This is a genomic window from Roseivivax isoporae LMG 25204 (assembly GCF_000521865.1).
GTDB classification, from domain to species: Bacteria; Pseudomonadota; Alphaproteobacteria; order Rhodobacterales; family Rhodobacteraceae; genus Roseivivax; species Roseivivax isoporae.
The window spans coordinates 1-55,356 of sequence record NZ_JAME01000012.1 but is presented as its reverse complement, the minus strand read 5'-3'; the positions used below and the strand labels follow the sequence as shown (position 1 = coordinate 55,356).

53 protein-coding genes and 1 tRNA gene (1 of these 54 only partly in view) are annotated in these 55,356 nt (G+C 70.1%); 36 read left to right on the top strand and 18 right to left on the bottom strand.

Features of this window, described 5'->3' with window-relative positions:
• A protein-coding gene (gene betI / locus RISW2_RS09550; RefSeq protein WP_043769664.1) for a transcriptional regulator BetI crosses the window boundary here: on the bottom strand, positions 1 to 65 show its start. 514 nt of this gene lie to the left of the window's left edge; 65 of the gene's 579 nt are visible here — the first part of the coding sequence; its start codon is at positions 63 to 65; its stop codon lies beyond the left edge, outside the window.
• Between the two features lie 181 nt (positions 66 to 246).
• On the opposite strand from betI, the gene choW reads away from it, so the two are divergent.
• The 3 genes from choW to RISW2_RS09535 all read left to right on the top strand — a co-directional run bounded on the left by choW (position 247) and on the right by RISW2_RS09535 (position 3,080).
• Positions 247 to 1,086, top strand: a complete 840-nt coding sequence (gene choW / locus RISW2_RS09545; RefSeq protein WP_043769661.1) for a choline ABC transporter permease subunit — start codon at positions 247 to 249, stop codon at positions 1,084 to 1,086.
• A complete protein-coding gene (gene choV, locus RISW2_RS09540) occupies positions 1,083 to 2,123 on the top strand; it encodes a choline ABC transporter ATP-binding protein (protein WP_043769658.1) in 1,041 nt (346 codons plus the stop codon). The genes choW and choV overlap by 4 nt, the downstream gene beginning before the upstream one ends.
• An 84-nt stretch (positions 2,124 to 2,207) precedes the next feature.
• Positions 2,208 to 3,080, top strand: a complete 873-nt coding sequence (locus RISW2_RS09535; protein ID WP_043769654.1) for a glycosyltransferase family 2 protein — start codon at positions 2,208 to 2,210, stop codon at positions 3,078 to 3,080.
• 8 nt (positions 3,081 to 3,088) lie between these two features.
• Here the strand turns inward: RISW2_RS09535 and RISW2_RS09530 are convergent, their stop codons facing one another.
• The 4 genes from RISW2_RS09530 to RISW2_RS09515 all read right to left on the bottom strand — a co-directional run bounded on the left by RISW2_RS09530 (position 3,089) and on the right by RISW2_RS09515 (position 6,442).
• Positions 3,089 to 3,949: an alpha/beta fold hydrolase gene (locus RISW2_RS09530; protein WP_043769651.1), complete on the bottom strand. Its 861-nt coding sequence runs from the start codon at positions 3,947 to 3,949 to the stop codon at positions 3,089 to 3,091.
• 22 nt (positions 3,950 to 3,971) lie between these two features.
• Positions 3,972 to 4,496 carry a hypothetical protein gene (locus tag RISW2_RS09525; protein WP_051491903.1) on the bottom strand — a complete coding sequence of 175 codons (525 nt, stop codon included), beginning with the start codon at positions 4,494 to 4,496 and terminating at the stop codon, positions 3,972 to 3,974.
• A gap of 173 nt (positions 4,497 to 4,669) precedes the next feature.
• Positions 4,670 to 6,040 (bottom strand): M20/M25/M40 family metallo-hydrolase, encoded by a 1,371-nt coding sequence (locus RISW2_RS09520; RefSeq protein WP_043769649.1) that lies wholly within the window; start codon positions 6,038 to 6,040, stop codon positions 4,670 to 4,672.
• A gap of 72 nt (positions 6,041 to 6,112) precedes the next feature.
• The gene (locus tag RISW2_RS09515; RefSeq protein WP_043769646.1) at positions 6,113 to 6,442 is read right to left on the bottom strand and encodes a hypothetical protein; all 330 of its coding nucleotides are present in this window, start codon (positions 6,440 to 6,442) and stop codon (positions 6,113 to 6,115) included.
• 438 nt (positions 6,443 to 6,880) lie between these two features.
• Here RISW2_RS09515 and hemA point away from each other — a divergent pair, with 438 nt between their 5' ends.
• The 3 genes from hemA to ispG all read left to right on the top strand — a co-directional run bounded on the left by hemA (position 6,881) and on the right by ispG (position 11,148).
• Positions 6,881 to 8,104: a 5-aminolevulinate synthase gene (gene hemA, locus RISW2_RS09510; protein WP_043769816.1), complete on the top strand. Its 1,224-nt coding sequence runs from the start codon at positions 6,881 to 6,883 to the stop codon at positions 8,102 to 8,104.
• 125 nt (positions 8,105 to 8,229) lie between these two features.
• Positions 8,230 to 9,879, top strand: a complete 1,650-nt coding sequence (locus RISW2_RS09505) for a helix-turn-helix domain-containing protein (RefSeq protein ID WP_051491902.1) — start codon at positions 8,230 to 8,232, stop codon at positions 9,877 to 9,879.
• A 135-nt stretch (positions 9,880 to 10,014) separates the two neighbouring features.
• The gene (gene ispG / locus RISW2_RS09500; RefSeq protein ID WP_043769643.1) at positions 10,015 to 11,148 is read left to right on the top strand and encodes a flavodoxin-dependent (E)-4-hydroxy-3-methylbut-2-enyl-diphosphate synthase; all 1,134 of its coding nucleotides are present in this window, start codon (positions 10,015 to 10,017) and stop codon (positions 11,146 to 11,148) included.
• A gap of 16 nt (positions 11,149 to 11,164) precedes the next feature.
• Here ispG and RISW2_RS09495 read toward each other — a convergent pair whose 3' ends face one another.
• The 3 genes from RISW2_RS09495 to RISW2_RS09485 all read right to left on the bottom strand — a co-directional run bounded on the left by RISW2_RS09495 (position 11,165) and on the right by RISW2_RS09485 (position 13,308).
• Positions 11,165 to 11,938, bottom strand: a complete 774-nt coding sequence (locus RISW2_RS09495; RefSeq protein ID WP_043769641.1) for a transglutaminase-like domain-containing protein — start codon at positions 11,936 to 11,938, stop codon at positions 11,165 to 11,167.
• Positions 11,939 to 12,016: 78 nt separating this feature from the next.
• Positions 12,017 to 12,562: a hypothetical protein gene (locus tag RISW2_RS09490; protein ID WP_043769639.1), complete on the bottom strand. Its 546-nt coding sequence runs from the start codon at positions 12,560 to 12,562 to the stop codon at positions 12,017 to 12,019.
• The gene (locus tag RISW2_RS09485; protein ID WP_043769637.1) at positions 12,559 to 13,308 is read right to left on the bottom strand and encodes a DsbA family protein; all 750 of its coding nucleotides are present in this window, start codon (positions 13,306 to 13,308) and stop codon (positions 12,559 to 12,561) included. The genes RISW2_RS09490 and RISW2_RS09485 overlap by 4 nt, the downstream gene beginning before the upstream one ends.
• Positions 13,309 to 13,482: 174 nt before the next feature.
• Here RISW2_RS09485 and RISW2_RS09480 point away from each other — a divergent pair, with 174 nt between their 5' ends.
• From RISW2_RS09480 to RISW2_RS09465, 4 genes are all read left to right on the top strand, one after another.
• Positions 13,483 to 14,625, top strand: coding sequence for a pyridoxal phosphate-dependent aminotransferase (locus RISW2_RS09480; protein ID WP_043769635.1), 1,143 nt, complete (start codon positions 13,483 to 13,485; stop codon positions 14,623 to 14,625).
• A 118-nt stretch (positions 14,626 to 14,743) separates the two neighbouring features.
• Positions 14,744 to 14,920: a hypothetical protein gene (locus tag RISW2_RS09475; RefSeq protein WP_156943812.1), complete on the top strand. Its 177-nt coding sequence runs from the start codon at positions 14,744 to 14,746 to the stop codon at positions 14,918 to 14,920.
• 82 nt (positions 14,921 to 15,002) lie between these two features.
• Entirely contained in the window at positions 15,003 to 16,238 is a 1,236-nt protein-coding gene (locus RISW2_RS09470) for an N-acetylmuramoyl-L-alanine amidase (protein WP_043769630.1), read from the top strand.
• Between the two features lie 91 nt (positions 16,239 to 16,329).
• A complete protein-coding gene (locus tag RISW2_RS09465; protein WP_043769626.1) occupies positions 16,330 to 18,882 on the top strand; it encodes a penicillin-binding protein 1A in 2,553 nt (850 codons plus the stop codon).
• Between the two features lie 28 nt (positions 18,883 to 18,910).
• Here the strand turns inward: RISW2_RS09465 and RISW2_RS09460 are convergent, their stop codons facing one another.
• Positions 18,911 to 19,330 (bottom strand): VOC family protein, encoded by a 420-nt coding sequence (locus RISW2_RS09460; RefSeq protein WP_043769624.1) that lies wholly within the window; start codon positions 19,328 to 19,330, stop codon positions 18,911 to 18,913.
• A 204-nt stretch (positions 19,331 to 19,534) separates the two neighbouring features.
• On the opposite strand from RISW2_RS09460, the gene RISW2_RS09455 reads away from it, so the two are divergent.
• Complete coding sequence (locus RISW2_RS09455) at positions 19,535 to 20,119, top strand: HNH endonuclease (RefSeq protein ID WP_043769621.1); 585 nt, start codon at positions 19,535 to 19,537, stop codon at positions 20,117 to 20,119.
• An 84-nt stretch (positions 20,120 to 20,203) separates the two neighbouring features.
• Here the strand turns inward: RISW2_RS09455 and RISW2_RS09450 are convergent, their stop codons facing one another.
• From RISW2_RS09450 to RISW2_RS09435, 4 genes are all read right to left on the bottom strand, one after another.
• Entirely contained in the window at positions 20,204 to 20,746 is a 543-nt protein-coding gene (locus RISW2_RS09450) for a bactofilin family protein (protein ID WP_043769618.1), read from the bottom strand.
• Positions 20,736 to 22,043 carry a M23 family metallopeptidase gene (locus tag RISW2_RS09445; RefSeq protein WP_051491901.1) on the bottom strand — a complete coding sequence of 436 codons (1,308 nt, stop codon included), beginning with the start codon at positions 22,041 to 22,043 and terminating at the stop codon, positions 20,736 to 20,738. The genes RISW2_RS09450 and RISW2_RS09445 overlap by 11 nt, the downstream gene beginning before the upstream one ends.
• Positions 22,044 to 22,223: 180 nt before the next feature.
• Positions 22,224 to 23,036: a ferritin-like domain-containing protein gene (locus RISW2_RS09440; protein WP_084615316.1), complete on the bottom strand. Its 813-nt coding sequence runs from the start codon at positions 23,034 to 23,036 to the stop codon at positions 22,224 to 22,226.
• Between the two features lie 81 nt (positions 23,037 to 23,117).
• Positions 23,118 to 23,579: a peroxiredoxin gene (locus RISW2_RS09435; protein WP_043769614.1), complete on the bottom strand. Its 462-nt coding sequence runs from the start codon at positions 23,577 to 23,579 to the stop codon at positions 23,118 to 23,120.
• Between the two features lie 107 nt (positions 23,580 to 23,686).
• On the opposite strand from RISW2_RS09435, the gene RISW2_RS09430 reads away from it, so the two are divergent.
• From RISW2_RS09430 to RISW2_RS09415, 4 genes are all read left to right on the top strand, one after another.
• Positions 23,687 to 26,962, top strand: a complete 3,276-nt coding sequence (locus RISW2_RS09430; protein ID WP_043769611.1) for a YhdP family protein — start codon at positions 23,687 to 23,689, stop codon at positions 26,960 to 26,962.
• A gap of 37 nt (positions 26,963 to 26,999) precedes the next feature.
• Entirely contained in the window at positions 27,000 to 28,049 is a 1,050-nt protein-coding gene (queA, locus tag RISW2_RS09425) for a tRNA preQ1(34) S-adenosylmethionine ribosyltransferase-isomerase QueA (RefSeq protein ID WP_043769608.1), read from the top strand.
• A gap of 88 nt (positions 28,050 to 28,137) precedes the next feature.
• On the top strand, positions 28,138 to 29,403 hold the full coding sequence (locus RISW2_RS09420; protein WP_043769605.1) for an MFS transporter: 1,266 nt from the start codon (positions 28,138 to 28,140) through the stop codon (positions 29,401 to 29,403).
• Positions 29,404 to 29,546: 143 nt separating this feature from the next.
• On the top strand, positions 29,547 to 30,134 hold the full coding sequence (locus tag RISW2_RS09415; protein WP_043769601.1) for a DUF924 family protein: 588 nt from the start codon (positions 29,547 to 29,549) through the stop codon (positions 30,132 to 30,134).
• Positions 30,135 to 30,162: 28 nt separating this feature from the next.
• On the opposite strand, the gene RISW2_RS09410 is transcribed toward RISW2_RS09415, so the two are convergent.
• Both RISW2_RS09410 and RISW2_RS09405 read right to left on the bottom strand, forming a co-directional pair.
• Positions 30,163 to 30,411 carry a hypothetical protein gene (locus tag RISW2_RS09410; protein ID WP_043769802.1) on the bottom strand — a complete coding sequence of 83 codons (249 nt, stop codon included), beginning with the start codon at positions 30,409 to 30,411 and terminating at the stop codon, positions 30,163 to 30,165.
• A 31-nt stretch (positions 30,412 to 30,442) separates the two neighbouring features.
• The gene (locus tag RISW2_RS09405; RefSeq protein ID WP_043769598.1) at positions 30,443 to 31,096 is read right to left on the bottom strand and encodes an alpha/beta hydrolase; all 654 of its coding nucleotides are present in this window, start codon (positions 31,094 to 31,096) and stop codon (positions 30,443 to 30,445) included.
• A gap of 172 nt (positions 31,097 to 31,268) precedes the next feature.
• On the opposite strand from RISW2_RS09405, the gene iscR reads away from it, so the two are divergent.
• The 10 genes from iscR to RISW2_RS09355 all read left to right on the top strand — a co-directional run bounded on the left by iscR (position 31,269) and on the right by RISW2_RS09355 (position 40,031).
• Complete coding sequence (iscR, locus tag RISW2_RS09400) at positions 31,269 to 31,730, top strand: Fe-S cluster assembly transcriptional regulator IscR (RefSeq protein ID WP_043769595.1); 462 nt, start codon at positions 31,269 to 31,271, stop codon at positions 31,728 to 31,730.
• A gap of 109 nt (positions 31,731 to 31,839) precedes the next feature.
• Positions 31,840 to 32,886 carry a cysteine desulfurase family protein gene (locus tag RISW2_RS09395; protein WP_043769799.1) on the top strand — a complete coding sequence of 349 codons (1,047 nt, stop codon included), beginning with the start codon at positions 31,840 to 31,842 and terminating at the stop codon, positions 32,884 to 32,886.
• A gap of 36 nt (positions 32,887 to 32,922) precedes the next feature.
• The gene (sufB, locus tag RISW2_RS09390) at positions 32,923 to 34,458 is read left to right on the top strand and encodes a Fe-S cluster assembly protein SufB (protein ID WP_043769593.1); all 1,536 of its coding nucleotides are present in this window, start codon (positions 32,923 to 32,925) and stop codon (positions 34,456 to 34,458) included.
• 19 nt (positions 34,459 to 34,477) lie between these two features.
• The gene (locus tag RISW2_RS09385; protein ID WP_043769592.1) at positions 34,478 to 35,275 is read left to right on the top strand and encodes a polysaccharide pyruvyl transferase family protein; all 798 of its coding nucleotides are present in this window, start codon (positions 34,478 to 34,480) and stop codon (positions 35,273 to 35,275) included.
• A gap of 35 nt (positions 35,276 to 35,310) precedes the next feature.
• Positions 35,311 to 35,625, top strand: coding sequence for a heavy metal-binding domain-containing protein (locus RISW2_RS09380; protein WP_043769589.1), 315 nt, complete (start codon positions 35,311 to 35,313; stop codon positions 35,623 to 35,625).
• A 67-nt stretch (positions 35,626 to 35,692) separates the two neighbouring features.
• Positions 35,693 to 36,445: a Fe-S cluster assembly ATPase SufC gene (gene sufC, locus RISW2_RS09375; RefSeq protein WP_043769586.1), complete on the top strand. Its 753-nt coding sequence runs from the start codon at positions 35,693 to 35,695 to the stop codon at positions 36,443 to 36,445.
• Complete coding sequence (locus RISW2_RS09370) at positions 36,442 to 37,743, top strand: SufB/SufD family protein (protein WP_425277788.1); 1,302 nt, start codon at positions 36,442 to 36,444, stop codon at positions 37,741 to 37,743. The genes sufC and RISW2_RS09370 overlap by 4 nt, the downstream gene beginning before the upstream one ends.
• A 5-nt stretch (positions 37,744 to 37,748) precedes the next feature.
• A complete protein-coding gene (locus RISW2_RS09365) occupies positions 37,749 to 38,234 on the top strand; it encodes a hypothetical protein (protein WP_043769796.1) in 486 nt (161 codons plus the stop codon).
• On the top strand, positions 38,231 to 38,818 hold the full coding sequence (locus RISW2_RS09360; RefSeq protein WP_043769582.1) for a hypothetical protein: 588 nt from the start codon (positions 38,231 to 38,233) through the stop codon (positions 38,816 to 38,818). The genes RISW2_RS09365 and RISW2_RS09360 overlap by 4 nt, the downstream gene beginning before the upstream one ends.
• A complete protein-coding gene (locus RISW2_RS09355) occupies positions 38,811 to 40,031 on the top strand; it encodes a cysteine desulfurase (RefSeq protein WP_043769579.1) in 1,221 nt (406 codons plus the stop codon). Before RISW2_RS09360 ends, RISW2_RS09355 begins: the two co-directional genes overlap by 8 nt.
• A gap of 111 nt (positions 40,032 to 40,142) precedes the next feature.
• Here the strand turns inward: RISW2_RS09355 and RISW2_RS09350 are convergent, their stop codons facing one another.
• On the bottom strand, positions 40,143 to 41,651 hold the full coding sequence (locus RISW2_RS09350; RefSeq protein WP_043769574.1) for a peroxidase family protein: 1,509 nt from the start codon (positions 41,649 to 41,651) through the stop codon (positions 40,143 to 40,145).
• 168 nt (positions 41,652 to 41,819) lie between these two features.
• Here RISW2_RS09350 and RISW2_RS09345 point away from each other — a divergent pair.
• Positions 41,820 to 41,896: transfer RNA gene (locus tag RISW2_RS09345), tRNA-Arg, on the top strand.
• Positions 41,897 to 42,017: 121 nt separating this feature from the next.
• Positions 42,018 to 43,364, top strand: coding sequence for a hypothetical protein (locus tag RISW2_RS09340; RefSeq protein WP_043769571.1), 1,347 nt, complete (start codon positions 42,018 to 42,020; stop codon positions 43,362 to 43,364).
• 7 nt (positions 43,365 to 43,371) lie between these two features.
• Here RISW2_RS09340 and RISW2_RS09335 read toward each other — a convergent pair whose 3' ends face one another.
• Complete coding sequence (locus tag RISW2_RS09335) at positions 43,372 to 43,809, bottom strand: MarR family winged helix-turn-helix transcriptional regulator (RefSeq protein WP_043769569.1); 438 nt, start codon at positions 43,807 to 43,809, stop codon at positions 43,372 to 43,374.
• 155 nt (positions 43,810 to 43,964) lie between these two features.
• Here RISW2_RS09335 and hmgA point away from each other — a divergent pair, with 155 nt between their 5' ends.
• From hmgA to katG, 9 genes are all read left to right on the top strand, one after another.
• On the top strand, positions 43,965 to 45,326 hold the full coding sequence (gene hmgA, locus RISW2_RS09330; protein WP_043769566.1) for a homogentisate 1,2-dioxygenase: 1,362 nt from the start codon (positions 43,965 to 43,967) through the stop codon (positions 45,324 to 45,326).
• Positions 45,323 to 46,276, top strand: coding sequence for a fumarylacetoacetate hydrolase family protein (locus RISW2_RS09325; RefSeq protein ID WP_043769563.1), 954 nt, complete (start codon positions 45,323 to 45,325; stop codon positions 46,274 to 46,276). Before hmgA ends, RISW2_RS09325 begins: the two co-directional genes overlap by 4 nt.
• Positions 46,277 to 46,355: 79 nt before the next feature.
• Positions 46,356 to 47,306 (top strand): MBL fold metallo-hydrolase, encoded by a 951-nt coding sequence (locus RISW2_RS09320; protein WP_043769561.1) that lies wholly within the window; start codon positions 46,356 to 46,358, stop codon positions 47,304 to 47,306.
• A 60-nt stretch (positions 47,307 to 47,366) separates the two neighbouring features.
• Positions 47,367 to 48,992, top strand: a complete 1,626-nt coding sequence (locus RISW2_RS09315) for an FAD-dependent oxidoreductase (RefSeq protein ID WP_043769557.1) — start codon at positions 47,367 to 47,369, stop codon at positions 48,990 to 48,992.
• Between the two features lie 3 nt (positions 48,993 to 48,995).
• Complete coding sequence (locus RISW2_RS09310; RefSeq protein WP_043769554.1) at positions 48,996 to 49,202, top strand: DUF2783 domain-containing protein; 207 nt, start codon at positions 48,996 to 48,998, stop codon at positions 49,200 to 49,202.
• Positions 49,203 to 49,403: 201 nt separating this feature from the next.
• Positions 49,404 to 50,285, top strand: a complete 882-nt coding sequence (locus RISW2_RS09305; protein WP_043769551.1) for a DUF2189 domain-containing protein — start codon at positions 49,404 to 49,406, stop codon at positions 50,283 to 50,285.
• A 253-nt stretch (positions 50,286 to 50,538) separates the two neighbouring features.
• Positions 50,539 to 51,129, top strand: a complete 591-nt coding sequence (locus RISW2_RS09300; protein WP_043769547.1) for a hypothetical protein — start codon at positions 50,539 to 50,541, stop codon at positions 51,127 to 51,129.
• A 444-nt stretch (positions 51,130 to 51,573) separates the two neighbouring features.
• Positions 51,574 to 51,792 carry a DUF1127 domain-containing protein gene (locus RISW2_RS09295; protein WP_043769544.1) on the top strand — a complete coding sequence of 73 codons (219 nt, stop codon included), beginning with the start codon at positions 51,574 to 51,576 and terminating at the stop codon, positions 51,790 to 51,792.
• Positions 51,793 to 52,074: 282 nt separating this feature from the next.
• Positions 52,075 to 54,375: a catalase/peroxidase HPI gene (katG, locus tag RISW2_RS09290; protein WP_043769540.1), complete on the top strand. Its 2,301-nt coding sequence runs from the start codon at positions 52,075 to 52,077 to the stop codon at positions 54,373 to 54,375.
• A 161-nt stretch (positions 54,376 to 54,536) separates the two neighbouring features.
• Here katG and RISW2_RS09285 read toward each other — a convergent pair whose 3' ends face one another.
• Positions 54,537 to 55,052, bottom strand: coding sequence for a hypothetical protein (locus RISW2_RS09285; RefSeq protein WP_043769535.1), 516 nt, complete (start codon positions 55,050 to 55,052; stop codon positions 54,537 to 54,539).
• Positions 55,053 to 55,356 lie beyond the last annotated feature (304 nt).

Here is a 55,356-nt window from a genome sequence, read left to right as displayed (position 1 = left end):
GTTTCCCCGATCTCGCGCACCGTGGCGGCGATCAGATCGCGGCGGCGTTGCACGTCCTTGGCCATGTGCCTGTAAACCTTGATAACTTAAGTGTTGATGTTCGGGACCCAATCTAGGATTAATTGACCCGTCAATCAATAGTCACGTGCCGGGCCGAGGCAGGCGGGCGCGGGAACCGGCCGGCCCCGGCCCTTCCGCGCCGCACCGTGCCGCCGATGCCCGGCGCTCAGGTACGGGGACCATGCAATGCTCGATCTTCTGACAGGCTACAAGATCCCCGTGGGCGAGACGGCGGAGACGATCTTCGACTGGGTGCGGGCCAATCTCGGCGCCGCGCTCGACGCGCTGTCCTGGCTCATGGAAACGCTCATCGACGCGATCCTCTGGGTGCTGGAGACGCCGCATCCCTTCGTGGTGATCGCGGCCTTCGTGGCGCTGACCTTCGCGCTGCAGCGGAACTGGAAGGTCGCGGCCTTCGTGGGGGTGGGCTTTCTCTTCATCCTCAACCAGGGCTACTGGGACGAGACGCTGGAGAGCCTGACGCTGGTTCTGTCGGCCTGCGTGGTCTGCATGGCGGTGGGCGTGCCCATCGGCATCGCGGCGGCGCACCGGCCGCGGCTCTACACCGCGCTCCGGCCGGTGCTCGACCTGATGCAGACGCTGCCGACCTTCGTCTACCTGATCCCGGCGATCGTGTTCTTCGGCATCGGCATGGTGCCGGGGCTGATCGCCACGGTGATCTTCGTGGTGCCGGCGCCGATCCGGCTGACCTATCTCGGCGTCTCGTCGACGCCGCAGGCGCTGCTCGAGGCGGCGCGGGCCTTCGGCGCGACACCGCGGCAGGTGCTGTGGAAGGTCGAGCTGCCGAGCGCGTTCCCGCAGATCATGGCGGGGCTCAACCAGACGATCATGCTGTCGCTGTCGATGGTGGTGATCGCGGCGCTGGTGGGCGCGGACGGGCTCGGCGTGCCGGTGGTGCGGGCGCTGAACCAGGTGAACACCGCGCTCGGCTTCGAGAGCGGGTTCGTGATCGTCGTCGTCGCCATCATGCTGGACCGGATGCTGAACGTGGGAGCGCGCAAATGACCACCGCCGTCAAGATCGACAATGTCTCCATCGTGTTCGGCGACGAGCCGCAGACCGCGCTGCCGCTGATGGACGAGGGCCTCGACCGGGCGACGATCCAGGACCGCACGGGGCAGGTGCTGGGGGTGCACGACTGCACGCTCGCCGTCGAGGAGGGCGAGATCCTCGTGCTCATGGGCCTCTCGGGGTCGGGCAAGTCGACGCTCCTGCGGGCGATCAACGCCCTGAACCCGGTCGTGCGCGGGTCGGTGACGGTCAACGACGGCAAGCGGACCTGCGACGTCACCCATGCCTCGCCCGGGGAGCTGCGCCGGGTGCGCCGCGACGGCGTGTCCATGGTGTTCCAGCAGTTCGGGCTGCTGCCCTGGCGGACGGTCCGCGACAATGTGGGGCTCGGGCTGGAACTGGCCGGGGTGGCCAAGTCCGAGCGCGCCGAGCGGGTCGAGCGGCAGCTGACGCTCGTGGGCCTCGACGGCTGGGGGGACCGCAAGGTGGGCGACCTCTCGGGCGGCATGCAGCAGCGCGTGGGCCTGGCCCGCGCCTTTGCCACGGACGCACCGATCCTGCTGATGGACGAGCCGTTCTCGGCGCTCGATCCGCTGATCCGCACCAAGCTGCAGGACGAGCTTCTGGACCTGCAGCGCAAGCTGCGGCGCACCATCGTGTTCGTGAGCCACGACCTCGACGAGGCGTTCAAGATCGGCAACCGCATCGCCATCATGGAAGGCGGGCGGATCGTGCAATGCGGCAGGCCGGCGGAGATTTATTCCTCTCCCGCAGACGATTACGTGGCGGAGTTCGTGGCGCACATGAACCCGCTCGGAGTCCTGACCGCGCGCGACGTGATGGAGCCCGCCACGGGGGCGCCGGAGATCCGGGTGCCCGCCACCCTGCGGGTGACCGAGGTCATGGCGAGGGTCACCGAGGCACAGGGGCCCGTCGGCGTCGAGGAGGACGGGACGCTCATCGGGCAGGTCAGCGAGCGCGGGCTGCTGCGCCGCCTGGTCGACCCGCAGGCGGCGGCGCGCGCGCAGTAGCCCCCCCGTCCGCGCGCCCGGCATGGCGCCGCCCGCCGGCGCGCGCTAGGCTCGGGGCGCGAGGGCAGAGGGACCGGAGCGCCGATGCAGACCACAGCCGCCGCCGTCACCATGGTGCGGGACGACCCGTTCTTCCTGTCCCACTGGCTGCGGCATTACGGGGAGGCGTTCGGGCGCGAGAACCTCACGGTCATCAACCACGGCGGCGGCGCGGAGGTCGCGCGGCTGGCCGAGGGGTGCAACGTGGTGGCGATCCCGGGCACCGCGCACCGCAATTTCGACGCCAAGCGCTGGCGACTCCTGAACGGGATCGTGTCGGGGCTGTCGGGCTACTACGACTTCGTCGTGGTGGGCGACGTGGACGAGCTGCTGGTGGTGGATCCGGCCGCGGGGCTCGGCCTGCGCGCATTCCTCGACACGCTGCCCCGGCGCACGGTGCACACGCCGGTGGGGCTCGAGGTGATCCACCGCGTGGATCGCGAGCCCGAGCCGATCCGCGACCGCATCCTCGGGCCGCGCCGGCATGTCCGTCTCGCGCCGCACTATTCCAAGCCCTGCGTGCTGGGGATCGGCACCAGGATCGCGCGCGGCGGCCATTTCACGCAGCATCCGAGCCTCAGCACGCCCGAGGCGCTGTACCTCCTGCATCTGAAATACTGCGACATGGGCGTCTATGCCGCGACCATGGACCAGCGCAACCGGATGGCGGCCGAGACCGGCGCGGGCGTGAAGGAGGCGATGATCGGCCGGCACTGGTTCGCGGAGGCCCGAGGCGAGGACCGCGCGCTGTTCGAGGGCTTCGCGGGGCTCGAGACGCGCGAGGCGTTCCGCCTCGCCTGGGTGCGGCGCAAGATGCACGAGACCTGGGCCGAGCGGGGGCACGGGCTCTGGCAGTTCGAGCGGCCGGACCATCCCTACCAGTACGTGCTGCCCGAGCGGTTCATGGGGCTCGTCTGACGCGGCGCTCAGAGCGGGTGGGCAGCGAGAAAGGCGGCGAGCGCTGCGGCCGTTTCCTCCGGGTGCTGGTCGGGGAAGAAGTGCCCGCCGGGCAGGGCCGCGTGCCGCATGTCCGACAGCCGGGGCGCCCAGGTGGCTGGCACGTCCATGGCCCGCGCCATGGCCCCGTCGCGGCCGTAGAGGACGAGCGCCGGGCAGTCGACGGTGCGGTCGAGGTCGGCGGCGTCGTGGGGCATGTCCACGTCGATCGCCGCGCGGTAATCGTGGCACATGGCCCGGATCGAGGCCGGGTCGCGCCACGTGCGGCGGTATTCGGCGAGGAGGTCGGGTGCGAAATCCGACAGCTCTGCCTTGCCGAACCCGAGGAGGCAGCGCTCGAAATAGGTGTCGGGATCGTGGCCGATCAGCGTCTCGGGAAACGGGTCCGGCTGGGCGAGGAAGAACCAGTGGTAATAGGCGCGGGCCACGTCCGCGGTGATCGTGGAAAGCAGGTGGTGCGTCGGAACGATGTCCATGACCGCAAGCGTCGCGACGGCGCCGGGCGCATCGAGCGCCACGCGGTGCGCGGTGCGCGCGCCGCGGTCGTGCCCGGCGAGGTGGAAGCGGTCGAAGCCGAGCGCGGCCATGAGGCGGATCATGTCGCGGCCCATCGCGCGAAAGCTCATCTCCTCCATCCGGGAGGGACGGAAACTGTCGCCGTAGCCGCGCAGGTCCGGGGCGACGACGGTGTATGTCCGCGCGAGCTCCGCGGCGATCGGGCGCCACATGGCGCGGTTCTGGGGAAAGCCGTGCAGGAGGAGGAGCGGCGGCCCGTCGCCCGTGATGTCGAAGGCGATGGCACCGTCGGGCAGGTCGAGGGTGCGGGTCATGCCCGGGTCCCGCGGGCGGATGTCAGCGCGAGGCCAGCACGAAGTCGGTGAGGTCGATGCCGGTGTGGTCCTCGACGTGCCGGTTCGCCGTCCGCAGGAGCGATTGCGAGTTCTGGTCCATGAAGCCCATGCCGGCCTCGACCACGCTCGGCGGCGTGTAGGCGAGCGCCAGCGCCGCGAGCCCGCCCGCGAGGATCGGCCCGCTGTTGCCGCGCGCGCCGCGGGGCCGCAGCGCGAAGCGCAAAAGGTGCAGCGACACCATCACCGCCGAGATCGCAAGGAGCGCCGAGAGGCCGCCCATCACCCAGCCGTGAAGGTGCTGCGGCAGCGCGCCGCTCGCGAGGCTGGTCCGGACATGGTCGTGGTTCCGTGCCACCGCGGCCACGAGGTAGAGCCAGCCGAAGCCCAGGCCGATCGACAGGATCGGCATGCGCTGCTTCGGGCGGTCGTCGCTCCAGGTCTTTCCGTGCGTCGCGTAGTACGGATCGATCCGCATCACGCGTGCCGAGAAGTCCGCCTTGGTCTGCTTGCGAATGACGTGTCTCATGCAGAGGATACTCGACGGCGATTGTGGCGCAAAAGCGGAGCGCGGCCGGCAACTCGCGGTCGTAAATCCAGATATTTACGCAGGTTTCGCGGGAATTGCGGCGGAATTCGGGCACCCCGCCGCGGGGCCTACGGGATATGCCGTAGACGTGGCGCACCACGCACACCGCGCCGTCAGGCGATGGCGTGGAGGATGCGCGCCCAGCTGCGAATCCCCCTGTGGAACGAGTCGAGGTCGTATTTCTCGTTCGGGCTGTGAATCTGGTCGTCGTCGCGTCCGAAGCCGATGAGCATCGAATCCATGCCGAGGATCGACTTGAAATGGCCCGCGACCGGGATCGACCCGCCGCTGCCGATCAGCGCGGCCTCGCCCGGCCATTCGGCGGTCAGCGCCTTGCGCGCCTGTTCGAAGGCGGGATGGTCGGTCTGCATGACCGAGGCCCGCGAGGCGCCGTGCGCGCGGAAGTCGACCTTGCAATCGGCCGGCACCTGCGCGCGCACCCAGTCGCGGAAGCTGTCGCGGATCGCGTGCGGGTCCTGCTGGCCCACGAGGCGGAAGCTGACCTTGGCCGAGGCGCGCGAGGGCAGAACGGTCTTGAAGCCGTCGCCGGCATAGCCCCCCGAGATGCCGTTGATCTCGCCCGTCGGACGCGACCAGATCTGCTCGAGCGCCGAGCGGCCGGTCTCGCCCGCGGGATCCCGCAGGCCGACCTCGCCGAGGAACGCCTCGTGGTCGAAGCCGAGGCCCCGCCACTGCGCGGCGATCTCGGGGTCGATCTCGGGCACGCCGTCGTAGAAGCCCGGCACGGTCACGCGGCCCTCGTCGTCGTGCAGCCCGCCGAGGATGCGGGTCAGGACCCGGATCGGGTTCATGGCGGGGCCGCCATACATGCCCGAATGCAGGTCCTTGGAAGCGCCGGTGATCGTCACCTCCTCGCCCACGAGGCCGCGCAGCATGGTGACGATGCCCGGCGTGCGGCTGTCGAAGAGCCCGGTGTCGCAGATCAGCGCGATGTCGGCGGAAAGCTCGCGGGCGTTCTGCTCGAGGAACGGCACGAGCGAGGGCGAGCCGGATTCCTCCTCGCCCTCGAAGAAGAAGGTGATGCGGCAGGGCATGCGGCCGGTTTCGGCCGCGATGGCGCGGGCGGCCTCGACGAAGGTCATGAGCTGGCCCTTGTCGTCCGAGGCGCCGCGGGCCCGGATCACCTTGCCGCGCGGGCCGTCCTGCAGTTCGGGATCGAAAGGGTCGCGGTCCCAGAGGTTCAGCGGATCGACCGGCTGCACGTCGTAGTGGCCGTAGAACAGCACGTGCGGGCCGTCGCCGTCCACATGGCCCACCACCATCGGATGACCGGGGGTCGGGCGCTTCTCGGCCGCGATGCCGAAGGACGCCAGGTCGGCGACGAGCCAGTCGGCGGCGCGGTCGCACTCGGCCTTGTAGGCGGGATCGGTCGAGATCGAGGGGATCCGCAGGAGGTCGAAAAGCCGCTCGGTGGCGGCGGGCAGGTCGGCATCGATGCGTGCGAGTACGGCGTCGAGCGTCATGGGCGGGATCCTTGTCCGGGGGCTGTCTTTGTCCCGGACGGTATCAGCGCACCTGCCGGTGTCCAGTCCGGTTCAGGTGGTGGTCACGCAGAGCCCCGCGAGGACGAGCGCTGCGCCCGTCGCCTGCTTGAGGCCGAAGCCCTCGCCCATCCAGACCGCGTAGGCCAGCACGATCAGCGTCTCGGCGCCGACGATGGCGAGGTAGAGCACCGACAGGGCGGTGAAGCGCAGCAGGATGACCTCGCACAGGATCACGCAGGCGAGGCCGAGGACGAGCAGCATGATGCCCGCGCGCAGCTGCTGCTCGGCGCAGAGCTTCATGCCGATGGTGGCGACCGCGTAGCCCGAGGCCACGAGCAGCGTGAGGACGATCGTCGAGACCGGTGAGAGCGTCGCGGTCATGTGCGGCTCCGCCATGGACGGCGCCGGCCCGGCAGCGGGGCGCGGCGCACTGGAAAAGGGTTTGGTCATCGAAAGGCCCGATGGTGTCAGGATGTACCCGCAGGGCGGGTCCGCACAGTCCGGTATTCCCGTCCTGCGGCAGCGGGCGGGCGGCGCTATCGTGGCGCGGAGCGGGACGGATCCGAGACCAAAGGACCGGTGGCCGGGGCGGTCCGTACCGGGTCTGATGGGTCCGTAAAAGGTTTCCGATCGGCGCCGCGCGGCTTTGACATGGCGCAAGGATGCGACGCTTGGTCATGGGTTAGACGGTTGTTCGGGGTTTGTGGGTCCTATATCCACAACGGACAACACGCGCAGGCGGCCCCGGCCGCCCGCAAGGGACGGTCGGCGCAGACCTCGCGCCGCGATCTCCGTGGACGACGGAAAGTGGAGGTGATGGTGGACTACACCGCGCAACTGGACCAGGCGATCGGGCGGCTTCACGAAGAGGGCCGGTACCGCACCTTCATCGACATCGAGCGCCGCCGCGGCCAGTTCCCCCACGCCACCTGGCGCAAGGCGGACGGCAGCGAGGCCCCGATCACCGTCTGGTGCGGCAACGACTATCTCGGCATGGGCCAGCATCCCGTGGTGCTGGCCGCGATGCACGAGGCGATCGACGCCACCGGTGCCGGATCGGGCGGCACGCGCAACATCAGCGGCACGACCGTCTACCACAAGCGGCTCGAGGCCGAGCTTGCCGACCTGCACGGCAAGGAGGCGGCACTGCTCTTCACCTCGGCCTACATCGCCAACGACGCGACGCTGTCGACGCTGCCCAAGCTCTTTCCCGGCCTCATCATCTATTCCGATGCGCTGAACCACGCGAGCATGATCGAGGGCGTGCGCCGCAACGGCGGCGCCAAGCGCATCTTCCGCCACAACGACGTGGCGCATCTGCGCGAGCTGCTCGAGGCGGACGATCCCGCCGCGCCGAAGGTCATCGCCTTCGAGTCGGTCTATTCCATGGACGGCGATTTCGGCCCGATCGAGGCGATCTGCGACCTGGCCGAGGAGTTCGGCGCGCTAACCTATATCGACGAGGTGCACGCGGTCGGCATGTACGGCCCGCGCGGTGCCGGTGTCGCCGAGCGCGACCGGCTGATGCACCGGCTCGACATCATCAACGGCACGCTCGCCAAGGCCTACGGCGTGATGGGGGGCTACATCGCCGCGAGCGCCCGGATGTGCGACGCCGTGCGGTCCTACGCGCCGGGCTTCATCTTCACCACGTCGCTGCCGCCGGCGGTGGCCGCGGGCGCCGCGGCGTCGGTCGCGCATCTCAAGACCGACCGGGAGCTGCGCGAGCGGCACCAGACACAGGCGCGCATCCTCAAGACCCGGCTCAAGGGCATGGGCCTGCCGCTGATCGACCACGGCAGCCACATCGTCCCGGTGATCGTGGGCGACCCCGTGCACACCAAGAAGTTGAGCGACATGCTGCTGGAAGGGTACGGAATCTACGTCCAGCCGATCAACTTCCCGACCGTGCCGCGGGGCACCGAGCGGTTGCGTTTCACGCCGTCGCCGGTGCACGGACCCGACGAGATGAACCGCCTCGTCCGGGCCATGGATGAACTCTGGTCGCATTGTGCGCTGAATCGCGCCGAGCTTACCGCATAACGTGCAAATCCGTGTCTAATCCCTTGCGTTGTGATACCGTCCTGTAAATAAGAGCGCGACTCGGACCATACCGGGCGCGCACGTGCAGGCACGGGGCAGACGACGGTGAGATTGAGGCAGCCGCGATGGTAGGGCGGAAACCCCACAGCGAATCCATGCTTTCGGGCGAGGCTCCGCGGGGCTTCGACGACTTCGAGTTGCGCCTCGGCGACGTCATGCGCGGCGAGCGGGCGACGCTCGGGAAATCCCTGCTCGATGTCCAGCGTGAGTTGCGCATCAAGGCGAGCTACATCGCCGCGATCGAGAACTGCGACCCCTCCGCCTTCGACACGCCGGGCTTCATCGCGGGCTACGTGCGGTCCTACGCGCGCTATCTCGGCATGGACCCCGACGAGACCTTTGCCGCGTTCTGCCGCGAGAGCGGGTTCTCGGTCGCCCACGGCATGTCCGAGCGCGCCTCGGTGGTCAAGAAACGCGCCGCCGATGCCGCGCCGAAACCGCAGCAGGCGGCACGCGATCCGTTCAAGCAGCCGGCGCTGCCCTTCGCGCCCGACACCGACGGGTTCCTGTCGCGGATCGAACCCGGCGCCGTCGGCTCGATGCTGGTGCTGATCGCGCTGATCTCGGGCATCGGCTATGGCGGCTGGACCGTCCTGCAGGAGGTGCAGCGCGTCCAGGTCACGCCGGTCGAGCAGACGCCGATCGTGCTGTCCGATCTCGACCCGGTGCAGACCACACGCCCCGCCGCGCCCGAGGAGGAGGCCGAGGCGGTCGAGACCGCGGGCGTCTTCACGCCGCCGTCGAACGAGGCGCTCGACCGGCTCTACCGGCCGCAGGCGCTGGACGTGCCGGTCCTCGTGGCGCGGGACGCGCCGATCTCGACCCTCGATCCCTCGCGCGTCGGTGCCTTCGCGCAGGCGCGCCAGACAGAGCTTCCGAACGTGCAGCCCGCGGGCAGCGCCGCCGACGCGGTGGGCCGCGACCTGGCCGGGCAGTTCGCCGGTCCGCCGGACGCGAGCGCGTTCCCGGGCGGTGCGCCGGGCGTGGCGCTCGTGGCGGTGCGCCCGGCCTGGGTGCGGGTGACGTCGGCCGATGGCCGCACGCTCTACGAGGGCATCATGGACGGCGGCGACACCTGGACGCCGCCGCCGGGCGCCGGCGCGCCGGTCCTGCAGGTGGGCGAGTCGGGCGCCATGTATTTCGCGGTGAACGGCCGCACCTACGGGCCGGCCGGCGACCGCGGCGCGGTGACGTCGGGCCTGACGCTCAGCCCCGACGTGCTGACCGAGCGCTATGCGCTGGCGGTGCCGGCCTCGGATGACGATCTCGGCCGGGTGCTGGCGACGCTGCGGCTCGACCAGAATACGACCGTGGCCGAGGCGGGCCCGCGGCCCGAACCCAAGGTCCTGGCCGACGGGGCGCCGGGCGTGACCGTCGTCGCGGTGCAGGACGCCTGGGTGCGGGTGCGCGACGCGCAGGGGGCCACGCTCTACGAGGCGACCATGCGCGCCGGCGACACCTTCCAGGTGCCGCAGACCGAGAACCCGGCGACGATCCGCACCGGCAACGCGGGCGCGATCTACTTCGCCGCGAACGGGCAGACCTACGGGCCCTATGGCAGCCGGGGCGCCATCGCGGACAACCTCGCGCTCACCGTCGCGGACGTTACGACCGCGCTCGCCGCGGCCGATCCCGCGCAGGACGCGATGCTGGCCAAGGTGGTGGCGGAGCTGACCGGCCCCGCGGGCGAGGGCGTGGCGGTCACCACCGAGTGAGGGCCGGTGCCGCGCCCCCCGTGGGTGCGGCTTTCCATCGCTCCGATGTTGAAGCGCCGCGCGCGACGGGTTAACTGACCTGCAGGCGGGGCGGCAGCCTGCCGCGCCCGCGCCCCCGACGACGGAGCGCCCGCGATGAGCCTCAACCACGTCCGCCCCTGGCGAAACATCTATCGCCGGAAATCGCGCCGGATCATGGTCGGATCGGTCCCGGTCGGAGGCGATGCGCCCATCTCGGTGCAGACCATGACCAACACCGACACGACGGATGTCGCCGCGACCGTGGCGCAGGTCACCCGCGCGGCCGAGGCCGGCGCGGACATCGTGCGCGTGTCGGTCCCCGACGAGGCGTCGTCCCGCGCGCTGAAGGAGATCGTGCGCGAGAGCCCGGTCCCCATCGTCGCCGACATCCACTTCCACTACCGCCGCGCGATCGAGTCCGCCGAGGCGGGCGCGGCCTGCCTGCGCATCAATCCCGGCAATATCGGCGAGGCGTCCCGCGTGCGCGAGGTGATCGCGGCGGCGCGCGACCACGGCTGTTCCATGCGGATCGGCGTGAACGCCGGCTCGCTCGAGCGGCACCTTCTCGAGAAGTACGGCGAGCCGTGCCCCGAGGCGATGGTCGAGAGCGGCATGGACCACATCCGCATCCTGCAGGACAACGATTTCCACGAGTTCAAGATCAGCGTGAAGGCGTCGGACGTCTTCCTTGCCGCCGCGGCCTACCAGGGCATCGCCGACGCCACCGACGCGCCGATCCATCTCGGGATCACCGAGGCGGGCGGCCTGACCTCGGGCACGATCAAGTCGGCGATCGGGCTCGGCAACCTGCTGTGGATGGGCATCGGCGACACGATCCGCGTCTCGCTGTCGGCGGACCCGGTCGAGGAGGTCAAGGTCGGCTACGAGATCCTGAAGTCGCTGGGCCTGCGGCATCGCGGCGTCAACATCATCTCGTGCCCGTCCTGCGCGCGGCAGGGCTTCGACGTGATCAAGACGGTCGAGATCCTCGAGGAGCGCCTCGAGCACATCAAGACGCCCATGTCGCTGTCGATCATCGGCTGCGTGGTGAACGGGCCGGGCGAGGCACTGATGACCGACGTGGGCTTCACCGGCGGCGGCGCCGGGCGCGGCATGGTCTACCTCGCGGGCAAGAAGTCGCATGCCATGTCGAACGAGGCGATGATCGATCACATCGTCGAGCAGGTGGAGAAGCGCGCGGCCGAGCTCGAGGCCGAGGAGGCCGCGGGCCCGCAGGCGGCGGAATAGGCGGCGGGGGCTGGCCTCAGCCCGCCGTCACCGACACAGACTGGTTGCGCAGGGTCGCCATGCCGTAGGTCGTCAGGAACGCCACGTCTGTCGCGTCGCGGCCGACGCAGACCTTCGCCATGTCGCCGGGCTGCGACATGCCCGAGGGGTCGATCATGTGCCAGCGTCCGGCCAGCCAGACCTCGACCACCGCGTGGAAGTCCTGCGGCACGACGTTGAGCCCGTAGACGCTGACATAGCGGGCGGGCACCGTGCCCGCCCGCGCCAGCGTCACCAGCATGTGAGCGAAGTCGCGGCAGACGCCCTGGCGCGTCACGAAGGTCTCGAGCGCCGAGGTCTCGGCGTCCGAGGCGCCCGGGACGTAGGAGAAGTGGCCCAGCACGAAGTCCCGCATGGCGGCGACCATGGCGCCGCCGCTCAGCCCGCCGAATTCCGAGCCGACGAAGTTCAGGAACTTGTCCGACGGGCAATAGCGCGAGGGAAAGAGGTACTTCACCGCGTCCGAGGGCAGGTCGGCGGGCGCGTCCTGCGCAAGCGAGCCCAGGTCCGCCACCGGCCGGTTCACCGCCACCTCGGCGCTGTAGGTCAGCTGGAGCCCGCCGTCGGGACGCAGCCAGAGCCGTTCGCCCACGCCGTCCTCGGCGGCGGTGGTCCAGGTCTCGGCGCCGCCGGTGTCGAGCTCCGCGCGCAGGATCTCCTGGTCGGGCAGGGTGGCCGCGCGGATCTGCGCAAGGCAATCCGTGATGCCGGGAAGGGCGTAGTCGAGCGCGACCTCGATCCTGAGTGTCATGGGGCCTCCGGGGGCGATGTGTACGATGGACAGCGCGCGGAGGGGCCTGCCGGTTCCGGCCCCGCGTGCACGCCGCGTCTATTCCGTCAGGTAGCTTTCGAGCACCATGGCCGGCATGTGCCCGCGGATCATCCGGTCGGGCATCACGTAGGACGGCAGGACGTCGAGCGTCAAGCGGTCCATCATGGCGCGGTCGGCCGCGTCGGCGCCCACGTCGATGACCCCCGCCCGCACGCCGAGGCGCAGGGCGACCTCGGCAAGCTCGGCCTCGGCCGCGTCGCATTCGGCGCAGTCCGGCCCCCGCAGGAGCACGATGGCGGGCGTCGTGCCCTCGGGGCCGTGGCCGCGGAGGCCGGGATCGAAGAGGCGCGCCGCCTCGGCCTCGATCCGGGCGAGGTCGCTCGCGATCTCGTCGGCATAGAGCGCGCCCGCGATGTCCGCGGCGACGCGGGGCGCGGGGCCGAGCGCGGGCGCCACGAGGTCGGGTTCGGCATGGAAGAGCTCGCGCAGCTCCTCGCCGAGGGCGGCCCGCGCAGCGGGCCCCTCGAGGAGGTCGGCCGCCGCCGGCAGCGCCGGCAGCGCCAGGGCCAGCGCGAGCGCCGGCCGGGTCGTCCGTCGGATCATCCGTTCTCGCGGGCGTCGGCGACGATGTCGCGCATCTGGTCGAGCGTCACGTAGCCGCGCACCAGCTCGTCGCCCATGACGAAGGTCGGCGTGCCGTTGATCTGCAGCTTCTGCGCCAGCTCGCGCGTCTGCCGCAGCCGGTCGGTGACCGCGTCGCTGTCCATCTCGGCGACGATCGCCTGCCCGTCGAGCCCGAGCGTGTCGGCGATGCTGAGGAACGCCGCCTCGGTCGGTTCGGCCGTGAACTCCATGAGCGCGTCGTGCACCGACTTGTAGGCCTCGTCGCCCGCGACGATCTGCGTCGCCGTGGCGAAGCGCGAGGAGGCCAGCGAGGCCTCGCCGAGGATCGGGAATTCCTTGAGGATGAAGCGGATGTTGCCGTCGTTCGACACCAGTTCCTCGACCTCGGCCTTGGCGCGGCGGCAATAGCCGCAGCGGTAGTCCATGAACTCGACCACGGTCACGTCGCCGTCGGGGTTGCCGCCGACCCAGGAAAAGCCGTCCTCGATGAGCGCGTCCATGTTCCGGGACACGAGCTGCTGGTCGGCCTCGGCCTGCTCCGTCGCCTGCCGCGCCTCGAGCGCGTTCACCGCCTCGAGGATCACCTCGGGGTTCTCCATCAGGTAGGTGCGGACCTCTGCGCGGAACGCCTCGCGCTCGGCATCCGTCATGTCGGTGATGTCGAAGGCAAGCGCGGGCGCGGCGAGCGCGAGGCTCAGCGCGGAGGCGGCGAGGGTGGTCTTCATGAGGCTCTCCCGGGAAAACGGTTCAGGTGCTGTCTAGCGTCTTGCGGCGCGGGCCGCGAGCGCGATCTCGGGGACGCGGCGTGCACGCGGCGGGCAGCGCCGCGCGGGGCCGGGCCGACATTGACCTTCGGTCCCGGGCGCCGCAGGTTCGCCGCGAACGATAGAGAGGCCGCCATGCGAAACTCAACCCGGGGGAATGTCGATCCCTTCATTGTGATGGACGTGATGGAAGCCGCCCGCGCGGCCGAGGAGGCGGGTCGCCACATCGTGCACATGGAGGTGGGCCAGCCCGGCACGCCGGCGCCCGCCGCGGCGCGCGACGCGCTGACGTCCGCGCTCCGGGAGGACGCGCTCGGCTACACCGTGGCGCTCGGCCTGCCGGCGCTCCGCCGGCGCATCGCGCGGCTCTACGGCGAGTGGTACGGGGTCGACCTCGACCCCGCGCGGGTGGTGGTCACGCCGGGCTCGTCGGGCGCGTTCATCCTCGCCTTCACGGCGCTCTTCGACGCAGGCCAGCGCGTGGTGCTGGGCCGGCCGGGATACCCGTCCTACCGCCAGATCCTGCGCGCGCTCGACCTCGAGCCGGTCGAGGTGGCGGCATCGCCCGAGAACCGCCTGCAGCTCGTTCCCGGAGACCTCGAGGGGTTCGACTACCACGGGCTGATGGTGGCGTCGCCCGCCAATCCCACCGGCACGATGCTGGGGCGCGCGGCGCTCGGGGCGCTGATCGACGCGGCGCAGGGGGCGGGCGCGGCGTTCCTGTCGGACGAGATCTACCACGGGCTGCACTACGAGGCGCGGGCGGTCTCGGCACTGGAGCTGTCGGACGATGTCTGCGTCATCAACTCGTTCTCGAAATATTTCAGCATGACCGGCTGGCGCGTCGGCTGGATGGTGGTGCCCGAGGCGCAGCTGCGGCAGGTGGAGCGGCTGGCGCAGAACCTGTTCATCTGCGCGCCGCATGCCGCGCAGGTGGCGGCCCTCGCCGCGCTCGACTCGGGCGAGGAGCTCGAGGCGAACCGCGCGGTCTATGCCGAGAACCGGCGACTGATGCTCGAGGGCCTGCCCAGGGCGGGCTTCGACCGCATCGCGCCGCCCGACGGGGCCTTCTACGTCTATGCGGACGTGTCGCACCTGACGCAGGATTCGCGCGCCTTCGCGGCCGAGATCCTCGAGCGCGCGGGCGTCGCGGTCACCCCCGGCCTCGATTTCGACCCGGAGCGGGGCGCGGGCACGCTGCGGTTCTCCTACGCGCGGGCGACGGCGGACATCGTCGAGGGGCTCGCGCGGCTCGAGGCGTTCATGAAGGCGCGCTGAGCGCGCGGGCGGATTGTCGCGCAGGACCGGCGGCGCGATCCTGAAAGCGCCGCCGGTTTCTGCTATGCTGCGCGTCATAACAATAACAAGAGACCGTGCAGGCGGGACGATGGGCAGCATGTTCAGGATGGTGGCGCTGGTGACGGCGCTCACGGCCGCGATGGCGGCGGCGGCACCGAAATCCGGATCGAGGAATCCCGTGACGACGGCACGCGAGGCCCCAGCGGAGGAAACCGCGACCGGGACCGCGCGGCTGGTCAATCCGTCGCGGGACGCCGACGGCGCCGAGGGGTGAATCCCCCGCGCCGGAGGGCTAGGGTGCATTCGAACGGCCGGGCCGCGTGCACCGGCCGCGGCGCGGGGCGCAGGCAGGACGTATGACGCGGATCAGGACCTTGGGAACGGCGCTCTGCGCCGCGTGGCTGGGGCTTGCGGGGCTTCTTCCCCTGCAGGCGGCGGCGCAGGATCTGGGCGGCTATGCCCGGCTCGATGCCGCCGAGAGCCGGGTGCGCGACCTGCGGGGCGGCGGGGCGGAACTGACGCTGACGTTCGACCAGGGGGTGCCTTGGCGCGTCTTCACGCTCGATGCGCCGCCGCGGCTCGTCATCGACTTCCGCGAGGTGGACTGGGCGGGGGCAGATCCGGCTGCGCTCCTTTCGGGCGAGCGGGTGACCGGGCTGCGTTTCGGCACGTTCCGGCCGGGCTGGTCGCGGCTCGTGGCGGACCTGTCGGGACCGCTTGCGGTCGCCGAGGCGGGCCTGTCGGTCGGGGACGCGGGAGCCGAGCTGCGCGTCGCGCTGCGGCCCGAGAGCGCCGAGGCCTTCGCCGCGCGCTCCGGCGCGCCCCGGGACGCGCGCTGGGACCTGCCGGCCCCGTCGCAGACCGCCGCGCCGCCGCCCGTGGCGGACGGGATCCTGCGCGTGATGCTCGACCCGGGCCATGGCGGCGTCGATCCGGGTGCGGAGGAGGACGGCGCGCGGGAGGCCGATCTCATGCTGACCTTCGCGCGCGAATTGCAGGAGCTGCTGCTGCGCGACGGCGGTTTCGAGGTGGCGATGACGCGCGAGGCCGACGTCTTCGTGTCGCTCGAGGCGCGCGTCGCGGCGGCGCACCGCGCGGGGGCGGAGGTCTTCGTGTCGCTGCACGCGGACGCGATCGAGGAGGGGCTGGCGCGCGGCGCCACGGTTTACGTGCTGGCGGAGGAGGCCTCGGACGCGGCGTCGGCTGCGCTTGCCGAACGGCACGACCGCGCCGACATCCTCGCGGGGCTCGACCTCTCGGGGTCGGACGACCGGGTGGCTGACGTGCTGATGGATCTCGCGCGGCTCGACAACGCGCCGCGCAGCCGCGCCTTGGCGGAGGACCTCGTGGCGGGTATCCTGTCCGCGACCGGGCGGGTCCACAAGCGGCCGCTCCGGCAGGCCGGGTTCTCGGTGCTCAAGGCCGCCGACATCCCCTCGGTTCTGATCGAGCTCGGCTTCCTGTCGACCGAGGCCGACCTCGCCAACCTGCGCAACCCGGCCTGGCGGGCGGAGATGGCCGCGGGCATCCGCGACGGCCTTGCCGCATGGGCCGCAGAGGACGCCGCTCTCGCGGGATTGCGGCGGCACTAGCGCGCCGGCGCGCGAGGCGCCGGAAGACGTGTTTTGACTGCGCCGCGCGAAGAGGCTATCGCGCGGCCCATCCTACCTGGAGGCGCGCCCCATGCTGCGATTCATCATGTCCTTCTTCGGCGGCATCTTCAGCCTCGTCACGCTGGGTGTCGGCATGGTCGCGCTGTCCATCGGTGCGATCTTCTGGATGTACGGGCGCGACCTTCCGAGCCACGAGAGCCTCGCGCAGTACACGCCGCCGACGATCAGCCGGATCTATTCCGTCGAGGGGCGCATCATCGACGAGTTCGCGCAGGAGCGTCGGCTCTTCACGCCGGCGAACGAGATCCCCGACATGGTGAAGCAGGCCTTCATCTCGGCCGAGGACAAGAACTTCTACGAGCACCAGGGCTATGATCCGCGCGGCATCGCTGCCGCCGCCGTCGACGCGGTGCGCTCGCGCGGGCAGGACATCCGCGGCGCCTCGACCATCACGCAGCAGGTGATGAAGAACTTCCTGCTGTCGGGCGACCGGCGCGCCGAGCGCAAGATCAAGGAGATCATCCTCGCCACCCGGCTCGAGGAGACGCTGTCGAAGGACAAGATCCTCGAGCTCTACCTCAACGAGATCTTCCTCGGGCAGAACTCCTACGGCGTGACCGCCGCCGCGCAGACCTATTTCAACAAGTCGCTGTCGGAACTGGCCCCCGAGGAGGCGGCGTTCCTCGCCTCGCTGCCCAAGGCGCCGTCGGACTATCACCCGGTCCGCAACCACGATCGCGTGATGGCGCGGCGCAACTTCGTGCTGAAGGAGATGTTCGAGAACGGCTACCTGACCGAGGACGAGATGACGCGCGCGCTGAACGCGCCGCTGCGCACCGTGCAGAGCGGGGACTTCGAGCCGTTCCAGGCGAGCCTGCCGCCGCGCGACTACTTCACCGACGAGATCCGCCGCCAGCTGTCCGAGGATTTCGGCGAGGGCGAGTTCTTCTCGGGCGGCTTCTCGGTCCGCGCGACGCTCGATCCCGAGATGCAGGTCGAGGCGGCCGAGGCGCTGCGCCGCGCGCTCGAGAGCTACGACCGGAGCCGCGGCATCTGGCGCGGCACCGGCGAGCGCATCGACGCGGATCAGCTCGGCAGCGAGGCCGAATGGCGCGCGGCGCTGCGGGACGTGAGGGTCGCGCGCGACATCGACCTCGAACATCCCTGGCACCCTGCGGTCGTGCTGGAAGTGGGCGCGAACGACGCCCGCATCGGCATCGAGGGCGTCGACGAGGACGAGGACGGGCACTGGATCCCGGCGGCCGACGTGCAGTGGGCGCGCAAGTGGAACCGCGAGGAGGAGCGGCTCGAGGGCCGCGCCTCGGTCGCGGGCGACCTGCTGGAGGTCGGCGACGTGGTCTTCGTGCGCGAGATGACGTCGGATTCGGACGGCAGCTTCATCCGCTGGACGCTGCGGCAGGTGCCGGTGGTCGAGGGCGCGTTCATGGCCATGGACGTGAACACCGGCCGCGTCATCGCCATGCAGGGCGGCTTCTCCTACCAGCACTCGGTCTTCAACCGAGCCACGCAGGCCCAGCGGCAGCCGGGGTCGTCGTTCAAGCCGTTCGTCTACGCCTCGGCGCTCGATTCCGGCTACTCGCCGGCGACGATCGTCGTGGACGCGCCGATCGAGATCAACACGCCGCAGGGCGTGTGGCGGCCCAAGAACGCCTCGAACCAGTATTACGGCCCGACGCCGCTCCGGACCGGGATCGAGCAGTCGCGGAACCTGATGACGATCCGCCTCGCGCAGGAGATCGGCATGTCCACGGTTGCGCGCTACGCCGAGCGGTTCGGCGTCTACGACAACATGGGGCTGGAGCTGGCCAACGCGCTCGGCGCCGACGAGACCACGCTCTACAAGATGGTGGCGGCCTACGCGATGTTCGCCAACGGTGGCGAACGGGTGGAGCCGACGCTGGTCGACCGCATCCAGGACCGCTACGGCAACACCGTCTACCGCCACGACCGGCGCGACTGCGTGAACTGCGCCGACCCGAACGTGGCGCCGGGGTCGAGCCCGCGCATCGTGTCGGACCGCGAGCGCATCATGGACCCGGTGACCGCCTACCAGCTGACCTCGATGATGCGCGGCGTGGTCGAGCGCGGCACCGCCTCCGGCGCGATCGACCTGCCGGTTCCCACCGCGGGCAAGACCGGCACGACCAACGACGCCAAGGACGTTTGGTTCGTGGGCTTCACCTCGAACGTGGTGGCGGGCTGCTACATCGGCTACGACCAGCCGCGGACGCTCGGGGAAAGCGCTTTCGGGTCAACGCTGTGTGGCCCGGTCTTCCAGTCCTTCATGCAGAAGGCCGTGGCCAAGTACGGCGGCGGCGAGTTCCGCGTCCCGGAAGAGTGCCAGTTCATCAACATCGACCGGTTCTCGGGCGCCCGCCTCGGCGAGGGCGCGAGCGGCTCGAACGTGGTCTCGGAATGTTTCCGCAGCGGCGAGGAGCCGATCTTCGGCATCCAGATGGACGGCGGCTGGGCCATGGGCTCGGGCTTCGACATCATCCAGCCGGACGGGCGCGCGCGGGAGGTCACGACCTCGACCGGCCGCAAGGCGGTGGTGGGGCCGAAGGCGAGCTTCGGCACACTGAGCTCGGGCGGTCTCTACTGATCGGCCGCGGGGCGGAGGCGGCTGTGCCTCAGCCCCAGAGCTTCGGCTCGGCGAATTCGAGCGAGTTGCCGGCGGGATCGCGGACATAGATCGACCGCGCCCCGTTCGGCCACCGGAAATCGGCCTCGATCCCGATGCCAGATGCCTCGAGATGCACGCGCCAGGCGTCGAGCGCGGCGCCGTCCGCGGCGAGACAGGCATGGCCCGGGCCGCGCGCGCCGTGAGGCGGCACGGGCAGGTCGGGGTTCGTCGTGGGCGTCTCGGTCGCGGCCGGGTCGAACACGAGGATCACGCCGGTGCCGCAGCGGAAGAAGACGTGCCGTCCCGTCACCCGCACGATGACCTCGAGCCCGAGGATGCCGGAATAGAACGCTTCCGCCGCGTCGAGGTCGTCGGCATAGAGCGCGGCCTCGAGGACGTGGGTCGGGGGAGGGGGTGTCGTGGTCATCCGCCGAGCCTACCAGCGCGCGCAGCATGCGTCACGGGGCGCGTCATGCCCATGTTGCAAACGCCCGATATTGCCTTGGTAGACACCGCATATTGCGGGGCTTGATCAAAGGGTTCCGCGATATATAGTGAGATGAGGCTGGGGCGGGGTGTCCCGTCCTGATGCTTCGGAGGACGGGCAGGCAGGCCGGGAGACGAGTCGCTCATGGACGGGGATTTCAGGACCGCCTTCGTGCGGGAGCCGGGGGCCTTGAGGCAGAACCCGGCACTGGTGCTCAACGCGGATTACCGGCCGCTGTCGTATTATCCGCTCTCACTCTGGCCCTGGCAGGAAGCGGTGAAGGCGGCCTTCCTCGACAGGGTCGACATCATCGCCGAATACGACGAGGTGGTCCGAAGCCCCTCGATGACGCTCCGGATACCGAGCGTGGTGGTGCTCAAGGATTTCGTCAAACCCCAGAAGCGCGTGGCCTTCACGCGCTTCAATCTTTTTCTGAGGGACGAATTCCGCTGCCAGTACTGCGGATCGAAAGCCGACCTGACCTTCGACCACGTGGTGCCGCGCTCTGCGGGCGGGATCACGAGCTGGGAGAACGTCGTCGCCGCCTGCGCGCCGTGCAACCTGCGCAAGGGCTCCAAGTCGCTCAAGCGGTCCGGCCTCAGCCTGCGCAAGCCGCCGCGCCAGCCGGGCGCCGAGGAGCTGCGCAACATGGGGCGCAAGTTCCCTCCGAACCACCTGCACGACAGCTGGATCGACTTCCTCTACTGGGACGCCGAGCTCGAGGCCTGAGGCGCACCGATCCCGCCCATGGAAACGCGAAAGGCCGCCGGGACCGGCGGCCTTGGCGTTCGTGGCGTCCGGATCGCCGGGAGGTCAGCTGTCCGACGACGCGGCGGCGGGACGCTGCTGCGGCTGGGCCTGCGGCTGCGACTGGTGGCTGCCGGGCTGCGGAGCCGGCTGGCCACCCTTGCCGCGCGCGGAGAGCGGATCGTCCTGGCGCTGCACGGAGCCTTCGAAATGAGCGCCGCTCTCGATGGCGATGGTCTTGTGGATGATGTCGCCCTCGACACGCGCGGTGGCGGTCAGGCGGACCTTCAGGCCGCGCACGCGGCCCACGATGCGGCCGTTCACCACGACGTCGTCGGCAATGACCTCGCCCTTGATGGTCGCGCTCTCGCCGACGGTCAGCAGGTGCGCGCGGATGTCGCCCTCGACCGTCCCCTCGACCTGGATGTCGCCGGTGGTCTTGACGTTTCCGGTGATGTGCAGATCGCTCGACAGCACCGACGCGGGGGGCTTCGCCTTCGGGGCGGACGGCTTGAAGTCGGATGACTGACGCGGCGCGGTTTCCGGAGCTGCCGGTTTCGACTCCTCCGCCTTGGGCGCCGGGTCGTTGATCTTGCTCTTAGAAAACATCGTTTGCAGCCTTGATGTAGGTCATGGGATTGACGGCTTTCCCGCCGACACGGACCTCGTAATGGAGGTGTGTGCCGGTCGAACGTCCGGTGTTTCCCATAGCAGCAATCTGCTGGCCGCGCGAGACCCTTTGGCCGACTTCCACGAGGAGTTTGGAGTTGTGGGCGTATCGGGTTTCGATCCCGAAATCGTGCTGGATCTTCACGAGGCGCCCGTAGCCCGACATCCAGCCCGAGTGGGTGACGACGCCGTCGGCGGTCGCGTAGATCGCGGTGCCGTGCGGCGCGGCGAAATCGGTGCCCGCGTGCAGGCGGCCCCAGCGGTAGCCGAACCCGGAGGTGAAGCGGAACGGATCCTTCAGCGGCGAGGCGAAGGGGGCCTTCTGCGCGGCGATCCGGTAGAGGTTCAGCCGGTCCATCTGGTTCAGGATGCCGTTGGCGCGGCTCGCATCGGCGCCGAGATCCTCGCCGCGCGTCGAGAAGGATAACGGCGTGAGCGGGCCGCCCTGGCCGGAATAGCCGCGGCGCACCTGGTCGAGGATCCGGTCGGGATCCATGCCGGCTGCCTCGAACATCTTGTCGAGCGGCTTGACCGAGACGGTCATCGCCTCCTCGAGCTGGCGGAAGATCAGGTCGTTCTTCTCTTCCATCAGGCGGATCTCGGTCGCCATCTCGTCGGCGCGCATCAGCGCGTCCTGGGCGTCGGCCACCACCTGGTCGCGCTCCTCGGCGGTCTTGGCGAGGGCCGCGGTCAGGAAATCGACGGTGCCGTCGTCGCCCTCGGCGCTGAGCGTGGCGCCTCCGTCCTCGAGGTCCTTGCGCAGCGTGGCGTACTGGTTTCGGAACGTCTCGCGTTCCTTCATCGTGTTGCCGAGTGTCGCCTGCACCACGTCGAGGCCGGTCTCGAGCTCGCGCCGGCGCGCCTCGGTCTCGAGGAGCTGGGACTGCATGACCGATACCTGCGCGAGCGCCGAGTTGAAGCGCTCCTGCGCGGCGCGGGCCTCGGCGGCACGGGCGTCGCGTTCCTGGGCCAGCGCGTTCAGCCGCTGCTGGTAGGTGACCTGGTCGCGTTGTGCCTGTTCGCGGTAGGATCCCGCGCCGATTGAATCCATGAGCAGGATCGCGGTGGCGACGATGGTCCATCCGACCACCACCGTGGCGCCGCCCGCGGCGAGCGCCTGCGTGCCGGACCGGAGCCGTATGAACCTGGTATCACTGTCGGATCTGAGGAAGAGTCTGCGTTCGGGGAATACGCGCTCGAGCAGCGCATGTGTCTTGATCGCGAACCGCGTTCTCACCTGTCCGTCCCTCTTCCCGACCCAATTCCGGCGCTCGCGTTCCCCCGGCGGCACCTTGGGGCAAGGCATTAGCCAGACATCGGCTCGGTCGCAACGATTTCGGGCGGATGCGGGGAAAAGCGGCGCGGAATCGCGCGCAACCGGCGAAAATCCGCCGATCTTGCGCGCGGCTCTGCAACCTTAGCGAGAGTCGACCAGGGGCCAGTAGAAGTCCGGCGGCAGTCCCGCCTCTGCACGCTTCTCCTCGTTGAAGGGCGGCTTCAATGCCCCGTGGAAGTATTTGCGGACGAGGGTGTGGAAGTGTGGCGTCGGGTCCACATCGTGGCGGCCACAGAGGAAATGGTACCATTTCGACCCGTAGGCGACGTGGCCCACCTCCTCGGCATAGATGGTTTCGAGCGCCGCGACGGCACTGTCGGCGCCGGCCTTGCGGAAGATGTCGATCATCCCGGGCGTGACGTCGAGCCCGCGTGCCTCGAGCACCATGGGAACGACCGCCAGCCGGCCGAAGAGGTCGTCGGCGGTGTCCTCGGCAGCGCGCCACATGCCGGCATGGGCGGGCAGCGCGCCGTAATGGCTGCCCAGTTCCTCGAGACATTCGCACATCAGGCCGAAATGCTTCGATTCCTCGTCGGCCGCCCGGACCCAGTCGTCGTAGAACCCTGCGGGCAGGGGCACGTGCGCGAACCGCGCGACGATGTCCCAGTGCAGATCGACGGCGTTGAGCTCGATATGCGCGACCGCGTGCAGGAGCGCGATGCGTCCCTGTGGCGATCCCGGGCGGCGGCGCGGGACCTCGCGGGGGTCGAGAAGCTTGGGGCGGTCGGGCCGCGACGGCCGGAGCGGCGGGGTCGCCTCGCCAAGCGGCAGGGCGTCGCCGGCCGCGCGCGACGCGGCCCACTCGGCCGCAAAGGCGCGCGACTTCGCCGTCTTCTCGCGGCCGTCGGCGGTGGTCAGCACCTCGACGGCCATCTCGGTAAGGGTGAGGGTCATGGCGGGGCCTCCGTGGGGAACCTGTCCTGTCCCTCCTGCCAGAGGCCGCCGCCGCGGGCCAGTGCGGCCGGTGCGGGGGGCTCAGAGCGCTTTGGCGGCCTCGAGCACCTCCTCGGCATGGCCGGGGACCTTCACCTTGGGCCAGACCCGCGCGATGCGGCCCTCGCCGTCGATCAGGACGGTGGCGCGTTCGATCCCCATGAACTTCTTGCCGTACATGGATTTCTCCTTCCACACGCCGTAGCGCTCGCAGACGTCTGAATTCTCGTCGGACAGGAGCGGCACGGTGAGCGACTTCTTTGCCATGAACTTCTCGTGGCTCTCGAGGCTGTCCTTCGAGATGCCGTAGACCTTCACGCCCGCGGCCTCGAATTCCCCGAGCAGCGACGAGAACGCCTCGTTCTCCTTGGTGCAGCCCGAGGTGTCGTCGCGCGGGTAGAAGAACAGCACGACCTTCGAGGGTTTCAGGTCGGACAGCGTGACATCTGCGCCGCCGGTCGAAGGTAGCGTGAAATCGGGGGCGGTATCGGCAATATCCAGCATGTGAGGGGCTCCCTGGTGTGGTCGGAGCGCCGGTCGCCCGTGGCCTTCGCCGCGCCGGCGCTCCATAATGCGGGGACACAGGATAATGCAGCGGGGCCGCGCATCCAGTGAAACCGGAAGAGAGACAGGACGGGGCGCCGCGGCGGCGGCGCTGGCCGGTGCGCATCGCGCTGGCGGTGGCCGCGCTCGCCGTGGCGCTGGCCGCGGGGGGCTGGGCGCTGGTCGGCACGCCGGTCGAGGCGCCGGGCTGGCTGCGCGAGCGGGTGGCGGAACGCCTGTCCGACCTCGTGCCGGGCGCGACGCTCGACTTCGACCGGATCGAGGTGGTGGTGTCGCGCGAGGGGCTGCTGCGGGCGCGGCTCGGCGGCACCGCCCTGCGCGCGCCCGACGGCACGCCCATCGCGGCCCTGTCCCAGCTCGAGGTGGCGACCGAGGCGCTGCCGCTCCTGCGCGGCGAGATCGTTCTGCGCGAGGCGCGCGCCTCGGGAGCCTTCATGACCTTCGAGCGGAGCGCCGAGGGCCGCTTCGGCATCGGGCTCGGCATCCTCGGCGGCGGGCAGACGCCGCCCGCGCTGCCCGAGGTGCTGGCGCGGATCGACGCGGTGCTGGCCGATCCGCGGCTGTCGGGCCTCGACCGGATCGCCGCCGAAGGCCTGACCGTGCGGTACCGCGACCTCCTCGCGGGGCGCGAATGGCTTGCCGATGGCGGCCAGCTCGCGATCGTGCGGCGCGACGGCGCGCTTCGCCTCGACGGGTCGGTGTCGGTGCTGGGCGGCGGGGCCACGGCCGCCACGCTGACCGTCGACGCAGAGAGCCGGATCGGGTCGACGGCGCTCAGTTTCGGCGTGGCGCTCGACGGGCTCGACGCGCGCGACCTGGCCTCGCAGAGCCCGGCGCTGGTGTGGCTCGACGCGCTGCGCGCGCCCATCGCCGGGTCGCTGCGCGGCTGGACCGACGAGGTGGGCGCGCTCGGCGGGCTCGACGCGACGCTGCGCATCGGCAGGGGCGTGCTGCAGCCCACGGACGGCGCGCAGCCGGTGCGGTTCAGCGGCGCGGAGACCTATTTCTCCTACGATCCCGCGGCGGGCGCGCTCACCTTCGACCGGATCGCGGTCGAAAGCACCGTGGGCCGTGCCGAGGCGAGCGGCCGGGTGACGCTGGAGGGGATCGCCGCGGGGCTGCCCGAGGCGCTGGTGGGACAGTTCGCGCTGTCGGGGATCGAGGCGAACCCGGGCGAGCTGTTCCCCGAACCCCTGTCGCTCGACGCGGCCGAGCTCGAGTTCCGGCTGCGGCTCGACCCGTTCCGGGTCGAGATCGGGCGCGTGCGCGTCGAGGATCCTGAGGTGGAGCTGCGCGGGTCGGGCGCGGTGGCGGCCACGGGCGAGGGCTGGGACGTGCGGCTCGACGCGACCGCCGAACGCGCCACCCCGGCGGTCGTTGCCGCCCACTGGCCGCCGGCGCTGGCGCCCGGCACGCGCGACTGGTTCGTGTCGAACGTGCTTGGCGGACGGGTGGAGGACGCGGTCTTCTCGCTCCGCCGGGAACCCGGGACACGGCCGCAGCTCTATCTCGACTTCCGCTTCCACGAGGCGGCGGTGCGCTTTGCCGACACGCTGCCACCGGCCGAGGGGGCGGCCGGGCAGTTCACGCTCTACGACGACCGGCTGGCGGTCAGCGTGGCCCGGGGCACGCTGACTCCGCCCGAAGGGGGCGCCATCGACATCGCGGGAACGGAATTCGTCATTCCCGACACCCGCCAGAAGCCGGCGACGGGCGAGCTGCGCCTTGCCGCCAAGGGCCGCGCGACGGCGGCGCTGTCACTGCTCGACATGGAGCCGCTGTCGCTCCTGCAGAAGGCGGGCCGCCCGGTGGACATCGCCGAGGCCGACGTGTCGGTCGCGGGTACGCTGGTGCGCCCGCTCGGGCCCGGCGTCACGCTCGAGGACATGGAGCTCGCGCTCGAGGGCACGCTGCGGGACGTGTCGAGCGACGCGCTGGTGCCCGGCCGCATGCTCGAGGCCGCGGCGCTGGACCTGTCGGTTACCAACGAGCGTGTGCGGGTCGGCGGGCGGGCGACGCTGTCGGGCGTGCCCTTCGAGGGCAGCTGGACCCAGCCGCTCGGTGCCGGCAGCAGCGCGGGCAGCCGCGTCGAGGGCGAGGTGATGCTGTCCCAGGCGGCCGCGGACACGTTCGGGATCGCGCTGCCCGACGGCCTCCTGTCGGGATCGGGGCCCGGAACGCTCGACCTCACGCTGCCGCCCGACGGCGCGCCGCGGTTCCGGCTCACCTCGCGGCTGGCCGGTCTCGGGCTCTCGGTGCCGCAGATCGGCTGGCGGCTCGGGCAGGGGACGCAGGGCGCGCTGACCGTCGCGGGGCGGCTCGGCGCCACGCCCGCGGTCGACGTGCTGCAGATCGATGCAGGCGGCTTGCGCGCCTCGGGCGACGTGCGGCTGCGGGCGGGCGGCGGGCTCGACCGCGTGGCGTTCGACCGCGTGCGCGTTGGCGACTGGCTCGACGCGCCGGTGACGCTCGTCGGACGCGGCGGCGCGGCGCCCGAGGTGCAGGTGGACGGCGGCACGCTCGACCTGCGGGGCATGTCCGCGGGCGGCGGCGGCGGCAGCGGCGGCGCGGGGGGCGGCACGCCGATCTCGGTGCGGCTCGACCGGCTGACGATCTCGGAGGGCATCTCGCTCCGCGGCTTCTCGGGCCGGTTCGTGGCGCGGGCGGGCGGGCTCGACGGCACCTTCTCCGCGACGATGCAGGGGACGAGCGCCTCGGTGCAGGGACAGCTCCTGCCGCAGAACGGCGGCACGGCGGTCCGGCTCGCCTCGGACGACGCGGGAAACGTGCTCGAATCGACGGGCATCCTGCGCACCGTCGCGGGCGGGCGGATGGTGCTGAACCTCGACCCGGTCCCGGGCGCGCAGGGCACCTACGAGGGACGCGCGACGATCACCGACGCGCGGCTCCGGGATGCGCCGGCGATCGGCGCGCTGCTTGACGCGATCAGCATCGTGGGGATCATCGACCAGCTCGAGGGGCCGGGCATCTATTTCCAGACGGTCGACGCGGAGTTCCGCCTGACGCCCCGGCAGGTGGTGCTGCGCCGCTCGGCCGCCACGGGGCCGTCCATGGGCATCTCGATGGACGGCTATGTCGACCTCGCGGCCGGCACGCTCGACCTCCAGGGGGTGCTGTCGCCCATCTACGTGCTGAACTCGATCGGATCGTTCCTGACCCGGCGGGGCGAGGGGCTTCTCGGCTTCAACTTCTCGATCCGCGGACCGGGCAGCCAGCCGCAGGTTGCGGTCAACCCGCTTTCGGTGTTCACACCCGGCATGTTCCGCGAGATCTTCCGCCGTCCGCCCCCCGGGGCGGAGTGAGCGGACCCGCGGCCCAGATTCCGGGGACTCGAGAGACATGCGACTGGACGATTTCGACTTCGATCTGCCGGAAGAGCTGATCGCGACGCGGCCCGCGCGGCCGCGGTCGTCGGCGCGGCTGCTGGTGGCCGCGGGCGACGCGATCCACGACGGTACGGTGACGGACCTCGTCGACTGGCTGCGCCCGGGCGACCGGCTGGTTCTGAACGACACCCGCGTGATCCCCGCGCGGCTCTCCGGCACGCGGACGCGGCCGGGGGCGGCGGGCGAGGGCACCGCGCGGATCGAGGTGACGCTGCTCGAACCCGGAACCGACGGGACGTGGCGGGCGCTGGTGAAACCGCTCAAGAAGCTGCGCGAGGGCGAGGAGGTGCGCTTTGCCGCGGGTCTCTCGGCGGTGCTCGAGGCGCGCGACGAGGGGCAGGCGGTCCTGCGCTTCAACCTCGCGGGCGCCGCCTTCGACGCGGCGCTGGCCGAGGCGGGCGCGATGCCGCTGCCGCCCTACATCGCGCAGCGCCGGGCGGCGGACGCGCAGGACCGCGAGGACTACCAGACGGTCTGGGCCGCGCGCCCCGGCGCCGTCGCCGCGCCCACCGCGTCGCTGCATTTCGACGCGCCGCTGCTCGCCCGGCTGAAGGCGCGGGGCGTGACGTTCACGCATGTCACGCTGCACGTGGGGGCGGGCACCTTCCTGCCGGTCAAGGTCGAGGACGTGACGCGCCACAGGATGCATGCCGAATGGGGCGAGGTGTCCGAGGCGGCCGCGGCCGAGATCGCCGCCACGCGCGCGGCGGGCGGGCGGATCGTGCCGGTGGGCACCACGGCGCTGCGGCTCCTCGAAACCGCCGCACGCGACACGGGCGCGGTCGTGCCGTGGCAGGGCGAGACCGACATCTTCATCTATCCGGGCTTCACCTTCCGGGCGGCGGATGCGCTGATGACGAACTTCCACCTGCCGAAATCGACGCTGATGATGCTGGTCTCGGCCTTCCTCGGCCCCGAGCGGATCCGCCGCGTCTATGCCCACGCGGTTGCCGAGCGGTACCGCTTCTTCTCCTACGGGGACGCCTCGCTCCTCCTGCCGTGAAAACGGGGCGGAAAGGGCATGGACGCGCCGGCGCCGACTGGATAGCCGTGCGCCGAGCCGACTCGACCGGGCAACAGGGGCGACAGAGATGATCAAGGTTCTGGCAGGCTCCTGGGCACTGTTCCTCGGGATGATGCTGCTCATGCTCGGCAACGGCCTGCAGAGCTCGCTCCTCGGCGTCCGCGGCAGCGCGGCCGGCTTCTCGGCGCTGCAGATGTCGCTGGTCATGGCCGCCTACTTCGTGGGCTTCATGATCGCCTCGCAGGTCGCGCCGGGCATGATCCGCAGGGTCGGGCACGTGCGGGTCTTCGCCGCGCTCGGCTCGTTCATCTCGGCGGTCCTGATCCTCTATCCGACCATCGAGACGCCGTGGGCGTGGATCGTGGGCCGGGTCATCATCGGCTTCTGCTTCTGCGGGGTCTACGTCACCGCCGAGAGCTGGCTCAACAACTCGGTCACGAACGAGACACGCGGACAGGCGCTGTCGCTCTACATGATCGTGCAGATGGTGGGGATCATCTCGGCGCAGGCGCTGCTGAACGTCCCGGACCCGACGGGTTTCCTGCTCTTCGTCATCCCCTCGGTCCTCGTCTCCATCGCCTTCGCGCCGATCCTGCTGAGCGTGACGCCGACGCCCGCCTTCGAATCGACGCGGCCCATGAGCCTCTTCGCGCTCTACCGGACCTCGCCGCTCGGCTGCGTCGGCATGCTGCTCATGGGCGCGGTCTACGGGGCGCAGTTCGGCATGTCGGCGGTCTACGCCTCGCAGGCGGGCCTCAGCCTCGGCGAGACCTCGATCTTCGTCGCCGCGATCTACGTGGGCGCGCTGGTCTTCCAGTACCCGCTCGGCTGGCTGTCGGACCGCATGGACCGCCGCGTGCTGATCGCGGGCGCCGCGGCCGTCGGCGGCGCGGCGGGGGTCGTCGGGCTGCTCGCGCCGGGCTCGTTCGGCCTCATCGTCTGCGCGGCGGTGGTGATGGGGGGCTGCGCGAACCCGCTCTATTCGCTCCTCATCGCCTACACCAACGACTACCTGCCGCCCGAGGAGATGGCGAGCGCGTCGGCGGGGATGCTGCTGCTGAACGGGCTCGGCGCCATCGCGGGGCCGGTTCTGACCGGCTGGCTCATGGACCGCTTCGGCGCCTCGGCGTTCTTCCTGCTGATCGCGGTGCCGATGCTGCTGCTGACGGTCTACGCGCTCTACCGCATGACCCGCCGTCCCGCGCCGTCCTCGGACGTCACCGGGGCCTATGCGCCCGTGGCGCCGGTCGCCTCGGTGGTCGCGTTCGAGGTTGCGCAGGAATTCGCCGTCGAATCCGCGCAGGATGCCGCCGGGCAGACGGATCCCACCTGATCGCGCTTGCGCCGGCGTCCCGGACACACGACATGCCGAATGAAAGCCCGTGACATGAAAAGTGACTGTCTCGGGCCGCGGCGGGTCGTCATAGTGGCGGACGCGACATTGGGAAATACCGCTGGCAGGAAGGGAGCGGCGTGATGGAAGGCCCGGAAGAAATACTTACGTTCTGGCTCGACGAGGTGGGCCCCGAGGGCTGGTACAAGAGCGACGCCGACCTCGACGCGCAGGTGCGCGCACGGTTCCAGGAGACCTGGGAAGAGGCGATGGAGGGCCGCTTCGCCCTGTGGCTGACCTACCCGTCGGGGGCGCTCGCCTACATCGTGCTGACCGACCAGTTCCCGCGCAACATGTTCCGTGGCACGGCGCGCGCCTTCGCCTCCGACCGCATCGCGCTGGCTGCGGCCAAGCAGGCGGTGCACCGCGGCTGGGACCTGCGCATCGACGAACCGGCGCGGCAGTTTTTCTACATGCCGATGATGCATTCGGAGAACCTGTGCGACCAGGACCGCTGCGTCCGCCTGATGAAGGAGCGCATGGAAGGCGGCGCGGACAACCTCCTGCACGCCAAGGCGCACCGCGAGGTGATCCGCAGCTTCGGCCGCTTCCCGTTCCGCAACGCTGCCTTGTCGCGCAAGCCGACGGCGGGCGAGATCGCCTATGTCGAGGGGGGCGGCTACGGCCGCACGGTGCGCGAACTGCAGGACGGCGTCGCGGCGACCGCCTGAGGCCGGTCCCGTCACCGGGCGGGGCGGCTCAGGTCGTCCCGTCCTCCGGCGGTACCGCGCCGCCGCGGCCCTTGCGCACGCGTTCGATCAGGAAGCGGCGGGCGCGCCGCTCGGCGAGGCGCACGCGGACCGAGGTCAGGAACGCCTCCTCGAGCGTGTTCGAGGCCGCGGCGAGTTCGCGCGCGACCTCCATGTAGAGACGGTCCTCGCCGAGGGCGTCCTGCGCCTTGAGGACGTCCTGGGCGAGCTTGTCGGCGAGATCCTCGAGATAACCCATCGCGATCATCTCCTGCCGGCGATGCGCCGGTTCAGCGGCTCGTCTCGGTCAGCCGGCGCTTGACATAGGACGTGACGGTGCCGACCAGCGTGTCGAGATGCGCGTCCTCGAAGAAGTGGCCCGCGCCCTCGATCTGTTCGTGGGTGATGGTGATGCCGCGCTGCTCCTTGAGCTTGTTCACGAGCGCCAGCGTGTCCGCGGGCGGTGCCACGCGGTCGGCGGTGCCGTTCACGATGAGCCCCGAGGACGGGCAGGGCGCGAGGAACGAGAAGTCGTACATGTTCGCCGGCGGCGAGGCCGAGATGAAGCCGGTGATCTCGGGCCGGCGCATCAGGAGCTGCATGCCGATCCAGGCGCCGAACGAGAAGCCCGCGACCCAGCAATGCTTGGAATTCGCGTTCAGCGATTGCAGGTAGTCGAGCGCCGAGGCGGCATCGGACAATTCGCCCACGCCCTGGTCGTATTCGCCCTGGCTGCGGCCGACGCCGCGGAAATTGAAGCGCAGGACCGTGAAGCCCATGTTGTAGAACGCGTAGTGAAGGTTGTAGACCACCTTGTTGTTCATCGTCCCGCCGAATTGCGGGTGCGGGTGCAACACGATCGCGATGGGCGCGTCGCGATCCTTCTGCGGGTGGTAGCGGCCTTCGAGGCGGCCTTCTGGACCGGGGAAAATCACCTCGGGCATTTGGGACGGGGCTCCTTCGGCTGGCGAGCGTTGACGGGATCTTCCGGAAACCTTAGAACGCTTCTAAATCCGGAAGCCGTCGGATCGCGTGTCCGACGGCAGATATGCGCTCCGCCGGACGAGGTCAATCGTCCTGCGGGCCGACCCGTGCGGAGTATGGGGAGAGAACGACATGAAGCTCAGCACCAAGGGGCGGTATGCGATGGTGGCGCTGGTGGACCTGGCGCTGCAGCCGTCGGGCGACCTCGTGACGCTGGGCGACATCTCGCGGCGGCAGGACATCTCGCTGCCCTATCTCGAGCAGCTCTTCGTGAAGCTTCGCCGCGCGGACCTCGTGGCCTCGGTCAGGGGGCCGGGCGGCGGCTACCGGCTGGCGCGGCCCGCGACCGAGATCCGCGTGGTCGACGTGCTGGCGGCGGTCGACGAGACGGTGGACGCCATGCACAAGGGGGCGGGCGCGAGCGGCGGGCTGTCGGGGTCGCGGGCGCAGTCCCTGACCAATCGCCTGTGGCAGGGCCTCTCGGCGCATGTCTACGTCTTCCTGCACCAGACGCGGCTGTCGGACGTCGCGGGCAACGCGCTCGTGCCGTGCCCGGCGGTGCCCTCGCTCTTCGACGTGGTGGACGAGACATGAGGCCCGTCGCGCCCGTGTCGGGGACGCGAGGGGCGCTGCCCCTCTGCGCGCCGTGCGGCGCGCCGTCACCCCGGGATATTTCCGCCAAGAAGACGCCGGGAGTGTGGTCGTGAGGGAGCGCGTCTACCTCGACTGGAACGCCACGGCGCCGCTGTGCCCGGAGGCGCGGGAGGCGATGCTGGCCGCCATGGACGTGGCGGGCAATCCGTCCTCGGTGCACGCGGAAGGCCGCGCGGCGCGGGCGCTCGTCGAGCGCGCGCGGGCACAGGTGGCGACGGCGTTCGGCGCGGACGGCGCCGACGTGGTGTTCGTCTCGGGCGCGACCGAGGCCGCGGCGCTCGCCTGCGCGGGGCGCGGCCTCGTGGGCTCGCAGGCCGAGCACGACGCGGTCGCGGCCTGGATCGACCCGGTCCTGCCGGTGGCCGCGGACGGCACCGTTCGGGTCGAGACGCCCGGGGCGACGGCGCTGCAGGCGGCCAATTCCGAGACCGGCGTGGTGCAGGACCTGCCCGGCGGGCTCGCCGTGTGCGACGCGACGCAGGCCTTCGGCAAGCTGCCCGTGGCGTTCAACTGGATGGGCTGCGACATGGCGCTGATCTCGGCGCACAAGATCGGCGGCCCCAAGGGCGTGGGCGCGCTGGTCCTGCGGCAAGGGACCGAGATCGCCGCGCGGATCCGCGGCGGCGGTCAGGAGATGGGGCGGCGCGCGGGGACCGAGAACGTGGTGGGCATCGCGGGTTTCGGCGCGGCGGCCGAGGCGGCGCAGCGCGCGCTCGACGACGGCGCCTGGGCGCGGGTCGAAAAACTTAGAAGCGTTCTAGAATCTCTCATTGCAGCCGGCGCGGAAGAGACTATTTTTGTCGGGAAAGCGGCGCGTCGGCTGCCCAATACCAGCTGTTTCGCGGTTCCCGGCTGGAAGGGCGAGACGCAGGTGATGCAGATGGACCTCGCCGGGTTCGCGATCAGCGCGGGCTCGGCCTGCTCGAGCGGCAAGGTCCGCGAGAGCCGGCTGTTGCGGGCGATGGGCCACGACGCGGTGACCGCGTCCTCGGCGGTGCGGGTCAGCCTCGGGCCGGCGACCACCGAGACCGACGTGGCGCGCTTCACCGAGGCGTGGCTGAAGGCACATGAAAGGTTCCGCGCGCGCGCCGCCTGACGCGGAAGCGGTGCGGAACGATTGGAAAGGACGGACATGGCAGCTCTGGACCAGACGGACGTCAAGGAAGGCGTCGACCAGGAGACGGTCGACAAGGTCCGCACTCTCGGCGGCAAGTACAAGTACGGCTGGGAGACGGACATCGAGATGGACTACGCGCCGAAGGGCCTGACGCCCGACATCGTGCGCCTCATCTCGGAGAAGAACGGCGAGCCCGAGTGGATGACCGACTGGCGGCTCGGCGCCTACGAGCGCTGGCTCCAGAAGGAGGAGCCCGACTGGGCGATGGTCGACTATCCCGAGATCGACTTCCAGGAGCAGTATTACTACGCGCGTCCGAAAAGCATGAGCGAGAAGCCGAAATCGCTCGACGAGGTCGACCCGAAGCTGCTCGAGACCTACGAGAAGCTCGGCATCCCGCTGAAGGAACAGATGATCCTGGCGGGTGTCGAGGGCGCCGAGGCGGCGCCCGCGGAGGGCCGGTCGTCGGACCGCAAGGTCGCGGTCGACGCGGTCTTCGACAGCGTGTCGGTGGGCACGACCTTCCAGGCGGAGCTGAAGAAGGCCGGCGTCATCTTCTGCTCGATCTCCGAGGCGATCCGCGAGCATCCCGAGCTCGTGCGCAAATACCTGGGCTCGGTCGTGCCGGTCAGCGACAACTTCTACGCCACGCTGAACTCGGCGGTGTTCTCGGACGGCTCGTTCGTCTACGTGCCGCCCGGCGTGCGCTGCCCGATGGAGCTGTCGACCTATTTCCGCATCAACGCCGAGAATACCGGCCAGTTCGAGCGCACGCTCATCATCGCGGACAAGGGGTCCTACGTCTCCTATCTCGAGGGCTGCACGGCGCCGCAGCGCGACACCGCGCAGCTGCACGCGGCGGTGGTCGAGATCATCGCGGAGGAAGACGCCGAGGTGAAGTATTCCACGGTGCAGAACTGGTTCCCCGGCGACGAGGAAGGCCGCGGCGGCATCTACAACTTCGTGACCAAGCGCGCGGATTGCCGCGGCGACCGCTCGAAGGTGATGTGGACGCAGGTCGAGACCGGGTCGGCGGTGACCTGGAAATACCCCTCCTGCATCCTGCGCGGCGACGACAGCCAGGGCGAGTTCTACTCCATCGCCATCACCAACAACTACCAGCAGGCCGATACCGGCACCAAGATGATCCACCTGGGCAAGAACACGCGCTCGCGCATCGTGTCCAAGGGCATCTCGGCGGGGCATGCGCAGAACACCTATCGCGGGCTCGTCTCGATGCACCCGAAGGCCAAGAACTCGCGCAACTACACCCAGTGCGACAGCCTGCTGATCGGCGACAAGTGCGGGGCGCACACCGTCCCCTACATCGAGGTCAAGAACAACTCGAGCCGGGTGGAACACGAGGCGACCACGTCGAAGGTGGACGACGACCAGATGTTCTACTGCCGCCAGCGCGGCCTCGACGAGGAGGAGGCGGTCGCGCTGATCGTGAACGGCTTCGCCAAGGAGGTGCTGCAGGCGCTGCCCATGGAGTTCGCCATGGAGGCCCAGCAGCTCGTGGCGATCTCGCTCGAAGGCTCGGTGGGCTGACGGTCGGGGAGCGCGAGGCGTGCCGCTGAAGCTCTACTGGTGGGCGGGTCAGCCGAATTTCGGCGACGCGATCTCGGCCCGCGTCACCGCCTTCGCGGCGGGGCGCGGGGTCGTGCATGCCGAGCCGAAGGCGGCGGAGATCTTCGCGATCGGGTCGATCCTGCAGATCGTGCGGCGCACCCACCAGGGCCCGCGGCCCGACGGGTCGCGGCCGTGGATCTGGGGGTCGGGATGCATGAAGCCCGTCCGGCTCGACTTCGTTCCGCAGGTGCGCTTCGCCGCGCTGCGCGGGCCGATCACCGAGAGCCTTCTCGGCGTCTCGGCCGGGGCCTACGGGGATCCGGGGCTCCTGGTCGCCGACGCGTTGGGGGACCGGCCCGCGCGCGCAGACCGGATCGGCATCGTGCCGCACATGGCGCATGTGGACAGCCCCGAGCTTGCGGCGCTTGTCGCGGCGCACCCGGTGCTGCAGCTGATCGACGTGCGCGGCGACGCGGACGCGGTCTGCCGGCAGATCGGGTCCTGCGCGCACGTGCTGTCCTCGAGCCTGCACGGTCTCGTGGTGGCCGACGCCTACGGGGTCCCGAACACCTGGCTCGACCCCGCGGGCATCCACCAGAGCCCGCGGCTCAAGTTCTACGACTACGCCGCGGGGATCGGGCGGGCGTTGCCGCGGCCGCTGACGCTCGGCGAGGTGCCGGAGCGGCTGGCCGCGCTCGGGGACGGACCGCTCGGCTATACCGACGGGATCGAGGCGGCGAAGGCCGCGCTGCTCGCCGCCTTCCCGGAAGAGCTGCGGCGGGACGAGGCGGCCTGAGGGCGCGCCGGATGACGGGAACACGGGAGACGGACATGATCGTGACGACCACGAACAACGTCGAGGGATACCAGGTCGCCGAGTACAAGGGGATCGTGGTGGGCGAGGCCATCATGGGCGCCAACGTCTTCCGCGACTTCTTTGCCCAGGTGACGGACATCGTGGGCGGCCGGTCGGGCGCCTACGAGACCAAGCTGCGCGATGCGCGCGAGATCGCCTTCGGCGAGCTCGAGGCGCGGGCGGCGCAGCTCGGGGCCAACGCCGTGATCGGCGTGGACATCGATTACGAGGTCGTGGGCGAGTCGATGCTGATGGTGTCGGTTTCGGGCACGGCGGTGGTGCTGGGCTGACGGCACCGGGAATTGTCACAGGCGGCGCCGGACGACGGCCCGCGACAGGACGAATGAAGGACGAAAGATGCTTGAGATCAAGAACCTGCACGTGAAGCTCGAGGAAGAGGACAAGGTGATCCTCCGCGGGGTGGACCTGACCGTCGAGGCGGGCAAGGTGCACGCGATCATGGGACCGAACGGCTCGGGCAAGTCGACGCTGAGCTACGTCCTGTCGGGCCGCGACGGCTACGAGGTCACGGACGGCAGCGCCACGCTGCTCGGCCAGGACATCCTCGGCATGGAGCCGGAGGAGCGCGCGGCGGCGGGCCTCTTCCTGGCGTTCCAGTACCCGGTAGAAATCCCGGGCGTCGGCAACATGACCTTCCTGCGCTCGGCGGTGAACGCGCAGCGCAAGGCGCGGGGCGAGCCCGAGATGTCGTCGACGGAGTTCCTCAAGGTCATCCGCGAGAAGGCCAAGGAGCTCGAGATCGACGCCGACATGCTGAAGCGCCCGGTCAACGTGGGCTTCTCGGGCGGCGAGAAGAAGCGCAACGAGATCCTGCAGATGGCGATGCTCGAGCCCAAGATGTGCATCCTCGACGAGACGGATTCGGGTCTCGACGTGGACGCGATGAAACTCGTTTCGGACGGCGTGAACGCGCTGCGCGACGAGGGCCGCGGCTTTCTCGTCATCACCCACTACCAGCGGCTTCTCGACCACATCCAGCCCGACGTGGTGCACATCATGTCGAACGGCCGGATCGTGAAGACCGGCGGCCCCGAGCTCGCCCTCGAGGTCGAGAAGAACGGCTATGCGGACCTCAAGGAGACCGCATGATGGCATTGCTCAAGAAGAAGGCGCCCGATGCGCGCAAGCTCGAGGCGACCGCGGCGCGGCTCGACGCGCTGACGATCCCGCAGGGCGGCTGGGCGGAACCCGCGCGCCGTGACGCGGCCGCGCGCCTGCGGGCGCAGGGGCTGCCGCAAGGCCGCGACGAGTACTGGAAGTTCACCCGGCCCGACACGCTGACGCAGGAAGACGCGCCGCGCGCCGCGGTGCTCGAGCCCGGCGAGACGCCGATCTTCGACGCCTTCGACCGGCTGAAGATCGTGTTCACGGATGGCGTGTTCGACCCCGAGGCGTCGGACGCGCTTGCGCTCGAGCACGTGGAGATCGAGCGGCTCGCGACGAGCCGCGCGGACATCCACTGGGCCAAGGACCTCTACGGCACGCTCGAGGCGCGCGGACAGGTGCCGGTCGACCGCCCGCTCGCGGCGTTCAACACGGCCTTTGCCACGGACGGCCTGCTGATCCGCGTAATCGGCCGGGCGCCGAAGCCCATCGCGATCATTTATCGTCACGAATCAGAGACTTCGGACGCGATCCTGCACCACGTGGTGAAGGTCGAGGAAGGCGGGGAGCTGACCCTGCTCGAAACCGGGCCGGCGGCCGCGCGGTTCAACAAGTGCATGGAGGTCGACGTCGCCGACGGCGCCGCGTTCCGGCACATCCGCACGCAGGGACGCGACCACGAACGCCGCGCCGCGACGCACATCTTCGGGCGCCTCGGGGCCGAGTCGGTCTTCAAGTCGTTCACGCTGACCATGAACGGCAAGCTCACGCGGAACGAATGCGTGCTGGAGCTGACCGGCGACGACGCGGTGGCGCACGTGGCCGGGGCCTGCGTGGGCGACGGCGATTTCCACCACGACGACACGGTGTTCATCACCCATGACGCGGTGAACTGCGAAAGCCGCCAGGTCTTCAAGAAGGTGCTGCGCAACGGTGCCGTGGGGGTCTTCCAGGGCAAGATCCTGGTGCAGCCGGGCGCACAGCGGACCGACGGATACCAGATCAGCCAGTCGCTGCTGCTCGACGAGGACAGCCAGTTCCTGGCGAAGCCCGAACTCGAGATTTACGCCGACGACGTGGCGTGCTCGCACGGGTCGACCTCGGGCGCCATCGACGAGGAGGCGCTGTTCTACCTGCGCGCGCGCGGCCTGCCCAAGGCGGACGCGACGGTCTACCTCACGCTCGCGTTCCTGGCCGAAGCGGTGCAGGAGATCGACGACGAGGACCTGCAGGCCGAGATCGTGGGTCGCATCGAGGCGTGGCTCTTCCGGCGGCGCCGCTGATCCCGATGGCGGTGTCGAGCGATATCGCGGCCACCTATGTCAGGGGCCCGGGGTCGGTCATGCGGCGCCTCCTGTCGGCTGGCCAGCGCGAGGACCGCGCCCTGGCCATGCTGATGGGGGCGTGCGTGCTGGCCTTCGTGTCCCGCTGGCCCGCGCTGTCGCGGCAGGCTCATCTCGACGGGACGGAATTGAACCCCGCGCTTGGCGGCGCCCTTTTCGGCTGGCTCTTCGTCGCGCCGCTGATGTTCTACGGCATCGCGGCGGTGAGCCACATCTTCGCCCGCGTGCTCGGGGGGCGGGGCACCTGGTACGGCGCGCGGCTCGCGCTCTTCTGGTCGTTCCTGGCCTCGACGCCGCTCATTCTCCTGAACGGGCTCGTGGCCGGGTTCATCGGGTCGGGCCCGGCGCTGAGCCTGGTGGGCGCCGCGTGGATCGCGGCTTTCCTGTGGTTCTGGATCCGCTGCCTCACCATCGCGGAGCGTCCCGCATGAGCCCCTCGGCCTTCCTGTCGCTCGCCTGGCACAGCATCGTCGCGCCGCGCGAGGTGGCCCGGTTGCTCCTGTCGCTGCGGCTCGGGCACGAGGCGATCGTGCTGGCCTTTGCGCTGGTCGTGGTGCTGCAGACCGCGCTCGTGACGGTCTCGAGCATGCTGATCCCGCCCGATCCGTCGGTCGCACCTATCCTCATGCAGCCCATGGTCTTCGCCGTCGGGCTCTGCGCGGTGCTGCTGGTCCTCACGCTTGCCCTGACCTGGGCGGGCCGCGGCGTGGGCGGCGTGGCGCAGGTGGCGGACATCGCGCTGCTCGTGGTGTGGATCCAGGGGCTCGACGTGGTGGTGCAGGCGGTGCTGGTGCTGCTCGCGCCCGTGGTGCCGGGCCTCGCCGGGATCATATCGCTGGCGGCTTCGGGCGTCGGCATCTGGATTCTCCTGAACTTCCTCGCCGAAGCACAGGAATTCGAAGGACTTCTCAAGGCAGCGCTCGTGATGGTCCTGGCGGTGACGGGCCTCGCGCTCGGCATCTCGCTGGTGATCTCGCTCTCGGGTGCAACGATGGGACTGAATGCCAATGTATGACGTGAACGAAATCCGCCGCGACTTCCCCATCCTGTCGCGGCAGGTGAACGGCAAGCCGCTGGTCTATCTCGACAACGGCGCCTCCGCGCAGAAGCCGCAGGTGGTGATCGACGCCGTCACGCGCGCCTATGCCGAGGAATATTCCAACGTTCACCGGGGGCTGCATTTCCTGTCGAACCTCGCGACGGAGAAGTACGAAGGCGTGCGCGGAACCGTCGCGCGCTTCCTGAACGCGCCCTCCGAGGAGGAGATCGTGTTCACCACCGGCACGACCGAAGGCATCAACCTCGTGGCCTACGGCTGGGCCATGCCCCGGATGGAGCCCGGCGACGAGATCGTGCTGTCGGTGATGGAGCACCACGCGAACATCGTGCCCTGGCATTTCCTGCGCGAACGGCAGGGGGTCACGCTGCGCTGGGTCGATGTGGAGGCCGACGGATCGCTCGACCCGGAAAAGGTGATCGACGCGATCGGCCCCAAGACCAAGCTCGTGGCGATCACGCAGCTCTCGAACGTGCTGGGCACCGTGGTCGACGTCAAGACGATCGCGGCTGCGGCCCACGAGAAGGGCGTGCCGGTGCTGGTCGACGGCAGCCAGGGTGCCGTGCACATGCCGGTCGACGTCGCCGATCTGGGCGTCGACTTCTACGCTGTCACGGGACACAAGCTCTACGGCCCAAGCGGTTCGGGGGCGATCTTCATCCGGAAGGAGCGGCTGGCCGAGATGCGGCCCTTCATGGGCGGCGGCGACATGATCCGAGAGGTCCACAAGGACGAGATCACCTGGGCCGACCCGCCGATGAAGTTCGAGGCCGGCACTCCCGGCATCGTGGCGACCATCGGCATGGGCGTCGCGCTCGACTACATGATGGCGCTCGGCATGGACAACATCGCCGCCCACGAGGCGCGGATCGCGGATTATGCCCGAGAGCGGCTCGACGGGCTGAACTGGCTGCAGGTGCAGGGCAAGGCGCCCGGCAAGGCCGCGATCTTTTCCTTCATGCTGGACGGTGCGGCGCACGCGCATGACATCTCGACCATCCTCGACAAGAAGGGTGTCGCGGTGCGCGCGGGCCACCATTGCGCGGGGCCGCTGATGGATCACCTCGGGATTTCCGCGACCTGCCGGGCGTCCTTCGGGCTCTACAACACCGAGGCGGAGGTCGACGTGCTGGTCGAGGCGCTGGAACTCGCGCACGAACTCTTCGCCTGAGCGGTCGGACGTGCGCGCGCCCCCGGCTGCGGGGACGCGCGCGCTGCGCGGCGGGGGCCTCCGGGCCGGATCCGCGCGGGAGGGTCGCGGTCCGGCGCCGGTCAGGCGGCCTCAGCCCGCGCGCAGGTCGGCCGCGTGCGCGATGTCGCCGCGGTTCTTCTCGACCCAGGCCATGACCCGGCCCATTGTCGTGGCGCTGCCGCCGAATCCCGACCACGGGGTGAAGTCGGTGTTCAGCACGCTCTCGGGGTCTTCCTTCAGCAGCCGCACGATCACGCTCGCGACGATCGTGCCGCCGACGCCCGCGAGCCTGCCGCCCGCATGGTCGGCCTCCTCGAGGCAGTAGAACCAGATCGGCGTCTTGTCGATGTGACGGTCCCGCAGGATTTGCGGCGCCGGCAGTTCCTTCACCGGCACGTGCGGCGCGTTCTGCTTGAGCCAGCGCGCGACCTGCTGGCCGGAGGCGAGCTTGAGCGCGCTCCGGTCGCGCAGGATGTTGCGCAGCGGCAGCTTGCGGGCCTGCTCGATCGGAATCTCGACCCCGTCCCACGAGGCGGGCGCGCCGACCACGTTCGACGGCAGCTCGAACAGCGTCTTGGCCACCTTGGTTCCGACCGGCAACGCCTTCTGGGCCTTGCCGTCGCCGGTGTCGAAGAACTGCGCCAGCTCGAGGTCCGCCTCGGGCTTGCGCGGTCCGAAGCCCAGCATCATCGGCTCGAACAGGTCGACCGGGCTCGCGCCGTGTTTCAGCCGGTAGGAGGGCTGCACGGTGGCGTGGCCGAACCGGTAGGCCGCCCCCGAGAATTCCGCCGGCATCAGCGGCGCGTGTCGGCCGAAGATCCACGGATCGTGCAGCGCGGCGTCGATGCAGGGCTGGTCGACGAAGGACGGGAGCAGCGCGTGCAGCACGAGCCACTGGTAGTGCAGGCGCACGAAGCGGCGCACATGCTCGAAATCCATGAGCGACGGCGGCACGCTCTCGTGCCATACGCTCTGGCGGATCGACATGACGCCGCATTCGTGCACGTCGTCCTTGGCCGCGCCGCCCTCGCTCACGTGGCTCATCAGGATGTTGTGCAGGCAGATCATCGCGCCGTGCACCTGGCTCACGATGATGTTCTCGTCGTTGCGGTGATCGCCGATCAGCGCGGTGCCGTGCGCGTTCCGCGCGAGGTCGATCGGGTTCTCGTCGCGTCCGAACAGCAGGAAGCCCGGATGCCGGGGGCTGTACAGGAAGGGCGACGCCTCGGGGCCGTCACCATAGACGCAGTCGAGGTCTAGCCCCGGCGTGCGCACGTTGCGGATCGACCGCGGGTCGATCTTCTTGCCGATGGAGCTCGTGGCATCGAGCGTCACGTCGTGGTCCACGAACTGGCCGAAGAAGGTCATGCCGGCATCGGCAGGGCCGTCCTTCAGCGTCTCGGTCTTCATGGAATCGACGAGCGCGATGAGCGCGTCGACGATCTTCTGCGTGCTGAGGTTGCCGGTGATGTCGTTCGGCCCGCCCAGCAGGTGGCCGAACGTGTCCGCAAGCGGCGGTTTCATCATCAGCGCGGTGTGTTCGAGGCAGTGCTTGACCAGGTGGTCGAACCTGGACATCCCGTGAATCATGCCCGTCATGGCACGTCTCCTGAAAAGTGATTGGCATCAAAATCATTCGCGTCCGAAGTGCCGGCGCGAGACCCGGCACAACGTCAGGAAGAATACGCCGATTTCCGGAAACTGCATAGGTAAGGTATCCCGAACCCCATTGTGCTCGGCCGCGGGGTTCCGTATATGGGCGCCAACGCACCCGTAGCTCAGCTGGATAGAGCGCTGCCCTCCGAAGGCAGAGGCCTCAGGTTCGAATCCTGACGGGTGCGCCATCTTCCCATCCGCAGATGCCCGCCATGACCTTTGCGCAAGCGGAGGCAGTTGAGGGCGGCCCGTGGCCCGTGTATGCGGAAGACGCGGCCGGTTCGGCCGTGATCACCCGGTGACCGTGGCATGACATCCGACTTCGCCACCTGCCGCCTCGGCGAGGGCGGCCCGCGCAGAAAATCCAGGGTCGCCCCGCGCTACCGCAAGGATGGCTACGACGCCGCGTTCGACGACCGGACGTTGTGGCTCGACGCGGTCTGGCACCAAGGCGTGGTGACGCTCGTCTGCCCGCGGCTCAACAATCTGGCCGGCGTCTTCCGGTCCGGCGCCCTCGCGCTCGACGGCGTGCCGGCGCGGCCGCGGGTGCGCCACTTCTACCGTCACAGCCTGGTGCAGATGCGGGCGCCCGAACTGCCGGCCCGGGTCACGCTGGAGGTGGCGGGGACCCGCCACGACAGCGCCGTCTCGGTGACCGATCCGGCCCGGTTCCGCGGGCGGAACGTGATCGTCACCATGTCGCGCGACAACGACCTCGTGTGGATCGAGGATTTCGCGCGCTTCCACGCCGAGACGCAGGGCGCGGACGCCATCATTCTGGTCGACAACGCCTCGCGCGGCTACGGGCGCGCCGAGATCGAGCAGGCGCTCGCGCGCACGGGGCTCGACGCGCTGGTGCTGCGCACCGACCTGCCGTTCGGGCCGCGCGGGCGCGCGCCCCATGCCAATACCGAGCTCTTCCTGCAGACCTGCGTGCTGAACGCGCTGCGGCTGCGCCACCTGTCCGAGGCGCGCGCGGTGCTCTGCTGCGACATCGACGAGCTGATCCTGTCGCGCCGCGCGCCGACGGTCTTCGACGCCACCTGGCAGAGCATCTTCGGCTTCACCCGGTTCGAGGGCGAGTGGCGCCACGCCCCGACGCCCGCGCAAGGGATCACGGTGCGGCACGCGGACCACGTCCTCGTCCGCTCCGGCGGGCGGCCGTCGCCCGCCAAGTGGTGCATCCGACCCACGGGCCCGCTGGGAGAGCTGCAATGGCGGCCGCACGTGCTCGAGGGGTTCGCGTTCAACTGGCTGTTCCTCTCGCGCGCCTTCACCTACCACCATTGTCGGCAGATCACGACCGGGTGGAAGCGCGACCCGCACCGCGACGACACCGCGCAGCTCGTTCCGGCGGAGCCCGCGGCGGTCCTGGCCCGCGGCCGTCGGCGCGTAGCGCCGCGGCCCGCGGCCGCGGTGCGGGCAGGCTGGAACGCGGCCCTGCGCCGTGGCGGAGAGGTCCTGTCGCGGCGGTTCTTCGCGCTGCGGCCTGCCTCGCAGGTCGTGTCGCTCCTGATCCTGTCCTGCCTCGGCATCGTGCTCGAGGAGGCGATCGACGACGATCCGGCGCAGCAGGAGATCGACGCCATCCTGGCGATCCTCGATGCCACACCGCAGATCGACCAGATGGAGGCGACGCTCGACGTCTGGTTCTGAGCGCCGCTCAGAGGTCCTCCGTCAGGATCGCGTCGAGGGCGGCGTCGAGCGCCGCGCGCTCTGCCGCGAGCAGCCGGTCGAGCCGTTCCTGGAACGCGAGAGCCCGAGGGATCAGGTCGGCCATGAGCGCGCGGCCCTTGTCGCTCAGCGACAGCGACACGAGCCGGCGATCCTGCGCGTTCGGCACCTTGGTGACGTAGCCGTCCGCGGCGAGGCGGGCCGCCGCGCGGCTCGCCTTCGACTTCTCGAGGTTCACCCGAGCCTCAAGGTCGCGGATCGACACCTCGCCGCCGTCGGCCAGGTGCACGAGCACACGCCATTCCGCGACGGAGATGCCGAACTCGGCCCGGTAGCGCCGCGCCATGCCCGCGCTCAGCCGCTCCGCCGCGACCGTCATGCGGTAGGGCAGGAAACGGGAGAGGTCGAATTCGGGCAGGTCCCTCATCGGTCGGGCATCCTCGGGCAATGCTGGGCGGGCGCCCTCCGGACCTTCCTCCGGGATCGTCTTGAATGCAACGGTTCCCCTGTATCGTTGCATATGCAATAATCAGGACGAGGGGACCGGAATCGCAGCCGGCGGAAGCCGGAAGGAGGAGCGCGATGACCAATCAGGAGCTTCCGAACGGGATGGTGCGCGCGCCGGGCAATGGCGGCACGCACGAAGGCTACATGCCGGGCTTCGGCAACGATTTCGAGACCGAGGCGCTGCCGGGCGCGCTGCCGCAGGGCATGAACTCGCCGCAGAAATGCGCCTACGGCCTCTACGGCGAGCAGCTGTCGGGCACCGCCTTCACCGCGCCGAGCCATCGCAACGAACGGACCTGGTGCTACCGGATCCGGCCGTCGGTCAAGCATGCCGGCCGCTTCCGCCGCATCGACCTGCCGTACTGGAAGACCGCGCCGCACGTGCCCGAGGGCGTGACGAGCCTCGGCCAGTACCGCTGGGACCCGGTGCCGATGACCGGGGAGGACCTCACCTGGCTCACCGGCATGCGCACCATGACCACGGCGGGCGACGTGAACACGCAGGTCGGCATGGCCGCGCATGTCTACCTCGTCACGCGGTCGATGCGGGACGCCTATTTCTACTCGGCCGACAGCGAGCTCCTGGTCGTGCCGCAGGAGGGGCGGCTGCGCTTCGCCACCGAGCTCGGCGTGATCGACCTCGCGCCGCAGGAGATCGCGATCCTGCCGCGCGGGCTCGTCTACCGGGTCGAGGTGATCGAGGGCCCGTGCCGCGGTTTCGTCTGCGAGAATTACGGCCAGAAGTTCGAGCTGCCGGCGCGCGGGCCCATCGGGGCCAATTGCATGGCGAACCGGCGCGACTTCAAGACGCCGGTCGCGGCCTTCGAGGACCGCGAGGTGGCCTCGACCCTGACCGTCAAGTGGTGCGGCCAGTTCCATGCCTGCGAGATCGGCCATTCGCCCCTCGACGTGGTGGCCTGGCACGGCAACTACGCGCCGGTGAAATACGACCTGACCACCTATTGCCCGGTGGGCGCGATCCTCTTCGACCATCCCGACCCGTCGATCTTCACCGTGCTGACCGCGCCCTCCGGCGTGGACGGGACGGCCAACATCGACTTCGTCCTTTTCCGCGACCGCTGGATGGTGGCCGAGGACACGTTCCGCCCGCCCTGGTACCACAAGAACGTCATGTCCGAGCTCATGGGCAACATCCACGGGCAGTACGACGCGAAGCCGCAGGGCTTCGTGCCGGGCGGCATGAGCCTTCACAACATGATGCTGCCGCACGGGCCCGACCGCGAGGCGTTCGAGAAGGCGTCGAACGCCGCGCTCGCGCCGCACAAGCTCGAGGACACAATGAGCTTCATGTTCGAGACACGCTTTCCGCAGCACCTGACCGAGTTCGCCGGCAGGGAGGCGCCGCTGCAGGACGATTACGTCGACTGCTGGGACGGCATCGAGAAGAAGTTCGACGGCACCCCGGGGGTCAAATGAGGGTGGCGACCCTCGCCGGTCCCGACGGCGCGGGCCTCGTGGTCGGGGGCAGGGACGGCGCGCTGCACCGCGCGACCGCCCGCGACCTGACCGCCGCGCTCGAGGCCGAGGAGTTCGGCCATGCCGGCGTGGCGCTCGACGCGCCCGACCGCGCCGCGTTCCGCGCGCCGCTGCCCTGGTCGCACACCTTCCTCGACGGCTCGGCCTACGTGAACCACGTGGACCTCGTGCGCCGCGCGCGGGGCGCGCCGATGCCCGAGAGGTTCTGGACCGATCCGCTGATGTACCAGGGCTGCGCGGTCTTCGAGGGACCCGTCCACACCTATGCGGGCGATCCCGGCTGGGGCATCGACTTCGAGGGCGAGGTGGCGGTGATCTGCGGCCCGGTGGCCCGGGGCGCGACCGAGGCGGACGCCGCCCGCGCGATCCGCTTCGTCATGCTGCTGAACGACATCTCGCTGCGCAACCTCATCCCGGACGAGCTCTCCAAGGGGTTCGGCTTCGTCCAGTCGAAACCGCCCTCGCAGTGCTCGGCCTTCGCCGTGTCCGTCGACGCGCTGCCGGGCTGGGACGGGCTGAGGCTGCACGGCACGCTGGTCGTGACCCTCAACGGCGCGGAATTCGGCCGCCTCGGCTGCGGCGAGGACATGACCTTCGACTTCCCGCGGCTCGTCGCCCATGCGGCGCGGACCCGCGCCCTGCCGGCCGGCGCGGTCATCGGGTCGGGCACCGTGTCGAACCGCGACGCGGATGCGGGGCCAGGCCGCCCGCGCGCCGAGGGCGGTCGCGGCTATGCCTGCATCGCCGAGCAGCGCATGGTCGAGACCCTTCTCCACGGCGCGCCGAGAACGCGTTTCCTGCAGCCGGGGGACCACGTCGAGATGCACTATCTCGGGCCCGACGGGCAGTCGCCCTTCGGCGGGCTCGAGATGCGGGTCGCCGCGCCCTGAGCTTCTTCTTGGCAGAAATATCCCCGCCGGAGGCGATCCGACCGCGCCGCCGGCCCAACGACCGAAAGGACAGCCCTCCATGGCCAAATCATTCGCATCCGCCGGAGACATGGCGGAGAAGCGCACGAGCTTCACCGAGGTGGGCGAGGGGCTCTATGCCTTCACCGCCGAGGGCGATCCCAATACCGGCGTCATCATCGGCGACGACAGCGTGATGATCGTCGAGGCGCAGGCGACGCCGCGGCTCGCGCGGAAGGTGATCGAGCACGTGCGCGCGGTCACCGACAAGCCGATCACCCACCTCGTCATGACGCATTACCACGCCGTGCGCGTGCTCGGCGCCTCGGCCTACGGCGCGCGCGAGATCATCATGTCGGACACCGCGCGCGCCATGGTGGCCGAGCGCGGGCAGGAGGACTGGGACAGCGAGTTCGAACGCTTCCCGCGCCTCTTCCAGGGCCACGAGGAGATCCCGGGCCTGACCTGGCCCACCACGACCTTCTCGGACCGGATGTCGGTCTACCTGGGCAAGCGGCGCGTCGACATCATGCATCTGGGGCGCGCGCACACCGCGGGCGACGCGGTGATCTGGGTCCCGGACCAGGAGGTCATGTTCACCGGCGACATCGTCGAGTACCGTTCGGCCTGCTATTGCGGCGACGGCCACTTCGCCGACTGGCCCGAGACCCTGGCCGAGATCGCCGCCTACGAGCCGCGCTCGATCGCGCCGGGCCGGGGCGACGCGCTGGTCGGGCCCGACAAGGTGGCCGAGGCGATCGCAAATACCGCCGATTTCGTCGAGAGCACCTACAAGCCAGCGGCGCGCGTCGTGGCCCGGGGCGGCACGCTCAAGCAGGCGTGGGACGCGGTCCGCGCCGAGTGCGACCCGAAATTCGCGGACTACGCCATCTACGAACATTGCCTGCCGTTCAACGTGGCGCGCGCCTACGACGAGGCGCGGGGCATCGACACGCCGCGCGTGTGGACCGCGGCACGCGACAAGGAGATGTGGGCGGCGCTGCAGGGCTGACCCTGCCGCGTCCCGCGCCGGAGGGGAGGCCGGCGCGGCGTTATCCGAGGGAGGACAGGAATGCTCGACGACCGCTACGACCTCGCCTTCAGGCTCTACCCCTACGCCCGCAGCCCCGACCAGGATGCGGCTGCGCCGGTGCGCCACCCGGTGGTGGTGATGGGCGCGGGGCCCATCGGCATCGCCACGGCACTCGACCTCGGGCTGCAGGGCGTGCCGGTCGTGGTGCTCGACGACCACGAGGGCGTGGGGCAGGGCAGCCGCGCCATCTGCTTTGCCAAGCGCACGCTCGAGATCTGCGCCCGCTGGGGCTGCGGGCAGGAGATGCTCGACAAGGGTGTGGTCTGGAACCTCGGCAAGGTGTTCCACGCCGACCGCAAGGTGTTCGAGTTCAACCTGCTGCCCGAGGCGGGCCACCGCTACCCGGCCTTCATCAACCTGCAGCAGCCGCATTTCGAGCGCTTCCTCGTCGAACGGGTGCGCCGGGCGCAGGACGTGGGCGCGCCCATCGAGATCCGGGGCCGCAACCGCGTCGATGCGGTCGCGGTGGCGGACGACCACGTGACGCTCGACATCACGACGCCCGACGGGCCCTACAGGATCGCGGCGGACTGGCTGATCGGCTGCGACGGCGCCTCCTCGCCGCTCCGGCGCATGATGGGGCTCGATTTCGAGGGGCGGGTGTTCCAGGACAACTTCCTGATCGCCGACATCCGCATGGAAGCGGAATTCCCGACCGAGCGCTGGTTCTGGTTCGAGCCGCCCTTCCGCGACGCCGGCGCCTCGTGCCTGCTGCACCGACAGCCGGACGGGATCTGGCGGGTCGACTTCCAGATCGGCTGGGACATCGACCGGGCGGCGGAGCTGCGCGAGGAGAACATCCGCGCCCGGCTCGACGCCATGCTGGGCGCGGGGGTGGGCTACGAGATCGTCTGGTCGTCGATCTACACCTTCCAGTGCCGGCGCATGACGCGCTTCCGCCATGGCCGCGTGGTGTTCGCGGGCGACGCCGCGCACCAGGTGTCGCCCTTCGGCGCGCGGGGCGCGAATTCCGGCATCCAGGACGCCGACAACCTCGGCTGGAAGCTCGGGCTCGTGCTGCAGGGCAGGGCGCCCGAGGCGCTGGTCGACAGCTACTGCACCGAACGGCGGCACGCGGCGGACGAGAACATCCTGAACTCGACGCGGGCCACGGATTTCATCACGCCCAAGTCGGCCACCAGCCACCTGTTCCGCAACGCGGTGCTGGACCTCGCCGCGCACCACGCCTTTGCCCGCCCGTTCGTGAATTCCGGGCGGTTGTCCGTGCCCTGCGCCTACGACGACACGCCGCTCAACGGCCCCGATGCGCTGCCGGGCAGTCCCGCACGGACGCGGCCGGGCGCACCCTGTCCCGACGCTCCCCTGGGCGCGGGCTTCCTGCTCGACCGGCTGGGCGGCCGGTTCGTCCTCCTCGGCATCGGCACGGACGCGCCCGGGGACATCGCGTCGGGCGGCGTGATGGCGGAGGCGCTGACGGTCGCCGCGCACGACGATCCGACCGGCGCGCTGGCGGAACGCTATCTCGGCGAGGCGCGGCGCGGGGTCTACCTGGTCCGCCCGGACCAGCACGTGGCGGCGCGGTGGGACCATGTCGACACGGACGCGATCCGGTCCGCGCTCGACCGCGCCTGCGGGCGGGGGTGAGCCATGGCCGATCTCGTCACCACGCCAAACATCGCCGACGCGGATGCCTTCTACGCGGACCTCATCGCACTGCATGACGGCCTGACCGAAGAGGAGAGCGCCGCGCTGAACGCGCGGCTGATCCTGGTCCTCGCGAACCACGTGGGCGACGCGCAGGTTCTGCGGCAGGCGCTCGACGCGGCGCGCGCCGCAGGTCGCCGCGACGGCTGAGACAGGATCTTGCGCGACAGATCGCGTCGCTTGAGGCGATCTCCGGGACATAAAGTTTCAACCAATCGCTGAATCGTGTGCAGACCTGCACGCGAGACCTGATACTTTGGTCGTACATGACCATGCGTCACCCGCCCGGTCCGGCCGGGGATCACACGGCATGCGCGCCACACGTCACGTCACATCAGCAAGAGGCCCGGCATGGACAGAACCATCGGCAATCCGCTTTCCTGGACCGCGCGCCAGTTCGTGCGCGGCTCGACCCACATGGCGGCCACCACCGCCGAGATCGGCGGCAGGGCCGATGCGGCCCCCGTCGGCGAGGACGACCTGGCCGAGCTCACGCTCGGCGACCTGCGCGCGTCGCTGAGGCTCGGGTTCGAGGACCTGATGGCCTCGCGCGCCGATGCGCTGTTCCTCTGCCTGCTTTACCCGGTGCTCGGGCTCTGCCTCGTGGTGGCCTCGCTCACCCACAGTCTTGCGCCGCTGATCTTTCCGCTCCTGTCGGGCTTCGTGCTCGTCGGGCCGCTCGCCGCGCTCGGCCTCTACGAGATGAGCCGCCAGCGCGAACGCGGCGAGCGCATCAGCTGGGGCAGCGCGTTCGACGTTCTGGTCTCGCCCGCCTTCGGCGCGATCCTGGTGCTCGGCCTCTACCTCGTGGGCCTGCTGGTGGTCTGGCTGATCTCGGCGCGGATGATCTACGCCGCCACCATGGGACCCGGGGCGCCGGACTCGCTGCTCGCGTTCCTCGGCGACACGCTGACCACGCCCGAGGGCTGGACGATGATCGTGGTCGGCATGGGCGTCGGGTTCCTGTTCGCGGTGGCGGTGCTTGCGACGGCGATCGTGTCGTTCCCGCTGCTCCTCGACCGCAACGTGGGCGTGCCCAACGCGGTGGTGACCTCCGTGCGCGTGACGGCCAGGAACCCGAAGATCGTGCTGACCTGGGGCCTCATCGTCGCGGTGGGCCTGTTCCTCGGGGCGCTGCCGGCCCTCGTGGGGCTGGCCATCGTTCTGCCGGTCCTCGGCCACGCGAGCTGGCACCTCTACCGCCGCGCGGTGCGCCCGGCCCCGGCAGCCTGACCCGGGCATGCGCCGCCCGCCTGCGGGGCGGGCGGCAGGTTACAGGATCGGCGCTCTCCCGCTCATTCAGCGCTCGCGAAGCCGTGAGCGGATGCTGCGCGCGCAAGACGTGGCGCGTTGTGCTGTGGTAGCGTCGTCAACGCCCGAGTCACCTCGGGTCAACAAGGCAGACCGCACAACGCGGCCCAGACGGCACCGAGGCAGGGCCCTCCGCAAGGCGGGCAAACGACAACGGCAGGCAAAGAGCAGTCAGATGGAGCAGAACGTGGAGATCGTCGGTATCTCCGACGGGACTTCGGGCGCGCGTGCGCTCGGGGGCGTCACCGGAATCGTCGAGTTCGAGGAATTCCGCTACAGCAGCAGCGAATGGGGGTTCGAGGACCTCTATGCGGGCGAGGAACGCTCGCTCGACCGCGACGAGGTGGTCGAGGTCAAGGTGTTCAACGGCCTGCGCGGCGGACGCGAGCACTGGAGCCTCATCCGCCTGCGGGCGGGCAGGAACGCGCGGCTGACTGGGCCGATCTCGTGGCGGCGGGTGCCCAACGCGGGCAAGTGGTCGCCGCAGCCCGTGCAGGTCGCGATCCTCATGAACTGGATCAAGATCTCGGTTTCGGGCGCGGTCATGGGCATCACCGCCTACGCGGTCTGCGCATGGCTCCTCGAAGGGCTGATGTCGGGCGGCATGATCAGCGAGGTGTCGAACGCCGCGCTGTCGCTCGCCGTCATCGCCGGCGCGTCGATCTATCTCGCGCGGTCCTGGCGGCGGATGGCGCTCGCCCGCAAGGTGGCGCGCATCCAGGCGGACGGGTCGATGTTCGTGGTGGGCCAGCCCGAGGGCTATTGAAGCGTCGATGCGCCGGGAACGCCGGCGCTCCGGCGGCGTTCCGCCGAGGCGCGGGGCCATGTGCGACAGGTGTCGGCGCGGCGCCCGCGCCCGTGCCAGACTGGCCGGACAACCGACTCTGGGAGCCCTGATCGATGTCCAGGAATACGCTTTTGATTGCCGCTGCCGTCCTGATCGTGCTCGTGCTGCTTTACATGTTCTTCGGCGCCGGGGGCACCGGCGGAGCCGGAGACCCGGTGCCCGAAGCGCCCGCGGCAGGCGCGACCGAGTAGACGGACCACGCGTGCGGGCCGCCCGGTTCGGCCCGCACGTCCCCGGGCGCAGGCATGCACTGTCCGGGACGCGGCGATGCGGCATTGCCTGTGGTGATGCTGCGCTGCAGCGACTACCTCCTTGGGCAACGGCGGCGCGATACCGCGCCCGCAAGACCCAAGGAGACGCCCCATGGCCGCAACCGACATCAACACCCTGTCCCACGCCGACACCGAGCGCCGCGGCATCTTCGGACGCGCGTTCGATTTCCTCGTGCGGATTGCGGAGTGCAACCACCGTGTCCGCCGCGTCCAGGCGCTGTCCGCGATGAGCGACGCGCAGCTCGCCGCCCGCGGCCTGAAGCGCGAGGACATCACGCGCCACGTGTTCCAGGACATGCTCTACGTCTGATCGCGCGACCGCCGATGACGGGGTCCCGCGGGGCGCATGCGCCCCGCGGGACCCCACGCGGGCCGCGCCCTGCGCCGCCCTCTGTTCGTGCCGCGGAACGCCGATCACGGACACCTGATCTCCCGACGAAAATTGAGAAACCGCACTCGGTCGTCAAAGCGTTTGACAGGCCTAGTTTCCCGTCTCGTGTGCAGGCCCGGTCTGCATTCAGCCATACCGGAGGGAGCAGCCGGGCGCGTGGTCGCGCCTGCGCTGCTGGTAGCGAACAGGAAACCGTTTCTCATGAAAGATCACGCCGCCACGCAGGGCGCATGCCCGTTTCGCGGAACTCGAATCGGCGGGGCCCTCGGGTCCGAGCCGCAGCTTGACCATTGGTGGCCGAACCGGCTGAAGGTCGAGCTCCTGCACCAGGATCCGCCGCAGTCGAACCCGCTCGGCGCGGACTTCGACTATGCCGAGGCGGTCGCGTCGCTCGACTACGAGGCGCTCAAGGCCGACATCCGCAGCTTCCTGCACACCTCGGTGGAATGGTGGCCGTCGGATTACGGCCATTACGGGCCGCAGATGAACCGGATGACGTGGCACTCGGCGGGGACCTACCGCATTGCCGACGGCCGCGGCGGGTCGTCCGAGGGCCTGCAGCGCTTCGCGCCCATCAACTCGTGGTGGGACAACGGCAACACCGACAAGTCGCGCCGGCTGCTGCTGCCGATCAAGCTGAAATACGGATCCAGGGTTTCGTGGTCGGACCTCATGATGCTCGCAGGCACCGTCGCGCTTGAGGACATGGGCCTGCCGATCCAGGGCTTCGCCTTCGGCCGCGAGGACGCGTGGGAAGCCGACCGCGCCACCTACTGGGGGCCCGAGGGCTGGAACGGCAAGCGCCCGACCGAAGCGCCGGCACATCCCCAGGAGGGCCGTCCCGAGCAGATGGTCAACCGCGGGCTGCGCTGGGAAGGCGACGTCAAGGACGACCATTACGATCTCGAGAACCCGCTGGCGGCGTCGCACCAGTCGCTGATCTACGTCGATCCCGAGGGGCCGAACGGCAACGGCGACCCGATGGACGCGGCCCGCGACATCCGCGAGACCTTCGCCCGCATGGCCATGAACGACGAGGAGACCGTCGCGCTGGTGGCCGGCGGCCATGCCTTCGGCAAGTCCCATGGCGCGGTGCCTGCCGACCAGATCGGCGGGGCGCCCGAGGTGGCGAAGATGTCCGAGATGGGCTTCGGCTGGGCAAATCCCGTGGGCACCGGCAATGCCGAGTACACCAGCACCAACGGCATCGAGGGGTCGTGGACACCGAACCCCACGCGCTGGGATAACGACTATCTCACGAACCTCTTCAAGTTCGAGTGGGAGCAGACCCGCAGCCCGGCCGGCTCGCTCCAGTGGACGCCCAAGGATCCCGATGCGCCCAAGACACCCGATGCGCATGTCCCGGGGCAGATGAACAACCTCATGATGATGACCACGGACCTCGCGTTCAAGGTCGATCCCGAATACCGCAAGATCTGCGAGAAGTTCCTGGCCGACTTCGACTACTTCACCGAGGCCTTCTCGAAGGCGTGGCACAAGCTGATCCACCGCGATCTCGGCCCCACCTCGCGCTGGCTCGGGCCCGACCAGGGCGGCACGTTCATCTGGCAGGATCCGGTGCCCGAAGTCGACCATCCGCTCGTCGACGACGCGCAGGTGGCCGACCTGAAGCGCAAGGTGCTAGACACGGGCCTGCCGGTGCGCGAGCTGGTCGCGGCCGCGTGGGCGTCGGCCTCGACCTACCGTGACAGCGACAAGCGCGGCGGCGCCAACGGCGCGCGCGTGCAGATCGCCCCGCAGCGGGGATGGGACGTCAACAATCCCGCCCAGCTCGACCGCGTCCTGCGGACGCTCGAGGGCATCAAGGCGGAGTTCGACGCGCAGGGCGCGACGAAGATCTCCATGGCGGACCTGATCGTGCTCGCCGGCTGCGCGGGCGTCGAGAAGGCGGCACGCGACGGCGGCCACGAGGTCACGGTACCCTTCGTGCCCGGCCGGACCGACGCCACCGCCGAATGGACGGACGAGGAGAGCTTCGAGTGGCTGAAGCCCGTGGTCGACGGCTTCCGCAACTACGTGAACGAGGACGTGGGCTACCACGTCGCGGCCGAGCATCTCTTCCTCGACAAGGCGGCGCTGCTGAAGCTGACCGCGCCCGAATGGACCGCGCTCACCGGCGGGCTGCGCGTGCTCGACCAGAACTGGGACGGCTCCGACTGGGGCATCTTCACCACCCGTCGCGGCGTGCTGTCGAACGACTTCTTCAAGGTGCTCGTGTCCATGGACTACGCGTGGAAGCCCCACACCGAGGACGAGCGCACCTTCGACCTGGTCGAACGCGCCACGGGTCAGACGAAGTGGAAGGCCACGCGCTGCGACCTCGTCTTCGGCGTCAACACCGAGCTGCGGCAGGTGTCGGAGTTCTACGCGGGCTCGGACGGCGAGGCGTCCCTCGTGCGCGACTTCGTCAAGGCGTGGCACAAGGTCATGATGCTCGACCGCTTCGACGCCAAGGCCGCGCGCAAGGCGGCCATGGCCTGACCTTTCGGACACGGCCGAAAAGGGCGGGCTGCCGCGGGATCCCGCGGCAGCCCGTTCTGCATCTGCCGTCCCCTGCTTGGATCCGCTCCGCTCCACGGGACCCGCGCAAGAAAACGGGCCGGCGCAAGGGCCGGCCCGCGTCTAGAACGCTGTCCGTTCGCTCAGCCGTCCGCGCCCATCTGCCGTTCGGGTGCCGATTGCAGCGCCGTGGCGAACTGGTCGGCGCTCATGTTCACCACGAGGCCCGTCTCGGTCGCCGAGAAGGCGCCGATCGGTACGGCGGCATTCTCGATCGCGCGGTCGTCGGCACCTTCCATCTCGCCGTCGAGGTCGATGATCACGTGCCCGTCGGTGCGGTCCGTGCGCGACACGGTGCCGATGATCTCGCCGTCGGTCGAGCGCACCACGGCATCGCCCGTCAGCGCGGCATCGAGCTGGGCGGAGATGTTTGCGGCCCCGCCATAGGGCTGCTCGGCCACGTCGCCCACGGCACCGATGCCGGCCTGCGCGGTGTCGGTCGCGGTCTCGCCGATGGCATAGACGGTGTCGGCGATCTCGCCCGCGGCGTCCGAGGCCTGCGCGGCGATGTTGGCGTCCTCGTCGCTCTGGGCCGTCGCAGAGCCCGCGAGGGCCAGCGCGAGGGCAGCGGAGGTCAGGGTCAGCGCACGCTTGGTCATGTCGTCACCTTTGTCTGGATCAGTTTTTCCGTATCGCACCCGCCCAATGCGCCGGCCCCCGGGACAGGTTCCGAGATCCGTCCGGCTGGGACCCGGACCATCTCCGTATGCGGCCCCCCGCAGGCCGTACCGCCGCTTTCCTTCCGCGCGCCCGGATGGTATCGACCGGGGTCCCGCCGACCCTCCGTCGACCACACGCCCGCACACCGCAGATCATCGCCATGCCCGCAGACACGCCGACAGACCGACCCGACCTCCTCGATGCGGCGCGCCTTTCCGTCGCGCCGATGATGGATTGGGCCGA

Coding starts and splice junctions, on each gene's coding strand:
- choW (WP_043769661.1), top strand. CDS start 247: ATGCTCGATCTTCTGACAGGCTACAAGATCCCCGTGGGCGAGACGGCG.
- choV (WP_043769658.1), top strand. CDS start 1,083: ATGACCACCGCCGTCAAGATCGACAATGTCTCCATCGTGTTCGGCGAC.
- RISW2_RS09535 (WP_043769654.1), top strand. CDS start 2,208: ATGCAGACCACAGCCGCCGCCGTCACCATGGTGCGGGACGACCCGTTC.
- RISW2_RS09530 (WP_043769651.1), bottom strand. CDS start 3,949: ATGACCCGCACCCTCGACCTGCCCGACGGTGCCATCGCCTTCGACATC.
- RISW2_RS09525 (WP_051491903.1), bottom strand. CDS start 4,496: ATGAGACACGTCATTCGCAAGCAGACCAAGGCGGACTTCTCGGCACGC.
- RISW2_RS09520 (WP_043769649.1), bottom strand. CDS start 6,040: ATGACGCTCGACGCCGTACTCGCACGCATCGATGCCGACCTGCCCGCC.
- RISW2_RS09515 (WP_043769646.1), bottom strand. CDS start 6,442: ATGACCGCGACGCTCTCACCGGTCTCGACGATCGTCCTCACGCTGCTC.
- RISW2_RS09505 (WP_051491902.1), top strand. CDS start 8,230: ATGGTAGGGCGGAAACCCCACAGCGAATCCATGCTTTCGGGCGAGGCT.
- ispG (WP_043769643.1), top strand. CDS start 10,015: ATGAGCCTCAACCACGTCCGCCCCTGGCGAAACATCTATCGCCGGAAA.
- RISW2_RS09495 (WP_043769641.1), bottom strand. CDS start 11,938: ATGACACTCAGGATCGAGGTCGCGCTCGACTACGCCCTTCCCGGCATC.
- RISW2_RS09490 (WP_043769639.1), bottom strand. CDS start 12,562: ATGATCCGACGGACGACCCGGCCGGCGCTCGCGCTGGCCCTGGCGCTG.
- RISW2_RS09485 (WP_043769637.1), bottom strand. CDS start 13,308: ATGAAGACCACCCTCGCCGCCTCCGCGCTGAGCCTCGCGCTCGCCGCG.
- RISW2_RS09480 (WP_043769635.1), top strand. CDS start 13,483: ATGCGAAACTCAACCCGGGGGAATGTCGATCCCTTCATTGTGATGGAC.
- RISW2_RS09475 (WP_156943812.1), top strand. CDS start 14,744: ATGTTCAGGATGGTGGCGCTGGTGACGGCGCTCACGGCCGCGATGGCG.
- RISW2_RS09470 (WP_043769630.1), top strand. CDS start 15,003: ATGACGCGGATCAGGACCTTGGGAACGGCGCTCTGCGCCGCGTGGCTG.
- RISW2_RS09465 (WP_043769626.1), top strand. CDS start 16,330: ATGCTGCGATTCATCATGTCCTTCTTCGGCGGCATCTTCAGCCTCGTC.
- RISW2_RS09460 (WP_043769624.1), bottom strand. CDS start 19,330: ATGACCACGACACCCCCTCCCCCGACCCACGTCCTCGAGGCCGCGCTC.
- RISW2_RS09455 (WP_043769621.1), top strand. CDS start 19,535: ATGGACGGGGATTTCAGGACCGCCTTCGTGCGGGAGCCGGGGGCCTTG.
- RISW2_RS09450 (WP_043769618.1), bottom strand. CDS start 20,746: ATGTTTTCTAAGAGCAAGATCAACGACCCGGCGCCCAAGGCGGAGGAG.
- RISW2_RS09440 (WP_084615316.1), bottom strand. CDS start 23,036: ATGACCCTCACCCTTACCGAGATGGCCGTCGAGGTGCTGACCACCGCC.
- RISW2_RS09435 (WP_043769614.1), bottom strand. CDS start 23,579: ATGCTGGATATTGCCGATACCGCCCCCGATTTCACGCTACCTTCGACC.
- queA (WP_043769608.1), top strand. CDS start 27,000: ATGCGACTGGACGATTTCGACTTCGATCTGCCGGAAGAGCTGATCGCG.
- RISW2_RS09420 (WP_043769605.1), top strand. CDS start 28,138: ATGATCAAGGTTCTGGCAGGCTCCTGGGCACTGTTCCTCGGGATGATG.
- RISW2_RS09415 (WP_043769601.1), top strand. CDS start 29,547: ATGGAAGGCCCGGAAGAAATACTTACGTTCTGGCTCGACGAGGTGGGC.
- RISW2_RS09410 (WP_043769802.1), bottom strand. CDS start 30,411: ATGGGTTATCTCGAGGATCTCGCCGACAAGCTCGCCCAGGACGTCCTC.
- RISW2_RS09405 (WP_043769598.1), bottom strand. CDS start 31,096: ATGCCCGAGGTGATTTTCCCCGGTCCAGAAGGCCGCCTCGAAGGCCGC.
- iscR (WP_043769595.1), top strand. CDS start 31,269: ATGAAGCTCAGCACCAAGGGGCGGTATGCGATGGTGGCGCTGGTGGAC.
- sufB (WP_043769593.1), top strand. CDS start 32,923: ATGGCAGCTCTGGACCAGACGGACGTCAAGGAAGGCGTCGACCAGGAG.
- RISW2_RS09380 (WP_043769589.1), top strand. CDS start 35,311: ATGATCGTGACGACCACGAACAACGTCGAGGGATACCAGGTCGCCGAG.
- sufC (WP_043769586.1), top strand. CDS start 35,693: ATGCTTGAGATCAAGAACCTGCACGTGAAGCTCGAGGAAGAGGACAAG.
- RISW2_RS09370 (WP_425277788.1), top strand. CDS start 36,442: ATGATGGCATTGCTCAAGAAGAAGGCGCCCGATGCGCGCAAGCTCGAG.
- RISW2_RS09365 (WP_043769796.1), top strand. CDS start 37,749: ATGGCGGTGTCGAGCGATATCGCGGCCACCTATGTCAGGGGCCCGGGG.
- RISW2_RS09360 (WP_043769582.1), top strand. CDS start 38,231: ATGAGCCCCTCGGCCTTCCTGTCGCTCGCCTGGCACAGCATCGTCGCG.
- RISW2_RS09355 (WP_043769579.1), top strand. CDS start 38,811: ATGTATGACGTGAACGAAATCCGCCGCGACTTCCCCATCCTGTCGCGG.
- RISW2_RS09350 (WP_043769574.1), bottom strand. CDS start 41,651: ATGACGGGCATGATTCACGGGATGTCCAGGTTCGACCACCTGGTCAAG.
- RISW2_RS09340 (WP_043769571.1), top strand. CDS start 42,018: ATGACATCCGACTTCGCCACCTGCCGCCTCGGCGAGGGCGGCCCGCGC.
- RISW2_RS09335 (WP_043769569.1), bottom strand. CDS start 43,809: ATGAGGGACCTGCCCGAATTCGACCTCTCCCGTTTCCTGCCCTACCGC.
- hmgA (WP_043769566.1), top strand. CDS start 43,965: ATGACCAATCAGGAGCTTCCGAACGGGATGGTGCGCGCGCCGGGCAAT.
- RISW2_RS09325 (WP_043769563.1), top strand. CDS start 45,323: ATGAGGGTGGCGACCCTCGCCGGTCCCGACGGCGCGGGCCTCGTGGTC.
- RISW2_RS09320 (WP_043769561.1), top strand. CDS start 46,356: ATGGCCAAATCATTCGCATCCGCCGGAGACATGGCGGAGAAGCGCACG.
- RISW2_RS09315 (WP_043769557.1), top strand. CDS start 47,367: ATGCTCGACGACCGCTACGACCTCGCCTTCAGGCTCTACCCCTACGCC.
- RISW2_RS09310 (WP_043769554.1), top strand. CDS start 48,996: ATGGCCGATCTCGTCACCACGCCAAACATCGCCGACGCGGATGCCTTC.
- RISW2_RS09305 (WP_043769551.1), top strand. CDS start 49,404: ATGGACAGAACCATCGGCAATCCGCTTTCCTGGACCGCGCGCCAGTTC.
- RISW2_RS09300 (WP_043769547.1), top strand. CDS start 50,539: ATGGAGCAGAACGTGGAGATCGTCGGTATCTCCGACGGGACTTCGGGC.
- RISW2_RS09295 (WP_043769544.1), top strand. CDS start 51,574: ATGGCCGCAACCGACATCAACACCCTGTCCCACGCCGACACCGAGCGC.
- katG (WP_043769540.1), top strand. CDS start 52,075: ATGAAAGATCACGCCGCCACGCAGGGCGCATGCCCGTTTCGCGGAACT.
- RISW2_RS09285 (WP_043769535.1), bottom strand. CDS start 55,052: ATGACCAAGCGTGCGCTGACCCTGACCTCCGCTGCCCTCGCGCTGGCC.